A 57156-nucleotide genomic window follows, 5' to 3' on the forward strand; every position below is an offset into this window, starting at 1 on the left:
TCCGCGGTGGGATTCCCCCAGAGGAGAAAGCCCTCACCCGGCGCTTCGCGCCGACCTCTCCCGCACGCGGGAGAGGTTGAGCGCGCGGCCAGAGCGGTTCAAACAACTGCCGTTTGCCTGATTGCGTTCACCAGCCCACGCGCGGGATCGATGATGTCCTCTTCCACTTCCACCGTCCCGCAAGACGAGCCCAAGCGCGTCGTGTTCGATGATCCCCATGGCGCCGCCGGTAACATGCAGGAAGCGGAAGTCACGCGCGTTCGCACGTTGCGCGGCGCGTGGCGCTGGACGCTGATCGTTGCGACCGCCGCGACGATCCTGCTCTGCATCAACCAGCAATTCTCGCTGCGCTTCTTCGTCGGATACACCCAGCTCAACACGGAATATTTCTATCTCCTGATCGCGTTGATGCTGCCGTTCACCTTCCTGATCTTTCCGGGCACCGGACGCGCGCCGCTCGACCGCGTTCCCTGGTATGACCTCGTCCTGTTCGTCGTGACCTTCGCGGCGGCGCTCATGCTGATGGTTAACGTGCGCAAGGCGGCGGAGGCCGGCTGGGAATTCGGCGGCGCGCCCAACACAGTGATCGCCGCAGGCCTCGTGATGTGGGTGATGCTGATGGAAGCGTTGCGCCGAACCGGCGGCTGGAGCCTGCTCCTCAGCGTTCTGCCCTTCACTGTCTATCCCCTGTTCGCCGAAGCCCGCTGGCTCGGGCCGTTTCGTGGCACGCAATCGACGCTCGAACAGGCGACCGCCTATCACGTGCTCTCGGGCGAGAGCCTGCTCGGCATCCCCATCCAGGCCTTCGCCGACACCGTGATCGGCTTTTTGGTGTTCGGCACCGCGCTGATGATGACGGGCGCCGGAAAGTTCTTCATCAACCTGGCCTTCGCGCTGTGTGGCACCTTTCGCGGCGGCGCGGCAAAAGTCTGTATCTTTGCCAGCGGCCTGCTCGGCATGATGTCGGGTTCGATCATCTCCAACGTGCTCACCGCCGGCACCATGACCATCCCGGTGATGAAGAAGAGCGGCTTTCGCGCCTCCTATGCCGCCGCGATCGAGGCCTGCGCCTCGACCGGCGCCGTGCTGGCGCCGCCAGTGATGGGTGCGACCGCTTTCGTGATCGCCCAGTTCCTCAACGTCAGCTACGCCGATGTCGCCCTCGCCGCAATCATTCCGGCCGTGCTCTACTACGTCGGCCTCTTCATGCAGGTCGACGCTTACGCGGCGCGCCACAAGCTGAAAGGTATTCCCCGCGCCGAGCTGCCGCGGATCATGGATACGATCAAGGACGGCTGGTACTACGTCTTCGTCATCGCGCTTCTGATCGTGATGCTGCTCTACTTCAAGCGCGAGAGCCACGCGCCGTTCTACGCCACCGCGCTGCTTCTCGTGCTCAACCAGTTCTTCTCGAAGGACACGCGCTGGACATTTGCGACGATCGGCAAGTTCCTAGAGGTCAACGGCCGCACCTTCGTCGAGCTGGTCGGCATCCTCGCCGGCTGCGGCCTGCTGATCGGCGCGTTCTCGATGACGGGCGTGGTGTCGAGCCTTGCCAACGACCTCCTGCACATCGCCGGCGACAATGCCTTCCTGCTGCTCGGCATGTGCGCCCTCACCAGCCTCATTCTCGGCCTTGGGCTGACGACGACGGCCTGCTACATCTTCCTCGCCATCCTGGTCGCGCCTGCGCTGGAGAAGCTCGGGCTCAACCGCATGGCCGTGCACATGTTCATCTTCTATTGGGGCATGCTGTCGTCGATCACCCCGCCGGTCGCGATCGCTTCCTTCGCAGCTGCCGGCATCGCCGGATCGCCGGCCATGAAGACCGGCTGGGAATCGATGTGGGTCGGCAGCATCATCTATTTCCTGCCGTTCTTCTTCGTGCTCAATCCGGCGCTGGTGCTGCAGGGCTCGAGCCCCTATCTCGCCGGCCTCGGCCTGATGGGCCTCGCTGCCTTCGGCACGCTGTTCATCTGCGGCGGCATCCAGGGCTACCAGCCTTTCGTCGGGGACTTGCGCGGCACAGGCAGCCTGGAATGGCCCATTCGCGTGCTGCTCGTGATCGGCGGCTTCGTGGTGGCGACCCCCGGCGGCGGCATCATGCCGTTGTCGCAGATGCAGGTGACGTTGCTCGGCCTTGGCATCCTGCTGCCGACGATCCTGATCGCGCTTCTCTTGGTCCGGCGCCCGCCTGTGATGCCGGACGGGTTGCGCGTGCTCTGATTGCGTTGCACAAGGGAGGCGATGAAACCGCTCTCGCCTCTCGCCACCGCCTGGACTCGCTCGAAGCCGCCCTTGCTGCGGTTTCTGGACAATTGCCTCAGCGAATTCTCCGCCGAAACGTCGGGCCATGTCGCCGATTACATTCCCGAGCTCGGCAAGGCGGACCCTGCCTATTTCGGCATCAGCCTGGCGACGCTTGACGGCCATGTCTATGAAGTCGGGGACAGCCGGGTGCCCTTCACCATCCAGTCGATGTCGAAACCCTTCGTGTTCGCGCTGGCGCTGGACCTGCTCGGCGCCGGCAAGGTCGAAGGTGCGATCGGCGTCGAGCCCTCCGGCGATCCCTTCAACTCGATCCGGCTCAATTCCGAGAACCATCCGTTCAACCCGATGGTCAATGCCGGCGCGATCGCCTGCACCGGGTTGATCTACGACAGCAAGGGCGCGGAGGCTTTCGAGCAGATCCGCCTTGCGCTCAGCCGTTTTGCAGGCCGCGACCTTTCCGTCGACGACGCCGTCTATTCTTCCGAGAGCCAGACCGGCGACCGCAACCGCGCCATCGGCTATCTGCTCAAGACCAACGCGGTGATCTCGGACAACGTCGCCGGCGTGCTCGACGTCTATTTCCGGCAATGCGCCGTGCTGGTGACCGCGCGCGATATCGCGGTGATGGCGGCAACGCTCGCCAATCGCGGCATCAATCCGGTCACCGGCGAGCAGGTGCTGAGCGCCTACGCGATCTCGCGCACACTTTCGGTGATGACGTCGTCGGGCATGTACGACTATGCCGGCGAGTGGATCTACCGCATCGGCATCCCCGCCAAGAGCGGCGTCGGCGGCGGCATCCTGGCCGCGCTCCCTGCCCGCCTCGGCCTCGGCAGCTATTCGCCAAAGCTCGACAAGCACGGCAACAGCGTGCGCGGCATCAAGGTCTGCGAGGCGCTGTCCTCGCATTACGACCTGCACATGCTCAACCGCAGCGACGACGCACGCAACGCCGTCATCGCCGACTACGACATCGGCAAGAGCCCGTCGCGCCGCGTGCGCCGCCCGCAGGAGCGCGAGATCCTGGCGGCCCACGAGCAGGAGGTGCGCATCATCGAACTGGTCGGCACGCTGTCGCTGTCGGCGGTGGATTACGTCTCGCGCCGGCTCGCGGGACGACCGCGGCCGCAATTCGTGATCTTCGATCTCCACCGCGTGACCTCGACTACGCGGGCCGGCGCACGACTTGTGGCCGAAGCGTTCGAGGAATTGGCCGCGCTGAATGTCACGGTGGTCTTGTCGGGCGTCCGGCGCGCCTCCAAGGAATGGAATACGTTACGCGAATGGACCGCTGAGCTGAAGAACGTGCGCGATTTCTATCTGCTCGACACTGCGATCGAATGGGCCGAAGACCAGATCGTCTATCGCTACGGCGGCTCGATCGATTTTCACGAGACCACCGAGCTAGCCGAACAGCCGCTGCTGACCGGGCTGAGCGAGGAAGAGCTGACGGATCTCGCCTCGCTCTGCACCATCAGGACCTATCAATCCGGCGCCAAAATCCTCACGGCCGGCGACCCCGCCGATGCCCTGTACTTCCTGCGCAGCGGCGCTGTGCACGTCACCTTGCCCGATGGCGTCAGGCTGGCTACGCTCACCGCCGGCATGGCGTTCGGCGAGATGGCGCTGCTGGAACAAACCCGCTCCGCCGACGTGTTCGCCGACATGGCAGCGACGGCATGCGAGGTGCCGCTGAAGGATTTCGAGCGCTTCCGCAAGCAGCACCCCCGCGCCAGCGAATGCATCATGCGTAACCTGGCCCAGCTTCTGGCCGATCGCCTGATCGTCGCCAACGCCAAGGTGGATATTCTGACCTCGACGTGAGCGGTTCATGCGCAACAGATCGTCATGCCCGGGCTTGTCCCGGGCATCAACGTTCTTCGTGCTGCGCGGCAAGTCGTGGATGGCCGGGACAAGCCCGGCCATGACGCCGGAGCTCCCAGCTTTCACTTGCTCTACCGGCTCGCCGCTTCGCTGATGCGTCGCCTGATCTTGGCGGCACTGGCGTTGAGCAGCGCGGACGGCTGCTGGCCGGTGGCGGCGCACAGGCAGGCCCAGTAGTAGACGACATCGCCAAGCTCTTCGACGAGACCGGCCTTGTCGAGCCAGTCGTCGCGCAGGAGCTTCTTGATGTGCTCGGCGACCTCGCCCGCCTCAGCGGCAAGGCCCAGCCCGAGATAAGACAACCGCTCGTTCGACGGATGCTCGTCGACTTTGGCAATGGTTGCGGCCCAGGCCGCATATTCATCGATTGTCATGAGCATCCCTCGCAAGCCGAGCTTTGGATCAGCCCACCACTTCGGTGACGGGCTGGAGGTCGATCTCGAACGTCTCCAGGAATTTTGACGTCATGATGTAGAAGCCGACCGAGAGCTGGAGCTCGACCAGCGCCGCTGGCGTCAGCTTCGATGCGATCGCCTTGAAGGTCGCATCCGTCGGCTTCGTCAGCTTCACGATCTCGTCGGTGAAGGCGAGCGCGGCGCGCTGCACCTCGTTGAAGCAGGATGCGGCCTGCCAGTTCTCGAGCGCCTCGTTCTGCTCGTCGGTGACGCCGACATTCTTGCCGATGCGCTTGTGCGCGACGATCTCATAGGGTGCCTCGCACAGGATGCCGGTACGGGTGATCGCAAGCTCGCGCACGATGGGGTCGAGCTCGCCCTTGTGCCTGATTGCGCCCCCGAGGCGGCAATATTGCTCAAAGTAACTCGGCGAATGCGCCATCATCCGGAAGATGTTGGCATGGCGGTTCTTGTCGAGGATTTCGCGGGTGCGGTCGGATGCCTTGGACGGGTCGCTGTACTGAATGCGGGCCATGATTTTCCTGAAGTTTCCCTGATCTTTTGATGCTTTTTGTCGCCATTGGCGAAGGTTCCCGAAGACTCTATTCGCGTGGGGACGCACGAGCAACATCATCGAGTCAAATTGCCGCCGCATTGCTGATCGACCCTGACACAGTCGATATTCGCCGCGGGGGGACAAATCGCGGCGGATACTCGCAAGGGGTGTTCCGAGTAAAAACAATTGGCCGTCGTAAGCGCTCACCGCGCAACGATGAGTCATGCCCAAGTCTAGGGAGAAAACGGCATGAAGGAAGCCACCAAGGGGGCAGCCTCGGGAGCGCTCGCGCATATGCTGGCGGTGACGGCGATGCTCGTCATCGCCAGCATCTTGTTCTACGGGCGTTGAGTTCGAGTTTAAGCGTTTTCGTCATTCCGGGGTGGCTCTCGCACAAGCCAAGCCCAGAATTCCCGTTCCAGGCTCGGTCGCATGACCGCCCCCGAATGACGGATCCCTCGGTTGGCGTGTAGCCCGGATGAAGCGCCGCGCAATCCGGGAAGTCTGTCCGCGAGGTGCGAATCCCGGATTTCGCTGCGCGCCATCCGGGCTACATTCGCGTTTCCCTATTTGGTTTTGGCAAAGAACGGCACCAGCTTGCCGGCAAAGGGCTTGAAGCTCGCAATGACCGAATCGCCGATGGCGAGGTCATTCTCGCCGTGGGCCATCATGCGAAAACCCTCGGCGCAATCGACCAGCAGGATGTTGTAGGGCACGTGCGCGCGCGTCTCGGGCGTTGCCGCGCGGCAGACCAACGAGGTCGCATACACCCTGCCCTTGCCACTGGCGCGCTGCTCGCGCGTGTCCGATTCGCCACAAGCTGCGCAGAAGGCCCGATGAAAATACTGTACATGCCCGCATGCGGTGCAGGCCTGGTAGGTGATGGCCTCTTCGCCCTTGATCCAGTCCGCTAGACGCTCACTCATCGCACCCGCTCCAGGAACATGCTGACGTGAGACGACAGCACGCCGCCATCGCCGTGCAGCAGTACAATCGAGGCGTCGCGGACCTGGCGGCTAGCTGCCCGCCCCGTCATCTGCAAATGCGCCTCGACGAGATGCGCCATGGCGCCGGCGACGCCGCAATGGCCGTAGCTGAGCAGGCCGCCATGGGTGTTCAGCGGCATCGCGCCGTCACGGCTGAAATGGCCGGCGCGCACGCGCGCGGCCGCCTCGCCGCGGCCGGCGAGACCGAGGTCTTCCAGCAGCATCGCGAGCGTGATCGTAAAGCTGTCGTAGATCGCGGCGTAGCGCACGTCGGAGATCGCGAGACCCGTGGCCGCCTTTGCACGCGCGATGGAGATCTCGGCGCCAAGCTCGCTGAGGGCGGGCGCTGCCGTGACATGCTGATGCGTGTGGGCCTGGGCGCAGCCGCGGATACGCACGCCCGCTTCCCCGGTTCGCTCGCGGCTGACAACGAACGCCGCGCCGCCGTCGGAGACCGGGCAGCAATCGAGCAGCTTGAGCGGCAGCGCCACTGGCTTGGAGGCCATGACGTCGGCGACATTGATGGGATCGTGGAATTGCGCGCCGGGATGGGTGCAGGCGTGGGCACGCATCAGCACCGCGAATTCGGCGAGATCCTCTTCGGTCACGCCGTATTCGTGCATGTATCGGTTGGCAACGAGGCCGTAATAAGCGGGAATGGTCGGTCCTAACGGCACCTCGTAGTCGGGATGGCCGACCTGCGCCAGCGCCTGGATCGAGGCATCGCGGCTCTGCCCGGTGAGCCGGTTCTCGCCAGCGACCACCAGAACGTTCCGGCAGACACCTGACGCGACGAGATGATGTGCAAGCATCGTCATCGCAAGACCCGTGGCGCCGCCGACCTGGACGGCATGGGCGTAAGACGGGCGGATACCAAAATGCTCGGCGAAGACGGTGGCGAGCATGATGTGCGGGGAGACGGTGGAGTAGCCGCAAAGGATGCCGTCGATCTCGGTGCGCTCGAGGCCGGCATCGTCGAGCGCGGCTTGCGCGGCCTCGCTCATCAGGTCGAGCGAGGACGAGCCCTCGTGCTTGCCGAACGACGTGAGGCCGACGCCGGTGATGAAGCTCATGGTGCCATTTCTCCACCGTCATTCCGGGGCGCGACGAAGTCGCGAGCCCGGAATCCATCGAACGGCATGTGCGGAGGATGAATGGATTCCGGGCTCGCGCCCAAGTGGGCGCGCCCCGGAACGACGGATGAGAGAAGCGTGGTCATCTGCACTCCCCCTACTCCGGTGCGTCACGCGTGACGCCGTCGCGCACCATGGCTGCGATCTCGTCAGCGGAATAGCCGATCTCGCGCAAGATCTCGGCGCCGTGCTCGTTGAGCCGCGGCGCCAGGCGTACCGGCTCGGCTTCGGTCTCGGACCAGGTCGCCGTCACTTTCATGCTGCGGATCGGACCTTCGGCCGGATGGGTCACCACCGGGAAAAAGCCGGTCGCCTCCAGATGCTCATCGTGCAGGATCGAGGCGAGATCGTGCATCGGCATGACAGGCACGTCGGCTTTCGTCAGCAGGTCGATCCATTCCGCCGTGGTCCGCGTCTCGAAGATGCGGGCGAGCTCGGCATACACCACATTGATATTGGCGGCCCGGCCGGCGAAGGTTGCAAATTTGGGATCGGCGCGCAGGTCGTCGCGCCCCGTGGCCTTGAAGAAGTTCTCCCACTGCTTGTCGTTGTAGACGATGACGCTGAGATAGCCGTCCGAGGTCTTGTAGGGCCTGCGGTCGCGCGAGAGATGGCGGGCATAGCCGCCCTTGTCGAGCGGCGGCTCGAACGTGAGCCCGCCCATGTGGTCGCCCATGACGAAGCCGGCCATGGTCTCGAACATCGGAATGTCCAGACGCTGGCCGCGGCCGGTGCGGTCGCGGTGCACGAGGCTGGCGCAGATCGCGCCGACCGCGGTGAGGCCGACGATACGGTCGACGAGCGCGTTCGGCACGTAGCGCGGCACGCCGTCGCCGGTCTGCGCCATCAGCGCCGGCAGCGCCGTGGCGCCCTGGATCAGGTCGTCGTAAGCGGGTTTTGCGGCATAGGGCCCGTCCTGGCCGAAGCCGAACACGCCGGCATAGACCAGGCGCGGGTTGATGGCGGAGACGACGTCGTAGCCGAGCTGAAGCCGCGCCATCGCCTGCGGGCGGACGTTGTAGACCAGGACGTCGGCGTCCTTCAAAAGCCGCAGCACGGCTTCGCGCCCCGCAGGCTTCTTCAGGTCGAGGCAGATCGATCGCTTGCTGCGGTTGGTGTTGAGGAAAACCGGACCCATGCCGGCGTGACGCATTGGGCCGATCAGGCGGGTGACGTCGCCGTCCAGCGATTCCACCTTGATGACGTCGGCACCGTAATCGCCGAGCATTTGGGTCGCATAAGGGCCCATCAGCACGGTGGTCATGTCGACGACCTTGATGCCTTTCAGCGGCCCCATCGTTCGCTCCCGATTGCGCCGAGCCCAACTGCCCACGCGATTTCGGTCCAGCTAACGGCAGTGCCGCCGCTCGCGCAAGGGCGGGCGGCGTATGGCGGCATGCGCCGCGGGGCGACGTCGGCCGCTATTTCTTCTGACGGGATTCCCGGATCTTCAGGAGCCGGTCGAGTTCGTCATTCTGCTGGTTGATCCGGTCGGCGATGCGCGACTCGTTCTGCTCGCCGGAGGCGGCAGCGGCCTGCTCGATGAGCTGGCGGATATTGTCTTCGAGGATCGCGATACGATCGTTGAGTGCGTCCATCGACAGTGAATCTTCGTAGTTAGTGCTCATGATGCATTTCCCGCAAAATCAATCAGAGCATTAAGGGGGCCGCGCGAGCCCACCATGATCTAACGCAAAGAAATAAGGCGGGCATGGCGTCTGGCGCCTTTGCCCACCCTACAGGATCAAACTACTTCAGCGGCTCCAGGACGGAGACGTAGTTGGCGACGGCCGCGCCACCCATGTTGAAGATGCCGCCGAGCTTGGCGTTCTTGAGCTGCATGCCCTCGGGCGCCTGGCCCGCGAGCTGCATCGCGGTCATCACATGCATGGAGACGCCGGTGGCGCCGATCGGATGGCCCTTGGCCTTGAGGCCGCCGGACGGATTGACCGGCAGCTTGCCGTCCTTGAGCGTCCAGCCTTCTTTGATGGCGCGGGCGCCCTGCCCCTTCGGCGTCAGACCCATCGCTTCGTACTCGATCAGCTCGGCGACGGTGAAGCAGTCATGGGTCTCGACGAAGGAGAGATCGGACAGCGTGACACCGGCCTTCTCCAGCGCCCGCTGCCAGGCGACCGTGCAGCCCTCGAACTGCAGGATGTCGCGCTTACTCATCGGCAGGAAGTCCTGGGCGTGCGCAGTGGCGCGGAAGCCGATCGACTTGGTCATGCCCTTGGCCGTCTCGGCATCGGCCAGCACCAGCGCAGCGGCGCCGTCGGAGACCAGCGAGCAGTCCGTCCGCTTCAGCGGGCCGGCGACATAGGGGTTCTTCTCGCTCTCGGCGCGGCAGAAGTCGAAGCCGAAGTCCTTGCGCATCTGGGCGAAGGGATTGGCGACGCCGTTCTTGTGGTTCTTGGCCGCGATCAGCGCCAGCGCATCGGACTGGTCGCCGTATTTCTGGAAGTAGGAGCTGGCGATCTTGCCGAACACGCCGGCGAAACCGCCGACCGTGTCGCCGTCCTCAGGGAGGTAGGAAGCCTTGAGCAGGTTCTTGCCGATCTCGGCGCTCGGCGTGCGCGTCATCTGCTCGACGCCGACGACCAGCACAATCTTGGCCGCCCCTGCGGCAATCGCGCGCAGGCCCTGATGCACGGCGGCAGATCCCGTGGCGCAGGCGTTCTCGACACGGGTCGCCGGCTTGAAGCGCAGCTTGGGATCGGCCTGCAGTACCAGCGACGCCGTGAAATCCTGTGGCGAGAAGCCGGCGTTGAAATGGCCGAGCACGACCTCGTCGACATCACCGGCCGAGATGCCGGCATCCGCCAGCGCCTCATTGGCGACGCGGGTGACGAGGCTTTCGACGGTTTCGGTGTCGAACTTGCCGAACGGCGTATGCGCCCATCCGACGATGCTGGCGGTCATGTTCGTCTCTCCCTGAGGTCTTGTCCTGAGCTAAGTCTTAGCCCAGGGATGGCAAGACTTCACGCGGCTTTCAGCGCCTTGAGGGTCCGCTCGCAGATGGCAGTTATGCCGGCCCAGTTCCCGGCCCGGATTTCCGCCGTCGGGCACAGCCAGGACCCGCCGACCGCAACGACATTGGGTTCGGCCAGCCAGGTCGCGGCATTGGCCTCGCCCACCCCGCCGGTCGGGCAGAACCGCACGTTCGGGAACGGCCCGCCGAGGGCGCGCAGGCCCTTGATGCCGCCGGCCTGCTCCGCCGGGAAGAACTTTGCGACGTCGAAACCGTAGGACAGCGCCATCATCAGTTCCGAGGCCGTGGCAATCCCCGGCGCGAACGGCAATGAGCTGTCGGTCGCGGCCTTGAGCAGATCGGGGGTCAGGCCCGGGCTGATGCCGAACGCGACGCCGAGCTTCTCGACCCGGCTGAAGTCGGCCGGATTGAGGATGGTGCCGATGCCGACGACCGCCTCGGGGACCTCGGTCATCACCGCGCGCGCCGCCTCGATCGCAACGGGGGTGCGCAAGGTCACCTCCAGCGTGCGGACACCGCCGGCAACCAGCGCGCGCGCCAGCGGCACCGCATCCTGGATGCGCTCGATGGTGAGGACGGGAATGACGGTCGCAGCCTTGAACAGCGCGACGAGGTGGTTCTGTTGGGCAGCCGTGGTCATGGGTCTCGATTCATTTGGTCGCTGTCTAATTGTTGGCCTGGCGGGACGCCGCCGGCCGGTGCCGCTTCTTCGGCGGCATGGCATAGCCCGGAATGATGGCGCCGGGATAGCAGATCACGAGGCTGGCGAGCCGATGTCCTGATAGGGCCGCCTCCACCGGCTCGGCGCCGGCGAGCCGGGCCGCGATATAGGCCGCGGCGAAGCTGTCGCCGGCGGCGGTGGTATCGACCACGGGCTTGGTCATGGGCTCGGCGCGGACCTCGCTGGCGCCGCCGGGGTAGCGCAACAGGCTCACCGGCTCGGGCAGACGGAACACCAGTTCCGGGGTTGGGATGCGCGCCATCAGCTGGTCGTGACTTTCGCCAGGATGGAGGGCGAGCAGATCCTCGGTCGAGGTCAGCACGATGTCGGCGGCCGCGAAGGCGGTCGCAAACACCTCCCGCGCGATATCGCGGTCCGGCCAGCCGCGCGCGCGGAAATTGGTGTCGAACACGAAGCGAGTGCCGAGCAGGCGCGCGCGCTTGATGGCGCCGAACAGGCGCTCGCGCCCGGCCGCGTCGTAGATCGAGAGCGTGATCGCAGAGAGATAGACGACGTCGTAGCTCATCAGCGAGTTGAGCAGCTCGTCCGTCTCCGGCAGGCTCATCAGCTGGCGCGCGGCCGCACTGTCGCGCCAATGGAAGAACTGGCGCTCGCCCTTCGCATCCGTCTGGATCATGTAGAGGCCGGGCAGCTTGCCCGCGAGCCGCACGACACGCCGCGTGCCGACGCCTTCCGCATTCCAGGCAGCGACCATCTCGTCGCTCAGGGCGTCATCGCCGAGCGCGGTGAGATAATCGACCTTGACGTCCAGGCGCGCCAGATACACCGCCGTGTTGAGGGTGTCGCCGCCGAAGCCGCGTGAGTACAGGCCACCGCCCTGCCCCTGCCCGGCGGACGCGCCGCCCTGGGCCTGCCGCAGCTCGACCATGCATTCGCCGATGCAAGCAACGCTCGCCATCATCAGGGCCCGCTCAGTCCGAGCTCAGGCGACGAAATTGCCGCCGAGCTCGTCTTCGATGTGAATGCGGATGATATCGTCGAACGTCTTCTCGGCGGTGGTGAAGCCGAGTTCGCGCGACCGCCTGGCATCGAAATTGCGCGGCCAGCCGCCGACGATGCCGACGATGAAGGGATCGGGCTCGCGCTTGATGCGCGCGGCGACCTTCTCGCCCGCAACCCGCTTCAAGGCGGCGATCTGCTCGCCGACCGTGGCCGATAGGCCCGGCATGGTCAGGTTGCGGCGCGGGCCGACAGTGGCGAGATCCATGGTGCCGGCGTGAAGCAGGAAGCCGACGGCCGAGCGAGGCGTCGCGTGCCAGTGGCGGACGTCCTCGGAGACCGGGAGGATCGCTTCCTTGCCGGCGAGCGGTTCGCGCAGAATGTTGGAGAAGAAGCCGGATGCCGCCTTGTTGGGCAGGCCCGGCCGGATGCAGATGGTCGGCAGGCGGATGCCGATGCCGTCAAGGAAGCCGCGGCGGGAATAATCGGCGAGCAGAAGTTCGCCGATCGCCTTCTGCGTGCCGTAGCTGAGCAGCGGGGTATGGAAGAACTCGTCGCCGATCGCATCGGGAAACGGCGCGCCGAACACTGCGATCGAGGACGTGAACACCACGCGCGGCTTGTAGCCGCCGCCCGCAAGGCGGATCGCATCGAGCAGCATCCGCGTGCCGTCGAGATTGATGCGATAGCCCTTGTCGAAGTCGAGCTCGGCCTCGCCGGAGACGATCGCGGCGAGATGGAAGATCACGTCGGGGCGACCTGCGATCAGTTTCTCAGCCGCGCCCGGGACGGCGAAATCGCCCGAGACGGTCTCGACGGCAAAACCGGCCTGCTCCGGCTTCTTCGGCTCGACCACGTCATGCATGGTCAGCTTGGTGATATCGCTCTTGCCGAGCCGGCCGTCGCGCAGCAGCCGTTCACAGAGCTTGCGGCCGACCATGCCGGCGGCGCCGAGAACCAGAATGTGCAAGAGCTCAACTCCTTCTTATTGGCCGGACTTATTGGCCGGAGCGCGCCGCTCTTGAAACCATTGGCGCGCCCTCGGCAAGCCCCGCGATCATTCCTTCACGGCGCCGGTCATCGCCGACACATAATGCTCCACGAAGAAGGCGTAAAGGATCACGAGCGGCAGCGAGCCGGCCAGCGCGCCCGCCATCAGCGAGCCCCAGCGGTAGATGTCACCGTCCACGAACTCGTTCACGATCGCGACCGGCACCGTCTTGTTGCTGGTCGATTGCAGGAAGGTCAGGGCGTAGATGAACTCGTTCCAGCACAGCGTGAAGCAGAAGATGAAGGCCGAGATCAGGCCGGGAATGGCCAGCGGCACGACGATCTTGATCAGGATCTGCCAGCGGCTCGCCCCGTCGATCAGCGCGCATTCCTCGAGCTCGAAGGGGATGGTCTTGAAATAGCCCATCAACAGCCAGGTCGAGAACGGGATCAGGATGGTCGGATAGGTCAGGATCAGCGCCAGCGGCGAATCGAACAGGCCGTACTGATACACGACCGTGGCGAGCGGAATGAACAGGATCGACGGCGGCACCAGATAGGCGAGGAAGATCAGCCCGCCGACGAGATTGGCGCCCTTGTAACGCAAGCGCACGATGGCGTAGGCGGCGAACACCGAGGCGATGATCGAGAGCACCGTCGCGCAGATCGCCACATACATCGTGTTCCAGAGCCAGTACGGATAGTAGCTCTCGAACAGCAGCTTGTGGAAGTGCTTGAAGGTCGGATTCCAGGTCCAGAACGGATTGTACTTGTCGAGGTCGAGCAGCTGCTCGTCGGGCTTCACCGAGGTCAGCGCCATCCAGTAGAACGGGAACAGCAGGACGACGACGATGATCGCGAGCGGCAGGTACAGCGTCACCAGCCTGCGCGGCACCGACTGCAGATAGCTCATGCCCTCGCTGTGATCATCCTTCGCGACTGTCGGAGCCGAGCTATGCAGGACGGCCTTGAGATCGATCCGCGAGGTGGGGAGATCAGTCATTGTTTTCTCCCTGCTGCCACTTGCGACGCTGCAGGCCGAACCAGGACACCATGATGGCGGCGAGCAGGAACGGGATCATCGCACTGGAGATCGCGGCGCCCTCGCCGAGCTGCCCGGCGATGATCGCACGCTGATAGGACAGGGTCGCCATCAGATGAGTGGCGTTGACCGGGCCGCCACGCGTCATCGCCCAGATCAGCTGGAAGTCGGTGAAGGTGAACAGCACCGAGAAGGTCATCACGACGGCGATGATCGGCGTCAAGAGCGGATAGGTGATGTAGCGGAAATTCTGCCAGCGCGTGGCGCCGTCGAGCGTCGCGGCTTCATAGAGCGACGGCGAGACGGTCTGGAGGCCTGCGAGCAGCGTGATCGCGACGAACGGCACGCCGCGCCAGATATTGGCGAAGATCACGCAAATGCGTGCCCAGGTCGTGTCGCCGAGGAAGTTGATGTTCTGGTTGATCAGGCCGAGCTGCTTCAGCGACCAGGAGATGATCGAGAATTGCGAGTCGAAGATCCACCAGAAAGCGAGCGCGGAGAGCACCGTCGGAACGATGAAGGGGATGAGCACCATCGCGCGCAGCATCGCCTTGAACGGCATGTGCTCATTGAGCAGCAGCGCAAGGTAGAGGCCGATGCCGAATTTGAAGGCGCTGGCGACGAAGGTGTAGAGCAGCGTATTGAACACCGACAGCCAGAAGATGGAATCGTCCCACAGCCACTCGTAGTTCTCGAAGGCGATGAACTGTCCGACCCTGCCGATGCGCGTGTCCGTGAAGGACAGCCAGATGCCGAGCCCTAGCGGATAGGCCAGGAAGAAGATCAGGAACACCATGGCCGGCACCATGAACCAGAAGCCGAGCCAGTTGCGATTGTATTTGAGCTGGGTCCAGGCGCCAGCCTCGGTCATCTGAGGCTTGGCCCGGGGAATTGCGACATCAGCCATGCCCGATATCCCTGATCGAAATGTTGACGAGCGGGCGACCCAAGAGCCGCCCGCTCCGTGACTGTTCAGCGATAGATGCGCTTCAGCTGGCGCTCGGCTTCCGCCATCGCGCCCTTCACATCCTTGGCGCCGGTGCAGTAATTGGCGAACATGTCGACGACGATGAAGTCGGCGATCGCGGTTGCCGCCTTCTCGCCGACGGTGCCGATGCCGGACGCCGGTAGCGTGCGCTTGGAGGCCTGCGAGAACACGGCGTTCTTGGGATCGGCCGTCCAGATCGGCGCCGATTCATAGGCGTTCAGGGTCTGCGTCAGATAACCTTGCGCGCCGGCCAGCCACTTCTCGTAGTTCTCCTTCTCCAGCATGAAGGCGACGAAGGCCTTTGCCGCATTCGGATATTTGGTGAAGTTGAAGGCGAGGATCGGCAGCGCCAGCTGCAGCTCGGTCGGCTTGCCGACAGGACCGACCGGCCAGAGCGCGTGATAGGTGTCCTCGGTGAGCTCCTTCTTGCTGGCATCGGTCTTTGCCGCGACGTAGATCGAGATGCCGTTCGCCGTGCAATAGAGCTCGCCGGCGAGGTACGCCTTGTTGTTGGAGGAATCGTTCCAGGACGCCGTGCCCGGAATGAAGCTGTCGTACAGCGCCTTGCAATATTCCAGCGCCTTCGCCGTCTCCGGCGAATTGATGACGATCTTGTCGTTCTGATCGACCGTGTAGGCACCGTGGCCCCACAGCACCCAGTGCAGCCAGGAATTGCCGTCGCCCGAGGCGTGACCGAGCGCAAAGCCGGCCGGCGTGTTGTTGGCCTTGAGCGCCTTGCACATCTCGAGGAAGCCGGGAAAGTCCTTCGGGAATTCCTTGAAGCCAGCCTTGTCGAGCGCCGACTTGCGGTAGGTCATGTAACCGCCGTTGGTGGCGACGGGAATGCCGAGCCAGTCGTTGCCGAGCTTGCAGGTCTTGGCAGCCGCATCGGTCCAGCCGCCGTACTTGTTGCCGAGATAATCGGCGACATCGTTCATCTTCAGCACTTTGGTCGGGAACAGCTGCGGCAGGGTGTGCAGACCCCAGGCGAGATCGAGGCCGGAGCCGGTGTTGGCCGCAACCGAGGCCTTCGGCTGCACGTCCTCGAAGGACTCGCTGAAGGTGTTCATCTCGGTGCCGGTCGCGGCCTTGAACGCCGCCACCATCGCGTTGAACGCATCGTCCTCCGCCGGCACGAAGCGCTTCCAGCGCATCACCGTCAGCTTGGCGCCGGGCTCGGCCTTCCAGGGCGCGCTCTGCGCCCAGGCCTTGGCGAAGTCGAACAGTGCCGGCCCCGTCAGCATGCCGGTCGCAGCCAAAGCGGTGCCGCCTTGAAGCAGAGACCGGCGGGTAAAGTCTTGCATGTTGTCCTCCCTGTGATGCTTTTTGTCGTCTTATGCCTTGTCGTCTGATGCGTTAGGCGTTCATGCGTTTGCCCGTCGCATCGTCGAACAGATGGACCAGCGATGGCTCGGGCTTCAGCCGCACCTTGTCGCCCGGATTGAACTGGTGACGCTCGCGGAAGACCGCGACGACCTGCTCGCCGCCGAGCTTGGCAAACACCTGCGTCTCCGAGCCGGTCGGCTCGACGACGATGATCTCGGCCTCGGCGCCGTCATCGGCGATGGTGAAGTGCTCCGGCCGCACGCCATAGACCGCAGGACGGCCGTCGGAATTGGCGGGCGCGGTCTTGAGCGGGAGCTTGACGCCGTTCGGTCCTTCGAAGCTCGCAACGCCGTTGACGCGCACATGGCCTTTGAGGAAGTTCATGGCAGGCGAGCCGATGAAGCCCGCGACGAACTGGTTGTCGGGCTTGTCGTAGAGCTCGAGCGGGGTGCCCATCTGCTCGACGATGCCGTCATGCATGACAACGATCTTGTCGGCCATGGTCATGGCCTCGATCTGGTCGTGGGTGACGTAGACGGTCGTCGTCTTCAGCCGCTGGTGCAGCTCCTTGATCTCGGTGCGCATGGCCACGCGCAGCTTGGCGTCCAGGTTCGACAACGGCTCGTCGAACAGGAACACCTGCGGATCGCGCACGATGGCGCGGCCCATGGCGACGCGCTGGCGCTGACCGCCGGAGAGCTGTCGCGGATAGCGGTCGAGCAGCGGCGACAGCGCGAGGATCTCGGCGGCGCGCTTGACGCGCTTGTTGATCTCGTCCGAGCTGGCATTCCGCAGCTTGAGCGAGAAGCCCATGTTGTCGGCGACCGTCATGTGCGGATAGAGCGCGTAGTTCTGGAAGACCATCGCAATGTCCCGCTCCTTGGGCTGGACATTGTTGACGACGCGGTCGCCGATCGAGATCGTCCCGGAAGTGATGTTCTCGAGGCCGGCGAGCATGCGCAGAAGCGTCGACTTGCCGCAGCCGGAGGGGCCGACCAGGACGACGAACTGGCCGTCCTCGATCGGAATCGTCACGCCGTGCAGGACTTCAAAATTGCCGAACGATTTCCGCACGTCGCGGATTTGCACAGACGACATCTAGCTCCCTCCTCGAAAGTCCACGGCGCCTCTCGCGCCGCGACCGTCTTGTTTTTCGGACTTTACCGAACCAGGCCCGATATTAGCGGGCAACATTGTCGGTAGTTTGTGCGGTTTTGGCAATTTGTCTTTGGTTAGTCGTTGCTGGTAGCGCTGTCAACGTTCCTTTGTTTGCGGGACTGACTGTGTTAAGAGCAGCAGATGGGTCGAAAACGCACCAAGTCAGGCAAAATCCGGCTGGCCGAAGTGGCCGAGCTCGCCGGCGTCAGCCCGATTACCGCGTCGCGCTTTTTCCGCAATCCGGAGGCCCTGTCGGTCGCCAAGCGGACGCGGGTCGAGAGCGCCGCCAAGGAGCTCGGCTATGTGCCCAACCTTGCCGCGCGCGCCCTCGCCTCGCAACGCACCGAGGTCATCGGTGTCCTGATCCCATCGCTCACCAATAACGTGTTCTCGGACGTGCTGCGCGGCATCTATGACGCCTCCGAAGGCAGCCGCTACTCGATCCAGTTGTCAAACACGCGCTACAGCATTCTCCAGGAAGAGAAGTTGCTGCGTCTGTTTCTGGCGCAGAAGCCGGCCGGGCTGATCGTCACCGGGATCGACCAGACCGCGGAGTCGCGCGCGATGCTTCAGGCCGCGGACTGTCCGATCGTGCAGATCATGGAGATCGGCCCGGACCCGGTCGACATGATGATCGGCTTTTCGCACTATGATGCGGCCCGCGGGGCGATCGCGCACTTGTTCGAGCAAGGTCACCGCAAGGTCGGCTTCGTCGGCGCGCGGATGGATCCCAGGGTGCAGCGGCGGCTGGACGGATATGTCTCGGCCATGAGGGACGCCGGATCGTTCGACCAGCGCCTGGTGGTCACGACGGCGACGCCGACCTCGGTGACACTCGGCGGCGCCCTGTTCACCGATCTGCTGGCGCGCGAGCCGGACATCGATGCGGTGTTCTGCGCCAACGACGACCTCGCGCTCGGCGTGCTGTTCGAATGCCGGCGCCGGGAGATCGCAGTCCCCGGGCAGATCGCGATCGTCGGCTTCAACGATCTCGAATTCATGGCCGCCGCCGTCCCCACCCTCACCAGCGTCCGCACCAACCGCTATGAGATGGGCAAGACGGCCGCCACCATGCTGATCGACGCGATCGAGGGCCGCCGCCCGGAGCAGCCGGTGCTCGATCTCGGCTTCAAGGTGATCGAGCGGCAAAGCTCGTCGGCGCGACGTTCGGACAGCAGGCCAGCCGTATCAGCCGCGGGCGCGGCGAACAAAATGATAGCGTTACCAAGCAGCCACGACTAGTATCGGAATCGTGAGGAAACGACCCGCCAGCGGGAAGGCAGATCATCGCGCGCGCCGTTGGGCACCGCACATGCCGACACCATGAGACGGACGGTAGTCGCGTTTGCATTGCAGGAGAAACCAATGACAAAGAAACCAACCAACGGGCATGCCGCCGGCAGCAACGGTACCCGCCGCCATCTTCGCTCGCAGGAATGGTTCAACAACCCGCACAATCCGGGCATGACCGCGCTCTACATGGAGCGTTACCTGAATTACGGCCTCACCCGCGCCGAGCTGCAATCCGGCAAGCCGATCATCGGCATCGCCCAGACCGGCAACGATCTGTCCCCCTGCAACCGCCATCATCTCGAGCTCGCGCACCGCGTCCGCGAAGGCATCCGCGAGGCCGGCGGCATCGCGATGGAATTCCCGACCCATCCCATTCAGGAGACCGGCAAGCGACCGACCGCGGCGCTCGACCGTAACCTCGCTTATCTCGGCCTCGTCGAAATTCTCTACGGCTATCCGCTCGACGGCGTGGTGCTGACCACCGGCTGCGACAAGACCACGCCGGCCTGCATGATGGCGGCCGCGACGGTGAACCTGCCCGCGATCGTGCTGTCGGGCGGCCCGATGCTGAACGGCTGGCACAATGGCGAGCGCACCGGCTCCGGCACCATCGTCTGGAAATCGCGCGAGCGGCTCGCGGCCGGCGAGATCGACTATGAAGAGTTCATGGAGATCGTGGCCTCCTCGGCGCCCTCGGTCGGTCATTGCAACACCATGGGGACGGCCTCGACCATGAACGGGCTTGCCGAAGCGCTCGGCTTCTCGCTACCGGGCTGCGCGGCGATCCCGGCGCCCTATCGCGAGCGCGGCCAGATCGCTTACGAGACCGGAAAACGCATCGTCGAGATGGTCTGGGAGGATTTGAAGCCTTCCGACATCCTGACCCGCAAGGCGTTCGAGAACTGCATCGTGATCAATTCGGCGATCGGCGGCTCGACCAACGCGCCGATCCACATCAACGCCCTCGCCCGCCATATCGGCGTCGAGCTGTCGATCGAGGACTGGCAGAAGTTCGGCCACGACGTGCCGCTCCTGGTCAACATGCAGCCGGCCGGCTTCTATCTCGGCGAGGAATTTCACCGCGCCGGCGGCGTGCCCGCCGTGGTGCGCGAATTGATGAAGCACAAGCGCATCCATGAGGACGCGGTCACGGTCAACGGCCGCGGCATCGGCGAGAACTGCAAGAACGCGCCCGCTCCCGACAACGACGTGATCTGGGCTTACGACAAGCCGCTGGTGAAGGACGCCGGCTTCCTGGTGCTGAAGGGCAATCTGTTCGATTCCGCGATCATGAAGACAAGCGTGATCTCCAAGGAATTCCGCGACCGCTACCTCAGCAACCCGAAGGACCTCAATGCCTTCGAGGGCCGCGCCATCGTGTTCGAGGGGCCGGAGGATTATCACGAGCGGATCGACGATCCCTCGCTCGACATCGACGAGCGCTGCGTGCTGTTCATCCGCGGCACCGGCCCGATCGGCTACCCCGGTGGCGCCGAGGTTGTGAACATGCAGCCGCCGGCGGCGCTGATCAAACGCGGCATCCTGTCCCTGCCCTGCATCGGCGACGGTCGCCAGTCCGGCACTTCTGGCTCGCCCTCGATCCTCAACGCCTCGCCTGAAGCGGCCGCCAATGGCGGGCTTGCCGTCCTCAAGACCGGCGACAAGGTCCGCATCGACCTCAACAAGGGCAGCGCCAACATCCTGATCCCGGACGAGGAGCTGAAGAAGCGCCACGCCGAGCTCAAGGCCAGCGGCGGCTTCAAGCATCCGCCGAACCAGACGCCGTGGCAGGAGATCTACCGCAACACCGTCGGCCAGCAATCGACCGGCGCCTGCATGGAGCTCGCCACAAGGTATCAGAACGTCGCCGGCACGTTCGGTGTGGCGCGGGACAATCACTGACACGGTCATTCCGGGGCGCGACGCAGTCGCGAGCCCGGAATCCATTCATCCACCGGCGCTGTGGCGCGATGGATTCCGGGTTCGCGCCAAGAGGCGCGCCCCGGAATGACGAAGGAAAATTCGCAGGAGAAACAACATGGCAGACCGCCTCAAGGGAAAGCGCGCCGTCGTCACGGCTGCCGCGGCAGGCATCGGGCGCGCTTGCGCCATCGCGTTCGCGCGTGAAGGCGCAACCGTCATCGCCACCGACATCAACGAGGCCGGCATCGCGAGCCTGACGAAGGAAGGCATCGCCGAGGTCGCAAAGCTCGACGTCCGCAACACCGCCGACGTCAACGCCTTCGCCATGCGCGTCGGCAAGATCGACATCCTGCTCAACGCCGCCGGCTTCGTGCACCACGGCACCATCCTGGAATGTTCGGAAGAGGACTTTGACTTCTCATTCGATCTCAACGTCAAGTCGATGCACCGGACCATCAAGGCTTTCCTGCCCGACATGATCGCCGGCGGCGGCGGCAGCATCGTCAACATCTCGTCCTGCGCAGCCTTGCGGCCGCCGGCCAACCGCTACGTCTACAGCTCGTCGAAGGCGGCGGTGTCGCTGCTGTCGCGCGCGGTCGCGCTCGACTTCATCACCAAGGGCATCCGCTGCAACTCGATCTGTCCCGGCACCGTCGAGACGCCTTCGATGCTCGACCGCGCGGCAGCCCAGGGCCCGCAGGGCAAGGAGATGTTCATCTCGCGCCAGAAGATGGGCCGGCTCGGCACCGCCGAGGAGATCGCCGCGATGGCGGTCTATCTCGGCAGCGACGAGAGCGCCTTCACCACCGGCGTCGATCTCGTCGTCGACGGCGGCTACATGCTCTGACGCAGGAAGGCCTCCGGCATGAACAAGATCGATCTCAACGGCCGCATCGCTATCGTCACTGGCGGCGCGCAGGGCTTTGGCCGCGCCATCACCGAGCGCTTCGTCGCCTCCGGCGCCAAGGTCGCGATCTGGGACTTTGACGCCGCGCTGGCCGAGAAGACGGCAAAGGAGATCGGCGGCGAAACGAAAGTCTTCAAGGTCGACGTCACCGACACGGCGGCCGTCGAGCAGGCACGCGATGCGACGCTCAAGGCCTTCGGCAAGATCGACATTCTCGTCAACAACGCCGGCATCGCCGGGGTCAACAAGCCGGTGTGGGAGACGGACCTGGAGGAATGGCGGAAGGTGCTGCGCATCAACCTCGACGGCCCCTTCATCGTCTCCAAGGCGATCGTGCCCGAAATGCTCAAGCAGAAATACGGGCGGATCGTGAACATCGCCTCGATCGCAGGCAAGGAAGGCAACCCGAACGCCGCGCATTATTCGGCGTCCAAGGCCGGCCTGATCGCGCTGACGAAGTCGCTCGGCAAGGAGCTCGCCGGCCACGACATCCTCGTCAACGCGGTGACGCCGGCCGCGGCGAAGACGGCGATCTTCGACCAGATGACGCAGCAGCATATCGACTTCATGCTGTCGAAGATCCCGAAGGGGCGCTTCGTGCTGGTGGAAGAGCTCGCCGCGATGGTGAGCTGGCTTGCGTCGGAGGACTGCGCGTTCTCGACCGGCGCGGTGTTTGATATTTCCGGTGGGCGGGCGACCTATTGAGGACATCATGATCCGGGAAGGTGGTTGCCTGTGCGGCGCGGTGCGTTTCAAGGCGGAGGGCGAGCCGCTCAACGTCCGCATCTGCCATTGCCGCATCTGCCAGAAGGCGATGGGTTCGCCCTATTTCGCCCGCGCGCAGTTCGACCAGCGTGCGCTGAGCGTCGACGGCGAGACTGCACGCTACGCCTCCTCGGACAATATCGATCGCGTGTTCTGCAAGCGCTGCGGCACGCGGCTTTTCGCCTGGCGCCGCAACGGCACGCTGGCGGGCGTTGCGCTCGCCACCTTCGATGATCGTAACGCCTTTGCGCCGACCGAGCACATCTGGGTGTCGGAAAAGCTCGCCTGGGTGAAGCTCGACGACGGCTTGGTGCAATATCCCGGGACGATCCCGGCGTGACTTTGCGCGACTGCACGGCGGCCGGCCGAAGCATCCATCTGCAGCGTGGCAATTCGGAACCGGCCACCCTATGTTGAGCCGAAGCGTTGCTGCGCCGGTTTGGTCAGGACGGTTGCAAGGCCGCTAGCTAACCGAAATGGATGAGCTGTGAACATTTCCTTGTACGACCTGTCGGTGTGGGTGCTTCCCCTCGTGCTCGCCATCACCTTCCATGAGGCCGCGCATGCCTTCGTCGCGGACCGGCTCGGGGACAATACGGCCGCGCAGCTCGGCCGCGTCAGCTTCAATCCTATCAGGCATATCGACCCGTTCGGCACCGTCATCCTGCCGGCGATGCTGCTGTTCGCGCATTCGCCGTTCCTGTTCGGCTACGCCAAGCCGGTGCCGGTAAACTTCCGCAAGCTGAACAATCCCAGGCTCGACATGGTCTGGGTAGCGCTGGCCGGACCCGCCACCAACATCCTGCTGGCGCTCGCCACCGCCCTCGCCTTCCATGCCCTGCCGCTGGTGCCCGCGAGCGCGGCGAAATGGGTTGCCGACAACCTCAAGAATGCCCTCATCATCAACGCCATCCTGGCCGTCTTCAACATGATGCCGATCCCGCCGCTGGACGGCGGCCGCGTCGCGGTCGGGCTGCTGCCGCGCCCCCTCGCCTTGCCGCTCGCCCGGCTCGAGCCGTTCGGTATGTTGATCCTGATCGGGCTCTTGATCCTGCTGCCGCTGGCGGGCTCCCAGTTCGGTCTAAATCTTGATGTTATTTCAGCAATACTGCGGACGTTGACCGGTTATGTGATTCAGGCTGTTCTCTTCCTGACCGGCAATGCGTAGTTGAACCGGAACACCCGAACACGAGCCGAAAGGCCAGAGGCCGACTTGGTCAAAGCTGCCGATATGCTGATCGCGCGACGCGCCGACACCCGCGCCCGCGCTGATTTCGCCACCTGGAAGATGATGGCTAAGCTCAACGGGGCGTCCGCGCTGCCTCCGGAGGCCCAGGAGTTCCTGAGCAGCTACAGGAACCTGCTGGCGCAGATGAGCGAAGGCGAAGCCACCGAGGCCACCATCGGTGCGATCTACAAGGCCTATTACGTCGAGATGGGTGGCGCTGGAAAGCCGCCCGACGTCCGTCCGCGCGAGGCCGAGCCGGCAGCGGATAATGTTACCGCTTTCCGGCGCCCGGCGCCGAAGCCGAAAAGCGCAGGTTTCTTCGGGACAGGCGCGGCCAGCGGAGCCCAGAAACGGCCCCTGCCCGTGGCGCTGATCTTCGCCTGCCTGGTGGTGGTCTATGTCGGGATCCGGCTCTACTGGCGTTGAGCCGACTTCTTGTTGGCGGTCTTCTTCGATTTCTCAGGGGCGAAGCTGATCTCGAGGGTGCGCTCGAAACGCTCCTCGGTCAGTTGAACCGGAGGCGGCTCGAAAGGATCCGCCTTGCGAACCATCGAGATCGCAGCTGCATCGTAGGCGGCGTCGCCGGACGACGCGATCACGTCGACCGAGACCACATTTCCCTTTCGGTTGAGCGCGAAACTCACCGTGACCTTCTGATTGGCGTTCTCTCTGCCTTCCGGATTGATCTGGTGCTGCTTGATACGCGCACTGATTTTCTTGTTCCAGTCCACCGTGATCTTCAGGATGTCCTTGCCGAGCCCAACCACCGGCGCCAGGGCCTTTTCGGCCTCGCGCGTTGCGTCCTCGAACGTTTGCCGGGCCATATCAACCTGCTTTGGGGCAGCCTCCATGGCGGGCGTTTCAACGGCAGCCGCCTTCGGATCGTCGTCCTGCTCCTTCTTCGCAACCTTTTCGCTGACAATGCGATCGGGATCCTCGGCCTCTTGCGGTCGATCTTGAGGAAGTTCCGTCTCCTTCAGTTCGGCCTTCTGCTCTGGAAGCTCCGGGCGCTCCTCTTGTGCCGCGGAGTCGTTTGGTCCGGTCGGCAAATCGGATTCCTGAGCCTCCGGCGAAGCCATCTCGACGGCGAACTCGGCTCCGGCTGCGCCGAGACCATCGCCGTCGTCGTCGCCGTGCAAATGCGCCAGCGCGAGCGCAGCACCGCCGAGATGCAGGGCGAGCGCGGCCGCCGCCGCCAGGATCCAGAGCTTCCGGGATGGTCTCGGTTCGTCCGCCATCGTTCCGTCTTCTTAAGGCTGGGCGGCGCCTGCCACAGGCGCCCCCGGTGCGCCTTCCAGCGCGACCAGCTTCACCCGCGTATAGCCGCCCGAGCGCAAGAGCTCCATCACGCCCATCAACTCGCCATAGGGCACCGAGCGATCAGCGCGCAGGAAAACGTACTTGTCCTTGCTCATCTCGGAAAGGCCGTCGAGGGTTCCGATCAACTCGGCCCGGTGAACGGCGTTCTCCCCGATCGCGAGCGTCAGATCGGGCTTGATGCTGAGATAGGTCGGCTTGTCCGGCTTCTTCTGCGGCGTCGCACTCGACGTCGGCAGATCGATCGGCAGGTCGACCGTGGACAGCGGCGCGGCGACCATGAAGATGATCAGCAGCACCAGGATGACGTCGATGAACGGCGTGACGTTGATGTCATGCGTTTCCGAGAAATCGTCATCGTCATCATTGTCAGCGAGCGAAACGGCCATGGTCTACTCCGCCGCGCGCGAATGCACGCTGCCGTGGCTGCGGTCGAGATCACGCGACAGCAGTCGCCCAGCCGCGCCCGAGGCGCGGCTGACGAGCTCGAGATAGCCTTTCGTCACGCGCGAGAAGTGGTTGTAGATGATGACGGCGGGAATGGCGGCGACGAGGCCGATCGCGGTGGCGAGCAGCGCCTCGGCGATGCCGGGCGCGACCACGGCGAGGTTCGTGGTCTGCGACTTCGAGATGCCGATGAAGCTGTTCATGATGCCCCAGACCGTGCCGAACAGGCCGACGAAGGGCGAGGTCGAGCCGATGGTCGCGAGCACGCCCATGCCGATCCGGATGCGCCGTTGCTCCGCGCGCACGATCTCGGAAAAGCTCGAGGCGGCGCGTTCCTTGATGCCGGCATCGCTGGACAGGCCAGCCGACATCCGCGCTTCGCGCAACGCCGCCGCAAGGAACGACGGCAGGATGCCCTCCTTGGTGCCGAGCGCCATCTGCGCTTCGGCAAGCGAGCGCACCTCCGCAATCTTCTTCAACGCCGAACGCAGCTTGCCGGAGGCGACCGACAGCTCGATCGACTTGGCGATGAAGACGGTCCAGGTCATCAGCGAAGCGAAGGCGAGCCCGATCATCACCGCCTTCACGATGACGTCCGCCGACATGAACATCACCCAGGGCGACAACTCCTTCATGGCCGCCGCCTCGGGCTTCGCACTCGCGGGATTGGCGGCCACCGGGGCGGCGCCCACGACGGCGGGAGCCGTCGAGGCCGCAGGCGCAGCTGCCGGGGGGACGGTCCCGGCAGCGGACGGCTGAGCCGTCGATGGGGCCGGTGCCGGCGGGCTCTGCGTCTGGGCGGAAACGGGGGATGCGAGCCAGGCAGACGCCAGCATCAAGGCTGCGGCAAGGCTTGCTTGAAAGGAGATGGTCTTCATACTTCGGCCCAGTAGCGAATGAGATTGTGATAGATACCCGTCAATTTGACCGTTTCGGGATCGTCACGCCCGAGCCGTTCCACCAGCGCCTGTATCGCGGTGTCGAGGCCATAGATCATGCTCCGGGCTTGATCGTCCCGTATCATGCTCTGAAGCCAGAAGAAAGACGCAACCCGCGTCCCCCTGGTCACGGGGGCGACGAGAGGTGCTGGAGGATAGAGCACAAGGCCCTCCAATTCCTGTCGTTCACACGCGTCGAACGAATGTCGCCTGTTGGTATCGGCCACACAATTGCGGGTCAATGCGTGCCGTTCGCGAGAACCCTTGAATAGATCAAGATCAAAACGATTCTAAACTGCCCCGCTCTCTGAGCGAAGGATGCGTCCTAAACGCAAATCGATTGCTGGCCACTCGATCGCCGCTCTGGGTTTCATCAGCCACAGCAACTCGTCGACGGTCTTCGCAACGGCGCGCACGCGATCGGTGCTGTCCATGCCGGCGATGTTGGCGCCGTTGACAACGGCTTTGATCTCGTCGCGAAAGTCGGTGAGGAAGCACAAGGGATCGCGCTGCTCGTTGGTGACACGCGATCAATCCCTCGATCAGCATCTGGCACGCGATCAGCTTGCCGTTCAGCTCGTCCATGCTTTGCTCCGTCGCTGCGGCGCCGAAATGGACGATGCCGAAATCCATGGTAACCGAAACGGCTACGAGGCGACTTAGAACCGTTCTTGCGGCAGATCCGAAAGGCAGCGCGGCGCGGGGCCGATCGGTCCCGAGCACACTGCTCCGCGTGCTGCGCAAGACTTGCACGCCGGCCGATCGCGGCGGGAAAACGCGGCATTGCACGTCGCCGCGCCAACGAGCTGCCTACACGGTGCAAAGCTTTCCAATTGTTTAGGATTCTCACCCGATAGTGCTGTTTACTCTGGAAGTTGGCGTGTATTATACATCATGCTGGAACCGTACGATTGCCCCGATATTCGCAGCCGAGGGCATACGAGCCGACACGAGACGACATGAACAAGTCCCGGCCGATCCTTTGGCTTCTGATCATCGCGGCCGTGGCTTCTGCGGGCTATTATGGTTGGCAGAAATTCGGCACGTCCGAGGCTGGAAAAACCCAGACCGCACAAAAAGGCCCGCCTCGCCCCTCCGCCGTCCCGGTCAGCGTTGCGCCGGTTCAGAAGACCGACTTTCCGGTCTATCTCACCGGTCTCGGCACGGTTCAGGGCTTTAACACGGTCCAGGTCCGAAGCCGTGTGGATGGCCAGATCGACAAGCTCGAATTCAGGGAAGGCCAGATCGTCAAGCAGGGCGATCTCCTGGTTTCGATCGATCCCCGTCCCTATCAGGCCGCGCTTGACCAGGCCAAGGCCAAGAAGGCGCAGGACGAGGCCAGTCTCGCCAACGCCAATCTCGAGCTCCAGCGCGCCACGAAGCTCGGCGAATTCGCCACCGCCCAGCGCGTCGACACACAGCGCTCCACCGTCGCTCAGCTCACCGCCCAGATCGCCGCCGACGATGCCGCGATCTCCAACGCCCAGACCCAGCTCGATTACACCCAGATCAAGGCGCCGATCACCGGCGTGGCAGGCCTGCGTCAGGTCGACATCGGCAACATCGTCAACGCTTCGTCGCAGACCGCCATCGTCACGATCTCGCAGGTCGAGCCGATCGCCGTGATCTTCACCGCGCCGGAAGACCAGCTCCCCTATATCAGCGAGGGCCAGAAGGCCGGCGCGCTCAAGGTGATCGCCTTCACCACCGACGGCAAGAGAACGCTGGCCGAGGGCAAGCTCGCGGTGATCAACAACCAGGTCGACGCGACCAGCGGCACGATCCGGCTCAAGGCGGTGTTCGACAACAAGGAAAGAACGCTGTGGCCGGGGCAATCGGTCTCGACGCGGCTCCTGGTGCGAACGCTGAAGGATGCGACGGTCGTTCCGGATGACGCGGTCCAGCGCTCCACCAACGGACTCTATGCCTATACGGTCAACCAGGACAACAAGGCCGAACTGCACAAGATCAAGGTCAGCTATGGCATCGACGGTCATTCGGTCATCGAGGAAGGATTGAGCCCCGGTCAGCAGGTGATCGTCGGCGGACAGTTCAAGGTGCAGCCCGGAAGCCTGGTGTCGACGGCGGTAGCAAGCTCCGATCCGACCCAGAACAAGGTTCGACAGCAATGATCGGGGGCGGGATTTCGGCGCCTTTCATCCGATATCCCATCGGCACCTCGCTGCTGATGGCCGGCATTCTCTTCGTCGGCCTGGTCGCCTATCCCCTGCTCCCGGTCGCGCCCCTGCCGCAGGTGGACTTTCCGACCATTCAGGTCACCGCCAATTTGTCCGGCGGCAGCCCCGAGACCATGGCTTCGTCGGTGGCGCAGCCGCTCGAGCGGCAATTCGCCCAGATTCCTGGCATCGCGCAGATGACCTCGACGAGCTATCTGGGCACGGCGTCGATCACCATCCAATTCGACCTCAACCGCAACATCGACGGCGCCGCCAACGACGTACAGGGTGCCATCAACGCGGCTAGCGGCCAGTTGCCGAGGAACCTGCCGTCGCCCCCGACCTACCGCAAGGTCAACCCCGCCGACGCGCCGATCCTGCTACTGTCCGCGACATCGGAGACGCTGCCGCTGACCAGCGTCAGCGATGCCGTCGACACCCAGCTCGCCCAGCAGATCAGCCAGCTCTCGGGCGTCGCCCAGGTCTTCATCGGCGGCCAGCAGAAACCCTCGATCCGCATTCAGGTCGATCCCGCAAAGCTGGTCGCCAAGGGCTTGTCGATGGAGGATATCCGCAGCCAGATCGCGATCACCACGGTCGACAGCCCCAAGGGCAATATCGACGGCGAGAAGCGGGCCTATACGATCTACGCCAACGACCAGCTCACTCACGCGAAGGACTGGAACGACGTCATCATCGCCTATCGCAACGGCGCTCCGTTGCGAATCCGCGATATCGGCCAAGCGGTCACCGCTGCCGAAGACGCCAAGCAGGCGGCGTGGGCCAACGGCAAGCGCGGCGTGTTCCTGGTGATCTTCAAGCAGCCCGGCGCCAACGTCATCGAAACCGTCGACAGGATCAAGGCGACCCTCCCTCGTCTCGTGGCGGCGATCCCGCCCGCGATCAAGATCGAGCTCATCAGCGACCGCACCGCGACCATCCGTGCCGCGGTCGAGGACGTCCAGTTCACGCTGCTCTTGACCATTGTGCTCGTGGTCATGGTCATCTTCATCTTCCTGCGCAGCTTCTGGGCGACGGTCATTCCTACCGTCACGGTTCCGCTGGCGTTGCTGGGCGCGTGCGCCCTGATGTGGCCGGTCGGCTATTCGCTCGACAATCTGTCGCTGATGGCGCTCACCATCGCGGTCGGTTTCGTGGTCGACGACGCCATCGTAATGCTCGAGAACATCACGCGCTACATCGAGGAAGGCGACTCGCCGATGGAGGCCGCCTTCAAGGGCTCCAAGGAAATCGGCTTCACGATCGTCTCCATCAGCATCTCGCTGGTCGCGGTGCTGATCCCGCTGCTCCTGATGGGCGGCATTATCGGGCGCCTGTTCCGCGAATTCGCCGTGGTGCTGGCGATGACGATCTTCGTTTCGATGTTCGTATCGCTGACGCTGACGCCGATGATGGCCTCACGCTTCCTGCGCGCCCATGGTGAGGTGCAGCACGGCCGCTTCTATCAATGGAGCGAGCGCGCCTTCGACGCGATGCTGTGCGGCTACGAATATGTGCTCGATCACGCCCTCGCCTGGCGGCGCACCACGCTCGCGATCTTCTTCGTCACGCTCGGCCTGTCGATCTACCTGTTCGTGCTGATCCCCAAGGGCTTCTTCCCGCAGCAGGACGTCGGCCTGATCACGGCCACGTCCGAAGCCTCGCAGGACATCTCGTTCAAGGAGATGGTGAGACGCCAGGAGCAACTCGGGAAGATCATCCTGGCCGATCCCGACGTTGCCAGCGTTGCCATGTCGATCGGCGGCAGCGGCCGTGCCGGCAACAACGGCAACCTGTTCATCACGCTGAAGCCGCGCAATGAGCGTGACGCTTCGGCCCAGCAGATTATCGCGCGTCTGCGTCCGCAGTTCGACAAGGTCCAGGGCGCCCGCCTCTACATGCAGGCGGCCCAGGACGTGCGGCTCGGCGGTCGACCCACGCGCACTCAGTTCGAATTCACGCTGCAAGACGCCAATCTGGACGAGCTGAACGAATGGGCGCCGAAGATCCTTGGCAAGATGCAGACACTGCCGGAGCTGCGCGACGTCGCGACCGACCAGCAGACGCAGGGCACGACGGTCCAGCTCAAGATCAACCGCGACACCGCCGCCCGCTACGGCATCCAGCCCCAGCTGATCGACGATACGCTGTATGATTCCTTCGGACAGCGGCAGGTCACGCAATATTTCACGCAGCTCAACACCTACAAGGTGATCCTGGAAGTCCTGCCGGAGATGCAGGGCGATCTCGAGACGCTAAACAAGCTCTACGTGAAATCGCCGCTGACCGGCGACCAGGTGCCGCTGTCGACCTTCGCGAGCTGGACCACCGATCCGGTCCGCCCGCTCTCGATCAGCCATCAAGGCCAGTTCCCGTCGATCACGATCAGCTTCAATCTCGCGCAAGGCGTCGCGCTCGGCCAGGCCACCGAGGCCGTGCAGAAGGCGATGGCGGAGCTCGGGACGCCGCCCACGCTGAATTCGAGCTTCCAGGGCACCGCGCAGGCATTCCAGCAATCGCTCGGCACCGTGCCGCTCCTGATCCTCGCCGCGCTGGTCGTGGTCTATCTGATCCTTGGCATTCTCTACGAGAGCTACATCCATCCGATCACGATTTTGTCGACGCTACCCTCGGCCGGCGTCGGCGCGCTCGCGATCCTGATGGCGGCCGGATTCGACTTCAGCCTGATCGCGCTGATCGGCATCATCCTCCTGATCGGCATCGTGAAGAAGAACGGCATCATGATGGTGGACTTCGCGATTGCCGCCGAGCGCGACGAGCACAAGACACCGGAGGAATCGATCCGTCAGGCCGCGCTGCTGCGCTTCCGTCCGATCATGATGACGACGATGGCGGCCCTGCTCGGCGGCGTGCCCCTCATGCTCGGCCACGGCACCGGCGCCGAAATCCGCCAGCCGCTCGGCTACGCCATGGTCGGCGGCCTGATCGTCAGCCAGGCGCTGACGTTGTTCACCACGCCGGTCGTCTATCTCTATCTCGACAAGCTCAACAACTGGTTCTCGACCTGGGGCCGTTCGGACGACGAAGGCGAGGAGACGCCCGAGCAGGGCAGCGTCAAGGAAGCCGCCGAGTAAGGTTGCGCCGCGCCTGCCGCGACGCTACAGCGAGACCCCGGTTCGCAAATGCGGTTTCCCATGCCCATGCAATCCAGACTTGCCGCCCTTGCCGCTGCCGTCCTGTTGTCAGCAGGCGCAGCGCACGCCCAGCAGGGCGCCAAGAAGAACGCCGCGCCCGCGCCGGCCGCGCAGCCCGCGCCCGCCCCGACGCAGGCTGACGGGGCTTCCGGAGAGCCCGGCTGGATCGTCCGCTGCACCAGCGCAAGCCGCGACGCGCCGCTCGAATGCGCGATGGAGCAGAACGCGGTGCTGACCAAGACGGGCCAGACCGTCGTCCTGATCAACATCCGCATCGCGCCCGACACCCGCACGCCGATCGCGCTTCTGCAATTGCCGCTCGGCCTCAACCTTCCCGTCGGGGCCAAGCTCCAGGTCGACGAAGGCAAGACGTTCGATCTCCAGATCCAGACCTGCGAGAATCGCGGCTGCTACGCCTCGACCCCGGTTGCGCCGGACCTGCTCGCCGCCTTGCGGTCGGGCAAGCAGCTGAAGGTCTCTTTTCAGAACATGGCCAAGGAGACCATCGCGATCCCGATGCCGCTCGGCGATTTCGCGGCGGCCTACGACAAGATCAAGTAGCAGGCACGCCTCACGTCACGATGTCACTCGCCCGAAGCAGCGTCGTGAAGCCGCCATAGATCATGCGCTTGCCGTCGAACGGCATGCCCTCGAACTTGATGCGCGGGTCCGCCATCACCTTCTTGTTGATGGCATCGCGGCTCTCGCGGTCCCGATAGACGATCCAGGCGAACACCACGACCTCGTCCTCCTTCGCGATCACAGCGCGCGGAAACGAGGTGAGCTCGCCATAGGGAACGTCGTCGCCGATGCATTCGACGTAGTCGAGCGCGCCGTGCTCCATCCAGATGGCGCAGGCTTGCGTCGCCAGCGCCTCGTAGGCCTCGATATTGTCCTTCGGCACGGCGAGAACGAAACCATCGACATAGGGCATTTGTGGATCTCCTTGGGTTGTCCAGCCCAAGGACGATACAGCGCGCGGCGATCCGACTTGGAAACGCAAATACTAGGTGAGGCAAACCGTCGCGAGCAACGAGGCAGCCCATCAACCTGCCTGCCATCCTGCCCAGGACCGGAACCATACCTTGGGAAAGCGCCCGGAACTGGCTGGGGAACCTGGATTCGAACCAAGACAAACAGAGTCAGAGTCTGTTGTGCTACCGTTACACCATTCCCCAACGGAATAGTCGAACAAATTCAAAGGCCTGCTTGATTTGTTCGACTGTGGCCGGGAAGCGCATCGCGCTAATCGCGGCTCAGGCGTGGCAGCCTTCTACCCGCTCGCATCTGGGCTGGCAAGCGCTGCGGTGGACGGATCGGGTCAGGGCGCGTTTGATCAGACGACGATGTGGTCGAAGTCTGCGGCGATCCGGGTGTTCGGGAAGATTTTTGCCGCCTCGGCGAGAATCTCTGCGTCTTCGTAGCGTCCCGACATATGCGTCAGCACGAGCTGTCCGACCTCGTTCGCGGCGGCAAAGGAGGCCGCTTCTGCCGCGGTGAGATGGCCGTAATTCCGCGCGGTCGGCGCGTCGCGATCGAGGAACGTCGCCTCGATCACCAGCATGTCGGCGCCGGCGACGTATTGCGACAACCCCTCGGTGGTCTCGGTGTCGCCGATCACGACGAGCTTGCTGCCGCCGCTCACAGGACCCAGGACCTCTTCCGGATCGATGGTTCGGTCGGCAACCACGATCGGTCGGCCGGCGGCCAACTCGCCGCGCAACGGACCGTCGGGGACACCGAGCGCGATGAGGCGATCGGGGCGAAGATGACGGCGCGCGGGGCTTTGGAAGATGAAGCCGAAGCTGTCGGTGTCGCGGTGGCGGACCGGAAAACAGTCAACGGCGAATTCACCGGTATCGATAGCTCGTCCCTCGGTCAGCGCTTCGAACTGGACGGCGATCGGCGCCCTGCCCGCGCCCCACAGGCCGGCGAGCATGCGGGTGACGAGGTCGAGCGTGCCCTCGCCGCCGTGAACGGTCATCTTCTCGGACGTCTGCCGCAAGCCGAGCGTCGAGAACAGTCCGGGGATGCCGAGCACGTGGTCGAGATGGGCGTGGGTGAGCAGGATGCGGTCGAGCCGCCGAAAGCCGGCGCCGCTGCGCAGCAGCTGACGCTGCGTGCCCTCGCCGCAATCGACCAGGACGCGCTTGCCTGCGGCTTCCACGAGAAGCGCCGGATGGTTGCGCTCCGCTGAGGGAACGCTCGCCGATGTTCCGAGAAACGTCAGGGCGAACATGGTCGTCGATATCCAGCGACCGCCCTTCTCCGCGTCGATACGGTTGACGGTCTCACCGTCCCCAATGCCACGCGAGCAGCAGCGCGTACAGGCCCATCGAGGCGGCATAGAGCACGGCAAGCAGCACGTAGCCGGCGATCTGGCGACCGAGCGTCGCCTTCGGCGTCACCCACCAGTCGAGCGCCTTGAAGGCGGCGGGCACCAGCCACCAGCCGAGCAGCTGCGTGCTGACGAGATTGCCGATGAACAGCGACAGCCAGACCGGCACGCCGTTTCTGTCGATCAGGGGCGCGCTGATGAAATAGCCCCAGAGGTAGACCACGGGATAAAGCACCAGGAGAACGATCAGGTTGCTCTTCCAGATGAAACCGGACCCTTGCTCGGGCGCCGACGTCTTGCCGGCCGGGAACCAGAAGTTGAAGCCATAGCTCGCCCGTTTCACGTTCATACCGGCGTTGAAGCGCGCGCCCTCCTTCAGCAGCGTCTGCCGCAACGGCGAGTCGAGCCAGGCATTGAGATTGGCATCGCTGTCGAAAGACAGGATGATGATCCATTCGTCGTGCAGGCCCGGAATCGGCCGCTCGATCTTGTGCCGCAGAAATCCCTTGAACTCGGCCTCCGCCGCCTGGATGCGCTGCTGCCATTTCAGGAATGGGTCCTCGAGTCCATCAGGGACTTTGAATGAGATGACGGCCGAGACCGCGCTGTCGCGCGGGACGCCGGTGTCGGGCAGGATATGGACGTCCTCCGAACCGACGAAGAAGCGCTGCACCTCCGCGATCAGCTTCGCCCGCACCTCGCTCTGCAGCCAGGCACGTGCCGCAGCGGGGCTCGCGAAACGCAGGATCGTCACCCAGTCCACATGCGCCGGCGGTTGCGGCGGCACCACCTCAAGGCTGAGGAAGCCTGGCCAGGCCTTGAGCACCTCGCCGACCTCACCGTTCCACCGGGCGAACGCAGCAAAGCCGTCGTCGGCGATGCGGCGCTGAATGACGAGAGCGACCGGCTGGCCGGCTGTTTCAGGAGATGCGCGCATCGGCAGCGGTCCGCCTCAGCCTTTCTTGTAGAGACGCTTGCCCATCACCCAGGTCTCGTCGACGCAGCGATCGTCGCCGACCATCATGACGGCGAACAGCATGCTCGCGGCCTCGTCCATCGTGCGCGGGCCGGCGCCGTCGGCGATCAGCGATTGATGCCACGCTTGCGCGACCTGTCCGCCGTTCGGATCGAGCGCGACGAAATCGGCCTCCTTACCCGGCTCGAAGTTGCCGAGCTTGTCGTCGATGTAGAGGCCTTCGGCGCCGCCGAGCGTGATCGACCAGAAACCGCGATAGGGCGAGAGCTTGTTGCGCTCGGCTTCCGCGAGGTCCTTGCGCGCGGGATCGATGCTGCCGTCGAGCAGCGTGTTGTTGCACATGCCGACCTTGTAGGCGTCGTCGAGCACGGAGATCATCGAGAAGCGGTTGCCGCCGCCGACATCGGTGCCGAACGACATCTTGACGCGATGCTCGGGATCGGTGGCGCGGCCGAGGCGGAACAGGCCACTGCCGAGGAACAAATTCGAGCACGGGCAGAACACCACCGCCGCGCCCTTCTTCGACATGCGGCGGAACTCGTTGTTGGAGAGATAGACGCCGTGGCCGCCGGAGAATTTCGGACCGACCAGGTCGAACTTCTCGTAGACACCGAGATAATCCTGGCAGTCCGGATGCTCGACCAGCACGCCGCTGCATTCGGCCGGATTCTCGGAGATATGGGTGTTGACCCAGCAGTCCGGATGCTCGTGCTTGAGACGCTGACACGCTCTCAGCAATTCCGGCGAGGCACCAAAGGCGAAGCGCGGCGTGATGGCGTAGAGATTGCGGCCCTTGTTGTGGTACTGCGCGATCAGCCGCTTGCTGTCGCGATAGAAATTCTCCGGTGTATCGATGAAATCGGCCGGCGCGTTGCGATCGATTCCGGTGAGGCCCGCGATGACGCGCATGTTGCGCCTGCTCGCTTCCTCGAACAACTCCTCGGTCGAAACAGGCGAGGAGCTCGTGAAGGCCTGGCAGGTGGTGGTGCCTGAGGCGAGCAGCGCATCGAGGAAACGCTTCACGCCCTCGCGCGCGTAATCGCGATCCCGGTATTTGAGCTCTTCCGGGTAGACCCATTTCTGGAGCCACGGCAGGAGCTGCTCGCCATAGGCCCCTAACACGCGCGTCTGCGGCAGATGGATGTGGTCGTCGATGAAGCCGGGAACGATGATGCGGTCCTTGATGTGGGTGACCTCGACGCCCGGATGGGCGGCGGCAATCTTGTCATAAGGACCGAACGCCTTGATCACTCCGTCAGTGACGACCATGAGGCCATCCTGGTGAAAGCGCGCGGCGGCCGGCTCGTTGCCGACGTGCTTCCAGGGATCGTCGACGAAATCGAAGAACGTGCCGCGAATTCCGACCGTGGTCATGATTTGGTTCCTTATCTAACTGTGTGTCGCTTGCCGCGCTGACGGCAGCGAGATCGCGAGCAGCGTCCCCGCAATGGCGCAGAGCCCGAGATAAAGCCATCCGATCGGCGCCTGTGTCGCTTCGGGCAACACCGCCGTGATCGCCATGGCACCGCTCACGGCGAGATAGCAGAGCGCGCTGATGAGGCCGCCAACCAGGCCATGGTCGCGTTCGAACAGGCCAAGCGCCATGCCGTACATCATCGGGCACAGCACGCCGCAGCCGCCGAGCACCAGCGCGCCGCCGATCGTGATCGACGCAACATCGAGGCCGAGGGTCATGCCTGTTACCGTCAGGACCACCGCACCGGCGAGGAACAGCGCGAAGGCGCCGAAGCCCAGCAAGCGCGCCGGCATGACGCGCGCGAAATGCGCGCAGCCGAGCTCGCCGGCGAGATTGACCCCGCCAAGCCCGAGTGCGACGAGGCCGTAGATGGCCGCCGAATAGCCGAGACCGGTCTGGTAGAAGAACGGCGCGACGACGCCGAACGCCAGCTGCGCGCTGGCCGCCGCGGCAAACACCAGCACGAAGGCGAGGAAGCCCGGGCGGACCAGCGCATCGCGCAAAATACCGGCAGTGCGGCGCGGATCGAACGGCGCGCGCCGCTCTGCCGGCAATGTTTCGGGCAGAAGAAATGCGACGATCGCGGCGACGATCGCCGCGGCGACGGCAATGACGACGAAGACGCCGCGCCACGAGGTCAGCTCGACGATGAAGCCACCGGCTGCCGGCGCCAGCACCGGCGCAAGGCCCCAGGCGGCACCCAACAAGCCGGAGATCGCGGTGAGCTCGCGGCCGCGGAAACAATCGGCTGCGACCGCATAGGCGACGACGAGACAAGTGCAGCCGCCGATGCCTTGCAGGAAGCGCAAGCCGAGCAGCAGCGAGGCGCTGGTGGCCATCGCACAGGCGATGCTCATCGCGATCAGGACCGACAGGCCTGCGAGCAGCACGTTGCGGCGGCCGAGAGTGTCCGAGGCGATACCGACCGGCACCAGCGCCAGAGACATGCCGAGCATGTAAGCGGTGACGGTATTCTGCATCGACGCCGCGTCAGCTGCGAGATCCACCACCATCTGCGGCAGGCCCGGCGTATAGGCATCGAGCGGAACCTGGCTGAACGGCACGACGCACAACAGGATCGGCACGATCCCACTCCTGGCGCGACCGGCGTCCGAAGCAAGTGCAGTCATGGCTTACGGCCCCTCGACTCCCGCCGGCTCCGTCTTTTCGTGCGCGCAATGAGACACGATGCAGGCTGCGGATATTGACGCGCGGAACGTGCCAGAACTGTATGTAAAAACTCTTAGGGGTTCCCGTATCGATACGGTTTGCGGCGCTGGATGATCAGGCTCCGGGCACGCTCAAACAAAAATGCGAAAACAACCCCATGCACAGTACGAATCATTGAAGAATTTCGCGCCGCATGGTGCGGGTCCTGCCGGCGAAGGCCGTTTGACACGTCGGGCAGAACAGGCGCAAAGTTGCATGATCGCCGATCGTGAATCCGCAACTCGCGCCGACGCCGTTAACCGGTCGGAAGCCATGGCTGCTATGAAACGTGAGCCGGCCTCGACATCGGCACCACTGTCGATGGCGCGAGGCTGAACTCTATGCACGCGCCCGATCGCAGTTTGCACGAGGCCATGCTTGTCCGGCAGATGGATCGAGCCACGGCAGGCATCGGCAATCGAGGTTGGAAATGACTCTCCTCAGAAGTGACGGCGTGTGGTTGAACGAACCGAAACGATGGACGGCAGCGGACGATCGCCTCCAGGTCGTGACGGAAAATGGCACCGATTTCTGGCGCGAAACCTACTACGGCTTTAATCGTGACAGCGGGCATTTCCTGGGCTTTCCAACCGGCGAGGCATTCACCGCCAGCTTACGTGTACAGGGCGACTTCCAGGCGCTCTACGATCAGGCGGGCATCATGGTGCGCATCGACGCGCGACATTGGGTCAAGGCCGGCATCGAACTGTCGGACGGCCGCGCCATGCTTGCAAGCGTGCTAACCGACGGGCGATCGGACTGGGCAACGGCACCCTATGAGCATGATGCCGGAGACTTCTGGGTCCGCGCAACCGTCGCCGACGGCGTCCTTCGTCTACAAGTCTCGGCCGATGGCAAGACCTGGCCTCTCATGCGGCTAGCGCCGTTTCCGGCAGCAAGCTCCTATCTTGTGGGCCCGATGGCCTGCACGCCCGAGCGGGCGGGACTGGAAGTCGTGTTCTCGAACTTTCGTCTGACACCGCCGCTTGGAAAGGACCTTCACGATCTGAGCTAAGCGGCCTTGCGATCTATCGCGCTCCCGAGCGGGCAGATCGTCGTTCAGCGCAGCGCCCTGCCACTCGTCTCTATCGCCTCCGCCGACTGCGCCTCGACCGCCTGCACGGCGACATCAGCGACCTGCCGCAGCGCTTCACGATCCGCGCCCGAAGATGCCATCACGCCCATGCCGACCGACACCGCCGAGATATAGCGCGCGAGCGCGGCCGGATCGGCGCTCTCCTTGAGATCGCCCTCCGCCTTGGCGCGGATGAAGCGGTCGCGGAGCTGGTCCTCGTTCTGGGCGCGGCGCGCGGCGAGCTCGAACGGGACGTTCTCGGAGCCGGTGCCGCAGGCGATGCCGCCCTGCACGAGCAGGCAGCCGGGCGGATTGGCGGGATCGGTCTGCTTGTCGGCGATGCCCATCAGCATCCGCTCCGCCACCTCGCGAGCGGTGGGCGCTGCGACCACCTCGTCCATCCAGATGTTGCGCAGCGTGGTGTAGCGGTCGAGCGCAGCCTTCAGCAGGCCTTCCTTGTTGCCGAAGCAGGCGTAGAGACTGGGCGGATTGATGCCCATGGCCTCCGTGAGCTGGGCAATGGTCGCGCCCTCATAGCCATGGCGCCAAAACACTTCCATCGCCTGGTCCAACGCCGTTTCGGCGTCGAATTCGCGGGGGCGTCCCATGCCCATGTGCCTGTCTCCTCGGATTCGGCGTGCTGTCTCAGCCTAACGCCGGATCCTATCTATTTGTTCTAGCTTTCTTTCTTGTGTCTTCCAATCGTCGCGGTATCGGCGTACAATTTTCTTAGTGATTGGTACATAAGTATCTTGCACTGCGGTATCCAGCTCCACATCTGTAGTGAACACTACATATCTGGAGCGCGCAAATGCATCCCTCCCAAAATACCTCCCGCACCGGCCATTTCCGCCGCCTTCTGGGCGGCGTCGCCATCGTGGGCGCCCTCGCCGCGGCCGGCTCGATCGTGACCGGCCGCTATTTTCATGCGGCGCAAGCGACCGCACCGGCGGCCGCAGCTGAACAAGCCGTTTCCGTCACCGTCGCGATGATCGAGCCGCGGCAGACCGTGCTGTGGGACGATTTCTCCGGCCGGCTCGAGGCGATCAACCGTGTCGAGCTCCGCCCCCGCGTTGCGGGTGCGATCATGTCGGCGAACTTCACCGAGGGCGCGCTGGTGAAGGCCGGCGACGTGCTGTTCAAGATTGATCCCGCCCCCTATGCGGCCGAGGTCGACAAGGCTGCCGCCCAGCTCGAGGCCGCCAAAGCGCGCGTCGTCTTCACCCAAAGCGAGCTCGAGCGTGGCGCACAGCTCGTCGGCAACGCCGTGGTCACCCGGCGGGACTACGACCAGCGCGACAACGCCAATCGCGAAGCAATCGCCAACGTCAAGGCGGCCGAGGCGACGCTGCAGACCGCAAAGCTCAATCTCGACTACACCGAAGTGCGCGCCCCCGTGGATGGCCGCGTCGGCAAGATCGAGGTCACCGTCGGCAATCTCGTCGCCGCCGGCACCGCCTCGCCGGTGTTGACCTCGCTGGTCTCGGTCAATCCGATCTACGCCTCGTTCGATGCGGACGAAGAGGTGGTGCTGCGCGCGCTGAACTCGATCGCCGATGCTTCCGGCCAACGCGGCAAGCTCGACCAGATCCCGGTCGAGATGACGACCTCGGGCGGCTTGTCCGCGAAGGGCAACATCCAGCTGATCGACAACCAGGTCAACGGCCAGAGCGGCACCATCCGTGTCCGCGCGGTGTTCCGCAACGACGATGGGCGTCTCATCCCCGGCCAGTTCGCGCGCGTGCGCATGGGCCAGCCGAAGCAACAGGCGCTGGTGATGATCGACGAGCGCGCGATCGGCACCGACCAGGACAAGAAGTTCGTGATGGCAGTCGGCGACGACAGCCGCGCCGTCTACCGGCCGGTCACGCTCGGCGGCGCGGTCGATGGGCTTCGCATCGTCACCTCGGGCCTGAAGTCCGGCGACCGCATCGTCGTCAATGGTCTGCAACGCGTGCGTCCGGGAGCCCTCCTCAAGACGGAGGTGGCGGCGATGGGCGCACGGGGGCCGCAGCAGGCGTCGAACCACAGCAACCAGGACGTGGTGCAGCGTTAATGCACCCCGTCATCCCGAGGCGCGCATCGCGCGAACTACGGTGCGCAATTGCGCACCTGAGAATCTCGAGCGTACGAAACTCCGAACACATCACCTCTGGATTCCGGGTTCGCGCTTCGCGCGCCCCGGAATGACGAGTGGAGGTCTCGGAGAACATCAGGATATTGCCCAGGGGCAAGGCCATGAATCTGTCAAAGTTCTTCATCGATCGTCCGATTTTCGCCGGCGTGCTGTCGGTCCTGATCTTCCTTGCCGGCCTGATCTCGCTGTTCGCGATGCCGATCTCGGAATATCCGGACGTCGTGCCGCCCTCCGTCGTGGTGCGCGCGACCTATCCCGGCGCCAACCCCAAGGTTATCGCGGAGACAGTGGCGACCCCGATCGAGGAGCAGATCAACGGCGTCGAGAACATGCTCTACATGTCGAGCCAGGCGACCACCGACGGCGCGATGACGCTGACGGTGACGTTCCGGCTCGGCACCGATCCCGACAAGGCGACGCAGCTGGTGCAGAACCGCGTGCAGCAGGCCGAGCCGCGTCTGCCGGCCGTCGTGCGCCAGCTCGGCATCATCACCAAGAAGTCCTCGCCCGACCTCACCATGGTGGTGCATCTGTTGTCGCCGAACGGCCGCTACGACATGACGTATTTGCGCAACTATGCCGTGCTCAACGTCAAGGACCGGCTGGCGCGGATCGACGGCGTCGGCGACGTCCAGCTCTATGGCGCCGGCGACTATTCGATGCGGGTCTGGGTCGATCCGCAGAAGGCGGCCGAGCACGGCCTGACCGCAAGCGACATCGTGCGCGCCATCCAGGCGCAGAACGTCGAGGCTGCCGCCGGCGTGGTCGGCTCCTCTCCGAACGTCAAAGGCATCGATCTCCAGCTCTCGGTCAATGCCGAAGGCCGCCTCGCCAACGAGGAGCAGTTCGGCGACATCGTGGTCAAGACCGGCACGCGCGGCGAGGTCGTCCGTCTGCGCGATGTCGCGCGCATCGAGCTTGGCGCATCCGAATACGGCCTGCGCTCGCTGCTCGACAACAAGCATGCGGTGGCCATCCCGATTTCGCAGGCGCCGGGCTCCAACGCGCTGCAGATCTCCGACAACGTCCGCGCCACCATGGCCGAGATCAAGAAGAACATGCCGGAGGGCGTGTCCTACCAGATCGTCTACGACCCCACCCAGTTCGTGCGCTCGTCGATCGAGGCCGTGATTCACACGCTCTTGGAGGCGATCGCCCTCGTCGTGCTGGTCGTGATCCTGTTCCTCCAGACCTGGCGGGCCTCGATCATACCCCTGCTGGCCGTGCCGGTGTCGATCGTCGGCACCTTCGCCGTGATGCACGTGTTCGGCTTCTCGATCAACGCGCTCACCCTGTTCGGCCTCGTGCTCGCCATCGGCATCGTCGTCGACGACGCCATCGTCGTGGTCGAGAACGTCGAGCGCAACATCGAGGCCGGGCTGTCGCCGCGCGATGCCACCTATCAGGCCATGCGCGAGGTCTCGGGTCCGATCATCGCGATCGCGCTGGTGCTGATCGCGGTGTTCGTGCCGCTCGCCTTCATCTCCGGCCTCACCGGGCAGTTCTACAAGCAGTTCGCGCTGACGATCGCGATTTCGACGGTGATCTCCGCCATCAATTCGCTGACGCTGTCTCCGGCGTTGTCGGCGCTGCTGCTCAAGGGCCACAACGAGCCGAAGGACCGGCTGACGCTGATCATGGAGAAGAGCCTCGGCTGGTTCTTCCGCGGGTTCAACAAGGCGTTCACGCGGTCCTCGGAGAACTACAGCGGCAGCGTCGGCAAGGTGATCTCGCGTAAGTCCGCGATGATGGGCCTTTATGTGGTCCTCGTCGGACTCACCGCATTTCTGTTCCAGCAGGTGCCGAGCGGCTTCGTGCCGGGCCAGGACAAGCAATATCTGGTCGGCTTCGCTCGCCTGCCCGATGGCGCCACGCTCGACCGCAGCGAAGAGGTGATCCGCAGGATGAGCGACATCGCGCTGACCCAGCCCGGTGTCGAGAGCTCGGTAGCCTTCCCGGGCCTGTCGATCTCCGGCTTCACCAACTCATCCAATGCCGGCATCGTGTTCTCGACGCTGAAGCCGTTCGACGAGCGCAAGGATCCCTCGCTCAGCGGCCCTGCGATCGCGGCCGAGCTGAACAAGAAATATGCCGGCATCCAGGAAGCCTTCATCGCCATGTTCCCGCCGCCGCCGGTCAACGGCCTCGGCACCATCGGCGGCTTCAAGCTGCAGATCGAGGACCGCGCCGGTCTCGGCTATGACGCCCTGAATGAGGCCACCAACGCCTTCATGGCGGCGATGCAGAAGGCGCCGGAGATCGCCGGCGTGTTCTCCAGCTTCCAGGTCAACGTGCCGCAGCTGTTCGCCGACATCGACCGCACCAAGGCGCTGCAGCTGGGCGTGCCCGTGACCGAGGTGTTCAACACGCTGCAAATCTACCTCGGCTCCTACTACGTCAACGACTTCAACAAGTTCGGCCGCACCTATTCCGTCCGAGTCCAGGCCGACGCACCGTTCCGCGCCCGCGCCGACGACATCAGACAGTTGAAGGTGCGCTCGTCGTCCGGCGACATGGTGCCATTGTCGGCGCTGCTCAACATCCGCCAGAGCGCGGGACCGGAGCGCGCGATCCGCTACAATGGTTTCCTCTCGTCCGACATCAACGCGGCGGCCGCGCCGGGCTTTTCATCGGGCCAGGCGCAGGAAGCGGCGACGCGGATCGCGGCGGAGGTGCTGCCGCCGGGCTTTGCCTTCGAATGGACCGACCTGACCTATCAGGAGTTCATCGCCGGCAATTCCGGCATCTGGGTGTTTCCGCTGGCGATCCTGCTGGTGTTCCTGGTGCTGGCCGCGCTCTATGAGAGCCTGACCCTGCCGCTATCGATCATCATGATCGTGCCGATGGGCTTGCTCGCCGCGATGTTCGGCGTCTGGATCTCCAAGGGCGACAACAACGTCTTCACCCAGATCGGCCTCATCGTGCTGGTCGGCCTCTCCGCCAAGAACGCGATCCTGATCGTCGAATTCGCGCGCGAGCTCGAATTCGCCGGGCGCACGCCGATCCGGGCTGCGATCGAAGCCAGCCGCTTGCGGCTACGCCCGATCCTGATGACGTCGATGGCGTTCATCATGGGCGTGCTGCCGCTGGTGCTCTCGACCGGCGCCGGCTCGGAGATGCGGCGCGCCATGGGCGTTGCCGTGTTCTCGGGCATGATCGGCGTCACCGTGTTCGGCCTGTTTCTGACGCCGGTGTTCTATGTGCTGCTCAGAACCGTCACGGGCATGAAGCCGCTGGTCCACCACGGCAGCGACATCAGCGCAGCGCCGGTCCAGGGGCCTGCCGAGTGAACAGCGTCCCGCCGCGGCACGCCCCCGGCGGGGACCATCATTTCCGGTTCTCCTCGCAGAATTTCAGCGCCGCCAGCGCCTCGCCGGCCCGCGGGATCTGCATCTCGATGCTGTCATCGTCGTCGTCCTCGAAGTCCAGCGTGAGGCGCTTGGCCTTCGCGAGGCGGTCCATGATCGACTGGTCGTATGCGAAGATGCCGCGCACCGTGGTCTTGTCCATGACCTCCCACTTGGCCTTCTTCATGATGTCGGCATCGTCGGTGCCGACGTCGGCCCGGAGGATCTCGCCGGCCTTGTCCCATTCCCAACCGTCGTAGATCATCACGATCACGATCGCCTGCTCGGAATAGGTGATCACGATGACGTAGTCGCGGTTCTCGTCATCCTTGTCCTTGTAGCCGCGGCTGGCATTGCAATGGGTGTCCTGCGCCCGCTTCTCGATGGTCCAGTCGCCGACCTTGGATTGTTGCGCAAGCGCGGGCCTCGAGCTCGAGGCGGTTGCGCTCAAGACGCAAGCGAGAATTCCGGCGGCAAGAAGAGATCGTTTCATGTCGGCCTCCAGCGCGTTCCCCGCGCCGAGATGACCACCTCTCCCGGCGGCTCGCAAGAGGGCGAGGCGAACGGCCGGCGGCCGTCCTATCCCCGCCGCGGCACGATCGCGATCGGAGTGAAGGTGTAAACCTCCTCGCCGTTCTGGTTGAACATGGTCCATTTCACCAGCGCGATGCCTTGCGGCTTCGATTTCGACGGCGTCAGGCTCATGACCTCGCCGACCAGATGCAGGCGGTCGTTGGGCCGCACCGGCATGGTCCAGCGCAGGCCGTCCACACCGGCGCCGATCAGCGGATGCGGGCCGAACGGACGGGTCTGGATCGCAAGGTTCATGGCGATCGCGGCGGTGTGCCATCCCGAGGCGGCAAGCCCCTTGAACAGGGTCTGCTTCGCCGCCTCGTGGTCGAGATGCATCGGCTGCGGATCGAACTCGGCGGCAAAGCGCTTGATGTCGGCCTCGATGACCACAACTTCGGGGGATTTGAACTGCATTCCGATGGTGAGATCGTCGAACCACTCGACCTGCGCCATGATTTTGCCTCGCAAAATGACGTGCCGCTCCCGAAGAGACGGCTCAAAATCGACTGAGCCATGAGGGATATAGCGGGCCCGCAGCGCACAAACCAGCGCAAGGTTCCTGACGAAACCCCTTTCCCGATGCGACGAAACACGCCTGAAACAGATGGCCGCTTAAGTAGTTGTCAAAATAAATACAGGGACGGCCACCATGCAGTTCATCCTCGACCTGATCTACGAATATTCGTGCTGCCAGAATCTCGTTGCCCAGCCGCTGCGGGAGGACGAGCTATGATCGAGCTGATCTCAGCCCTGCTCGCGCTGTGCAGCATCGGCGTCTTCGCGGCGCATGCGTTCGACGCTTACCGCACTACGCATTCCTGACCGTTCTGACGCTAAAGCGCGATGCGATTAGGATGAATCGCGCTTTAGTTGTTGTTTGAGCATGATCCTTTTGGAAAACCGCTCCGCACTTTTCCTCCGGATCATGCTCTAGAAAGGTCGCCGGTAGAAGTGCTCGGAATGCGTCGCCGGCGGAAACCGGTTGGCGAGCGCAAGCGCCCCCCTCTCGTCCGTCTCGAGCGCGATCTTCTGCGCCAACATCACATCGCCCGGTACCAGGAAGCCTGACGGGACGAAGCACCACCCCATCGTCGCGCGCCCCTCACTATCGACCTCGTGGACGTTGGCGGCTGTGCCGTAGTGGATGCGATAGGTCCGGCCGGTGTCGCAACCGACGACGTCGAAATACCGAAACTGCTCGAATTGAGCGCGCTGCGCCGGTGACAGCCATTCGGCCAGAAGCCGGCGGCCGCGCGCATCCGGCGTGTTCTCGCCGAAGAAGCGGCGATAGAGTTCACGCAGCGCATGCAGGCGCGCACGCGCCGGCGCGCGGAGCCAAACTGCCGCGATCATGAGCAGCTCAGATCAACCGCCGACCAGGCGGGGATAGAACAGCGTTTCCTGCGCGGTCGGATCGAACGATCGGATCCGGGTCACTTCGCCGGGTCCGGTTCGAAGCGCGGCGGTGAAGCCCGCTCCGGTCAGCTCACGAAAGCGCCGTTCGGCTCGCGCCAGCGCCTCGGCGTTGCCAGGATCAAACTCGTGGCGCGTATCGCCAGTTTGGTCCATCACGATCTGGGTAGCCATGTTGAGTCTCCTCATGCCCAGCCCTGAACTTGATCAAAGCAAACCTCGTGCCGTCGGTTCCAGAAGGCAACAACTTTCTCTCGCCGTCGCATCACACGTCGCTGAGCAAGAGCTCAGCGTGAGGCCGCGGCACTCCCGCCCTCGTCGATCTGCCGGCCCATCAGCGCGATCGCCTTCTGATAGACACCAGCGGCATTCCAAGCCTCGATGGCAGCGAAATTGGGCTCGCCCGGCTGGTATCCGGCTCCCGCACGCCAACCATGGGCTTTGAGGAAATTCGCGGTCGAGTTCAGCGCATTGGCCGCAACTTCGAGATTGCCGGTGCCGTAGGCCAGAATGCTCTTGGGCATGAACTGGGTCTGGCCGACCTCGCCATGCATGGAGCCGCGGGTCGATCCCGACAGCGTACCGCGGTCGATCAGCTTCAGGGCGGCATAGAGCTGGTCGGTGAAGAATTCGGGACGGCGGCAGTCATAGGCGAGGGTCGCAATCGACGACAGCATGTTCTGGTTGCCGCGCTGGCTGCCGAAGCCGGTCTCCATGCCCCAGATCGCGATCAGCGGCCCGGGCGGGACGCCATAGCGCTGCTCGATCGAGGCGAACAAGGCGGCCTGCGACTGCTTGAGCTGCCGGCCCTTGGCGACGATGGTGGTGGCGCCGCGCTTGGCCAGGAACTGGTCCAGCGTCAGCGAGAAGCTGCGCTGGCCGCGGTCGGCCGCGATCGTGGCGCTGGCATAGTTCGTTTGCATCAGCGCCGACAGCGCGGTGGGGCCGATGCCCTTGCCCTGCGCCTCCGCGCTGAACTCGCGCTTCCAGGCCTCGAAGCCGGCCGGCGAGCTGCCGCATTGCGCGGCCTCGGCGGAGGATGCCAGGCAACCGAGCAGCGTCATTGCGCCAAGAACCGCTCCCGCAACAGCCCTGCCCCTGATCATGCCCGACCTCTCCTGTCCTGTACCGCTCGGCGGCGCAATCTTACCCGCTGGAATGCGCCGACTCCATGGCCCGATCATAGGACAATTCGAGGCCTTCCAGGTTGCCCTCTTTGCGCCATTTGTCGAGCAGCCGCAGGAATGCCACCGGCCCGCGCCAATATTGGCTGTTTCTTGCCGCGATCGGATCGAACACGCCTTCGTTATTGTAGTAGCCCGGCGTGCATTCGGCGAGATAGGTCTGCCGACCGAGCGCGGCCTTGACGACCTCCTCGACCCAGGCGTTCTCGGCCGCAAGCGTCGGCTCCAGGGTGCGTGCGTTGCGCTCGCGCGCCTGCTTGATGACATAGGCGATGTGCTGCGACTGCTCGTCGATGATATGCGGAAAATTGGCGCTCTGGCCGGCCTGCACGGTGACGATCAGGAAGCAGTTCGGAAAGCCGCGGCTGTAGAAGCCGTGCAGCGTCTTGACGCCGTCCTGCCAGCGCTCGGACAGGCTCTTGCCGTCGCGGCCATAGACCTCGAAGCCCATTCGGCGCGCGTAATCGGTGCCGACCTCGAAGCCGCTGGCATAGATCAGGCAGTCGAGCTCGTAGGCCTTGCCGCCGGCGACGACGGCATTCTCGGTGATGCGTTCGACGCCCTTCCCCCCGGTATCGACGAGATGCACGTTGGGACGGTTGAAGGTGTCCAGATATTCGTCGTGGAAGCAGGGCCGCTTGCAGAACGCCTTGTACCACGGCTTGAGCGCAGCCGCGGTCGCCTCGTCCTTGACCACGGTGTCGACGCGCGCGCGGATCTCCTCCATCTTGCGGTAGTCGGCCTGCTCGATGACCTTCAGCGCTTCCTCAATCGAGGTCACCGGCTGCTTTTGCCGGCGCGGTGCCAGCAGGATTTCGCCGAGCAGGCCGGTCCAGCCGTCCTGCACCAGGTCCTGCTCGAACGGCTCGCCTGAAATCACTGCCGTAAAATTGTCCATGCGCTCGCGCTGCCAGCCTGGCTTGAGGCTCTGCGCCCAGGCCGGGTCCGTCGGACGATCGTCGCGAACGCCGATTGCGGACGGCGTGCGCTGGAACACATAGAGCTCCTTGGCGGAGCGGCCGAGATGCGGCACGCATTGCACGGCGGTGGCGCCGGTGCCGATGATGCCGACGCGCTTGCCGGCAAGACCGGTCAGGCCACCATCCGCGTTGCCGCCGGTGTAGCCGTAATCCCAGCGGCTGGTATGAAAGCTGTGACCTCTGAACGTCTCGATGCCGGGAATGCCCGGCAGCTTCGGACGGCTGAGCGGTCCGCCGGCGAGGATGACGAAGCGCGCGCGGATCTGGTCGCCCCTGTTGGTCTCGACCAGCCAACGCGCCTCATGCTCCTGCCAGGTCATCCGCGAGATCACGGTCTGGAACAGCGCGCGCTCGTACAGGTCGAAATGGCGGCCGATGCGGCGCGAGTGCTCGTAGATCTCCGGCGCCCGGGCATATTTGCGCACGGGCATGTAACCGGTCTCTTCCAGCAACGGCAGGTAGATATAGCTCTCGGTATCGCAGGCGGCGCCGGGATAACGATTCCAGTACCAGGTGCCGCCGAAGTCGGCGGCCTTTTCCACGATACGAAAATCCGCGATGCCGGCCTCGCGCAATCGCGCGCCACACAGCAGGCCGCCGAAGCCACCGCCGACGATGAGCACTTCGGTCGCTTCGTTGATGGCCGCGCGCGCAAATCCGGGATCGGCCCAGGGGTCGTCGAGATAACGGCCGAACTCGCCCGCAACCTCGACATACTGCGCCTTGCCCTCGGCGCGCAGACGGCGGTCGCGCTCGTCGCGATAACGGGCACGGAGGGCGGAAATATCGACCGTAGAAGCGCCGCTTGCATCGGTCTTGTGTCTTTCCGCTGACATTCGATTCCTCCCGCGCATGCTGCTTCGCCGGCAGCTCACCGCACGTTAGCGCCGAAAAAGCGCGGCATGCAATCACGCTGATTGTTTTTTGCGTGAACGCTGCGTGACCTTCCGCTAACCTCGAGCGCAAATCACGAGCCACGCAACGACGTGACCATCCGGAGGGAGACCATGCAGGGATTGATGATGGACATGCCGCTGATGATCAGCGGCCTGATCCAGTATGCGGCCGATTATCATGGCGAAGCCGAGATCGTCGCACGCGAGATCGAGGGCGACATCCATCGCTACACCTACTCAGACGCGCATCCGCGCATCAAGCGCATGGCGCTGGCGCTGAAGCGGCTCGGCATGAAGCAAGGCGACCGCGTCGGAACGCTGGCCTGGAATACGCACCGGCATTTCGAGATGTTCTACGCCGCGCCGGGCATGGGCTACGTGCTGCACACGGTCAATCCCAGGCTGTTTCCCGAGCAGCTCATCTACATCATCAACCATGCCGGGGACCGCCTGCTCTTCATCGATCGCGCCACGCTGCCGCTCGTGGAGGCGATCGCGCCGCAGCTAACGACGGTCGAAGCCTATGTCGTGATGTCCTCGCGCGAGCGGATGCCGGAGACGAAGCTCGCGAACGTGCATTGTTACGAAGAGCTTCTGGAACGCGAGAACGATGCCGGCTTCGCCTGGCCGGAGTTCGACGAGAAGTCCGCCTCCACGATCTGCTACACCTCAGGCACGACGGGCAATCCAAAGGGCGTGATCTACTCGCACCGCGCCGCGATCCTGCAGACCATGACCTGCTGCAATTTCGACTTCCTGCCAGGACATGTCGAAGGTGTGCGCGAGGTGATGATGCCGATGGCGCCGCTGTTCCACGGCAATGGCTGGAACATGCCGTTCACAGCGCCCTATACGGGATCGAAGCTCGTGCTGCCCGGCCGCAACTACGAGCCGGACAAGCTCTATGAATTGCTGGAAGGCGAGAAGGTGACGCTGTCGGCGGGCGTGCCGAGCTTCTGGCTGATCCTGCTCGATTGGCTCGGGCGGACCGGTAACAAATTCTCGGCCTTGCGCGCGACGTTGTCGTCGGGCTCGGCCCCGCCGCGCGCGATGGTGGAGAAGCTCAAGCGCGAATACAATGTCGACTACATCCAGGCCTGGGGCATGACCGAGGCGCTGGGCTGCTCGATGCCGGGCCTGCGGCCCGGCTCGGAGCACCTCAGCGAGAAGGAGAGATTCGACCGGCGCCAGGTCTCCGGCCGCGCCTGCTTCGGCACCGCCTTGCGCATCGTCGATGATGCCGGCAACGAGCTGCCGCGCGACGGCAAGACCGTCGGCCATCTGCGCGCCCGTGGCCCCTGGGTCGCCTCCGGCTACATGAAGCTGGACGAAGGCCTCGACCGCGACGGCTGGCTGATCACCGGCGACATGGCCGTGATCGACCCACAAGGCCACGTCACGCTGACCGACCGATCCAAGGACGTGATCAAGTCCGGCGGCGAGTGGATCTCCTCGATCCAGCTCGAGGACATCGCCCTCTCCCACCCCGACGTGCTGCAAGCGGCCGTCGTCGCGATCAGCCACGAGAAATGGCAGGAGCGCCCCCTGCTCCTCGTCGTCCGCAAGAAGGGAGCGACCGTCGACGGCAAGACGCTGCTCGAGCACATGCGTCCGAAGATCGCGAGCTGGTGGCTGCCGGACGCCGTCGAATTCCTCGACGAATTCCCGATGACCGGCACCGGCAAGGTGCTGAAATCCGCTCTGCGCGATAGGTTCAAAGAGTACCGGGTCGCGTGACCCGCTCGCCGTCGATCAAGGAGACCAGAAAATGCTCTATCCGATGTCGCCGAAAGTCGTCGAGCTCAAGCGCAGGCTCGAAAGCTTCATGGACCGGCACATCTATCCGAACGAGGAGCGCTTCTACCGCGAGGCTGAAGAGCTCGGGCCGTGGAAGGTCTATCCGGTCGTCGAGGAGCTTAAGCCGCTGGCGCGCGCGGAGGGGCTGTGGAATCTGTTTCTGCCCGAGAGCGATCACGGCGCGGGCCTCTCCAATCTCGAATACGCGCCACTGTGCGAGGTGATGGGCCGTTCGCACCTTGCTCCTGAAGTCTTCAACTGCTCGGCGCCCGACACCGGCAACATGGAGGTGCTGGAGCGTTACGGCAGCGAGCAGGACAAGGAGCGCTGGCTGAAGCCGCTGCTCGCGGGCGAAATCCGCTCCTGCTTCGCCATGACCGAGCCGGCGGTCGCATCATCCGATGCGACCAACATCGAGAGCTCGATCGTACGGGACGGCCACCATTACGTCATCAACGGGCGCAAATGGTACACCACCAACGCGACCGACCCTCGCTGCAAGATCTGCATCTTCATGGGCAAGACCGACCCCGACAATCCCGACCGTCACAAGCAGCAATCCATGATCCTGGTGCCGATGGACACGCCGGGCATCGAGGTCAAGCGTCCCCTGCCCGTGTTCGGCTTCTACGGCGTGCCCGACCGCGCCTCCGAAGTGGTGTTCACCAATGTGCGCGTGCCCAAGGAGAACATGCTGCTCGGCGAGGGCCGCGGCTTCGAGATTGCGCAGGGCCGTCTCGGGCCCGGCCGCATCCATCATTGCATGCGGCTGATCGGCCTTTCCGAACGCACGCTGGAGAAGATGTGCCGCCGCGTGCGGAGCCGGGTCGCCTTCGGCAAGCCGGTCTCGGAGCAGACGGTGACGCAGGAGCGCATTGCGGAGGCGCGCATCATGATCGAGCAGGCGCGGCTACTGACGCTGAACGCGGCCCATGCGATGGACACGGTCGGCAACAAGGTGGCGAAGGCAGAGATCGCAATGATCAAGGTCGCCGTGCCCAACATGGCCTGTCAGATCATCGACTGGGCCATTCAGGCCCATGGCGGCGGCGGCACCTCGAACGATTTCGGCCTGACGCAGGCCTACGCCACCGCGCGCTTGCTGCGACTTGCCGATGGACCCGATGAGGTCCATCGCAACCAGATCGCGCGGCTCGAGCTGAAGAAATACTCGAACGCGTAAGAAAGGCGCTCTTCCTTCGCTTCAGTTCACCACATAGACGTCAGGATCGGCGCTCGAGCTCGGTTTCTTGAAGGCGTTGCGCAAGGCTGATGACATCGGGACGTTGTAGTTGAGGCCGTTCGGCGGCGTCGGCGATTGCAGCCACTTCCTGTAGAGCACCTCGATCTCGGGGCTGGCATAAAGCTCCGCGGTGGCGCGATCGGCGAGCGCCTTGAACGGCGCATCCTCCCGCCGCAGCATGATGCCGTAGGGCTCAGGCTTGGAGAACGCTTCTTCGCTGATCATGTAAGCTTGCGGCTCCTTCGACCGCGCGATCGCGACCGCGAGCTGGACGTCGTCGAGCGCATAGGCCTGGGCGCGGTCGGTCTCCAGCAGCAGGAACGCCTCGGCCTGGTCCTTGGCCGGCATGATGTTGATGCCGAGATTGCGCTCGGTGTTGACCTTGGCGAGCTGCGTCAGGTTCACAGATCCCGCGACCGCCGTGACCGCCTTGCCCTTGAGATCGTCGATGGTCTTGATGCTCGCCGCCTTCCTGGCCGCGAACCGCGTCGCGCTGAGGAAGTGCGTGTTGGTGAAGGCGACCTGCTTCTGGCGGTCGGCATTGTTGGTGGTCGCCGAGCAATGCAGGTCGAGCGTGCCGTTGACCATCAAAGGAATCCGGTTCGAGGACGTCACCGCGACAGTCTCGACCGAAATGTCTGATATGCCGAGCTGCTTCTTCACGGCTTCGACGATACGGAGGCAGATGTCCATGGCAAAGCCGACCGGCTTCTGGTTGCCGTCGAGATAGCTGAATGGGACGGAGGCCTCCTGATAGCCCAGCGTGATCTTCTTGGTCTCCTTGACCTTCTGAAGCGTGCCCGTGAGCTCTTCGGCCGAAGCTGCGCCGGCAAGACATGTCAGGGCCAGGAAAATGGTCGGTAGGCGCATCAGGGGCTCCTCGAAGGGGATTGGTGTCGAGCTGTCGAGGAGCTGATAGCGTAGAGGTCGGTCATGCGCCAGACCAGGCTGCGTCTACCAGCTATCGCTGTTTGATATGCATTCCGTCGCGGCGCCCCCATCGGCGCGTCATTCGCAGGTCAGCTGCTGCTCGAACCAGCCGCTCAACCGATCCGACAGGGACGGCCACATCCGCCGGAAGCTGTCGAGCTTGCCGACATTGGCGCGGTACATCGCCCGCGATTCGCGCTCGATGGCCGGAAGGTCGACGCCCGTGCAGACCCCGTCCCGCGCGATCGTCCTGCCGGCGACGACCACCTCCTTCACCAGCGACGCATTGCCGCGCGCGAACAGCAGCGCCATGGGATCGACCGGCATGATCTGGTCTCGATCGAGCCGGTCAAGATCGATCACGACGTAGTCGGCGGGATTGCCCGCCGCGAGCTCACCATTCCCGGGCGCCCCGGTCGCATGGCGTCCGTTGCGGATGGCGAGCGCAAACATCTCGGCGGGCGTCCATGTCGCCTTGAAGCCGAGCCCGCCGTGAACCATCTGCACCAGCCGCATCTCGCGCAGGATGTCGTCATCCTCGTCCAGCGCCAGACCGTCGACGCCCACAGTGATGGCGCAGCCGCATCTGTGCGCAGCGGCGATCGGGGCGAGGCCCGAGCGCAAATGCATGTTCGAGCTGAAATTGGTGACGATGCGCGCGCCGGAGGCGGCGATCATCTCCAGCTCATCCGGACGGGCGTGAATGCAATGCGCCAGCGTCAGCCGCCCGGAGAGAAAGCCGACATCGCGAAGCCAGCGCACCATTTCCGGAAAGTGCTGGTCGGCCCAGGCACGCTGGTACACAGTTTCCAGCAGATGCATGTGAATGCGGCGACCGGACCGCGCGGAGTTCTCCGCGACGGCCTCCAGCAGCGGCTTCGAGCACCATTGCACACCGGCCGGCCCGAGCTGCACGTCGACCATCGGTCCGGCGATGGCTGCGGCAATTGCGTCGGTCAGCTCGATATAGGCCTTCGGCGACATCGGCGCGCGAACGAAGAGATCCTCGATGGTCTTGCGATCGTCCCCGGCAAGCCCCGACAGCAACGGCTCGGCATCACCGTAGACGATGGGATTCTGGTCGCGCACCGCCATTGCAAACGCCATGCGAATCCCGACGTCGGATGCGGCTTTCGCGATGGCCTTGGCCTCGTCCAGCAGCGGCATCGTCCCGCTCGGACGCGTGTAATGGACCATCATCGCCGCGCAGCCTGCCTTGGCGGAACGGGCCAATGCCGAGACGGCCGTCAGATAGGGATCGATCGGCGAGCCCAGCGCGGTTCGCAAAATCCAGCTTTCCAGGGGCATGCCGACCGCACCGAAGGACGACGCCGTGGCACGGGCATGATCATGGGCGTTGACGAAGGCAGGGATGACGAAGGAGCGAGGCGCCGGCCCCGCTCCTCCCGAGATTTCGGTGATGACGCCCTCGTCGTGCCGCAGCACGACGTTCTCGCTGACGCCACGGTCAGGGCCACGGAACAGGCTGGTTGCCGAGACCTCCGCGGCCATGGCTGACCTCCAAGTTCAGTTGGCAGTGTACACGAGCTCCCGCTCCGCGCGCGGCGGCAGGAATTCGCGCGAGAACACCTCCGCCGGCGTCGGCGCACGGGCGAGCTGATAGCCCTCGACCACGATGCCGATCGCGCGCGTCATCCGGTCGTCCTTGATGTCGCCGATGCCGATCTCCTTCATCTCCGGCGAGACGATCAGCTTCTCGAAGGAATATTGCAGCCGGCGCTTCTCCACCTCGGCGTTGATGAGATTGTCGTAGTTCAGCGCCGCCTTCATGCCGGCATTCTGGTCCTTGGCGATCGCGATCGCACCCTTGTTGATGGCGCGCACCAGGCCCGCGACGGCCTTCGGATTCGAGGCGATCAGCTTGCGGGAGACCATCACGCCGTTGGAATAGAGATCGAGGCCATATTCACCGAAGGAGAACCATTTGAAGTCCTTGTCCGGATCCTGGCGGTTGAGCACCAGATTGAAATAGCTGGTGATGTTGAAGACGAGGGCCGCATCGATGTCGCCCTTGATCAGCATCGGCTCCTGCAGGTTCGGCGCCATGTTGGAGATCTTGATCTTCTCGCCGTCGAGCCCGTTCTTGCGGGTGAACACCGGCAACAAGCGCGTGGTCGGCGTGCCCTGCGCACCGCCGAGCGTGCGGCCTTCGAAATCCTTGATGGTGTTGATGCCGCTGCTCTTCTTGGCGACGATGGCAAACGGCGGCTGATTCCACATCATGTAGACCATGACGGGCGCCTCCTGCGGCTTGGTCGAGGCGTTCTGGATGATGGCGTTGACGTCGCCGAAGCCGGCGTCATAGGCGCCCGACATCACGCGCGTGACGGTGGCGCCGGAGCCCTCGCCCTGATCGATGACGACGTTGAGGCCTTCCTCTTTGAAGAATCCGTTGTCCTTGGCATAGAAGAAGGCAGCGTCGCTGCCCTGGGTTTTCCAGCCTAGCGTGAACTTGATCGTGGTCTCCTGCGCGGTGGCGGCGCCTGCAGACAGCGCCAATCCCAGCAGCGCGGCGGTTAACTTCCTCAACATCGAGACCTCCTCAGCTTCGTTGCGTGACGGTTCAAGAAATCAGGTGGCGATCACGTCGTTCTTGCGCGTGGCCCAGCCGGTGACCTGCCCTTCGATCAGCGAGAACACGACGTAGAGCGCGACACCGAGCCCGGCGAGCACGAACAGGCCGGCGAACACCAGCGGCACGTTGAAATTGGAGGACGCGGTCATCATGACGTTGCCGATACCGCGGTTGGAGGCGACCGTCTCCGACAGCACCGCGCCGACGAAGGCGTAGGAGACCGCAACCTTGAGCGAAGCAAAGAAGAACGGCATGGTGCGCGGCAGACCGACGTTCCAGAGGATGTCGAGCTTGCTGGCGCCGAGCGCCTTCAAGACGTCCTCGAGCTCGGGCTCGGTGGTGGCAAGGCCCGTCGCGATGTTGACGACGATCGGGAAGAAGCAGATCGACAGCGCGGTCAGCACCGCCGGCACGGTGCCGGAGCCGAACCACAGCACGAAGATCGGCACCACCGCGACCTTGGGAATCGAGGAGAAGCCGATCAAGAGCGGATAGCAGGTGTCGTAGGCCGTCTTCGACACGCCGATGATCGCGCCGAGGGCGACGCCGAGCGCGACTCCAAGCACGAAGCCGAGCATGGTGGTGGCGAGCGTCTGCACGATATGCGGCCACAGCACCGGGAACCGCTGGACCAGCGTCACGAAGACCTGCGAGGGGCGCGGCAGCACCAGGTCGGACATGCCGGTCATCAGGCAGAACAGCTCCCAGCCGACGAAGAACAGCACGATCAGTCCCACCGACCACGCTTTCTGCCTGACATCGATCCCGAACATCAGCCTGCTCCCTGCTGGGCCGCGCTGCGCGCATCCTCGATGAAGGCGCGCAGCTTCTGGTTCAGCGCGACGAAATCCGGCTCGAATGTCATTGCCACGGTGCGCGGCCGCGCGAAGTCGACGCGGCTGTCGTCGAGGATGCGGCCGGGACGCGCGCTCATCACGCAGATGCGGCTGGCAAGGAAGCCGGCCTCGCGCAGATCGTGCGTGACCAGCAGCACCGTCGGCTTGTGCGTCATCCAGAGATTCTGGAGGATCGCCCAAAGCTCCTCGCGCGTGAACTGGTCGAGCGCACCGAAGGGCTCATCCAGCAGCAGCATGCGCGGCTCGTGGATCAGCGCACGGCAGAGATTGGCGCGCTGGAGCATGCCGCCGGAGAGCTGCCAGGGATAGCGGTTGCCGAACCCTTTGAGGCCGACCTGCTCCAGCAGCGCATTGGCCTTGTCGCGGAATTCGGTCTTGCGCAGCTTGCGGAACTTCGAGCGGAACGGCTCGACGATCTTCAGCGGCAGCATGATGTTCCGCTCGATCGTCATCCACGGCAGCATGGTCGGGTTCTGAAAGGCCATGCCGACCCGCATCGCCCGTGCCGCCACCTCGCGGCCGCCGACGATGACGACGCCGCTGGTCGGCTGCACCAGGCCGCTGACCAGCCGCAAAATG

51 protein-coding genes, 1 tRNA gene and 2 pseudogenes (1 of these 54 cut by a window edge) are annotated in these 57156 nt (G+C 64.3%); 17 read left to right on the forward strand and 37 right to left on the reverse strand.

All coding sequences use genetic code 11. The annotated features are described in order from the left end of the window. Positions 1-150: 150 nt before the first annotated feature. Both XF30_RS24435 and glsA read left to right on the forward strand, forming a co-directional pair. Positions 151-2226 (forward strand): TRAP transporter permease, encoded by a 2076-nt coding sequence (locus XF30_RS24435; RefSeq protein ID WP_109144076.1) that lies wholly within the window; start codon positions 151-153, stop codon positions 2224-2226. Between the two features lie 21 nt (positions 2227-2247). Continuing rightward, positions 2248-4095: a glutaminase A gene (gene glsA, locus XF30_RS24440; RefSeq protein ID WP_036001126.1), complete on the forward strand. Its 1848-nt coding sequence runs from the start codon at positions 2248-2250 to the stop codon at positions 4093-4095. A gap of 131 nt (positions 4096-4226) precedes the next feature. On the opposite strand, the gene XF30_RS24445 is transcribed toward glsA, so the two are convergent. From XF30_RS24445 to XF30_RS24510, 14 genes are all read right to left on the reverse strand, one after another. Then, complete coding sequence (locus XF30_RS24445) at positions 4227-4529, reverse strand: nucleoside triphosphate pyrophosphohydrolase family protein (RefSeq protein ID WP_036022497.1); 303 nt, start codon at positions 4527-4529, stop codon at positions 4227-4229. 28 nt (positions 4530-4557) lie between these two features. Beyond that, complete coding sequence (locus XF30_RS24450; protein ID WP_036001128.1) at positions 4558-5085, reverse strand: carboxymuconolactone decarboxylase family protein; 528 nt, start codon at positions 5083-5085, stop codon at positions 4558-4560. Positions 5086-5672: 587 nt separating this feature from the next. Beyond that, on the reverse strand, positions 5673-6032 hold the full coding sequence (locus XF30_RS24455) for a Zn-ribbon domain-containing OB-fold protein (protein WP_109144077.1): 360 nt from the start codon (positions 6030-6032) through the stop codon (positions 5673-5675). Next, complete coding sequence (locus XF30_RS24460) at positions 6029-7165, reverse strand: thiolase family protein (protein ID WP_109144078.1); 1137 nt, start codon at positions 7163-7165, stop codon at positions 6029-6031. Before XF30_RS24460 ends, XF30_RS24455 begins: the two co-directional genes overlap by 4 nt. Positions 7166-7322: 157 nt before the next feature. Continuing rightward, the gene (locus XF30_RS24465) at positions 7323-8522 is read right to left on the reverse strand and encodes a CaiB/BaiF CoA transferase family protein (protein ID WP_109144079.1); all 1200 of its coding nucleotides are present in this window, start codon (positions 8520-8522) and stop codon (positions 7323-7325) included. Positions 8523-8646: 124 nt separating this feature from the next. Next, positions 8647-8853, reverse strand: coding sequence for a hypothetical protein (locus XF30_RS24470; RefSeq protein ID WP_036001140.1), 207 nt, complete (start codon positions 8851-8853; stop codon positions 8647-8649). A 121-nt stretch (positions 8854-8974) separates the two neighbouring features. Next, the gene (locus tag XF30_RS24475) at positions 8975-10144 is read right to left on the reverse strand and encodes an acetyl-CoA acetyltransferase (RefSeq protein ID WP_109144080.1); all 1170 of its coding nucleotides are present in this window, start codon (positions 10142-10144) and stop codon (positions 8975-8977) included. A 59-nt stretch (positions 10145-10203) separates the two neighbouring features. After that, positions 10204-10854: a bifunctional 4-hydroxy-2-oxoglutarate aldolase/2-dehydro-3-deoxy-phosphogluconate aldolase gene (gene eda, locus XF30_RS24480; RefSeq protein ID WP_192893238.1), complete on the reverse strand. Its 651-nt coding sequence runs from the start codon at positions 10852-10854 to the stop codon at positions 10204-10206. Between the two features lie 25 nt (positions 10855-10879). Further along, a complete protein-coding gene (locus tag XF30_RS24485; protein WP_036022494.1) occupies positions 10880-11854 on the reverse strand; it encodes a sugar kinase in 975 nt (324 codons plus the stop codon). Between the two features lie 24 nt (positions 11855-11878). After that, positions 11879-12865, reverse strand: coding sequence for a D-erythronate dehydrogenase (denD, locus tag XF30_RS24490; protein ID WP_036022474.1), 987 nt, complete (start codon positions 12863-12865; stop codon positions 11879-11881). 87 nt (positions 12866-12952) lie between these two features. Then, a complete protein-coding gene (locus tag XF30_RS24495; protein ID WP_036022472.1) occupies positions 12953-13888 on the reverse strand; it encodes a carbohydrate ABC transporter permease in 936 nt (311 codons plus the stop codon). Further along, complete coding sequence (locus XF30_RS24500) at positions 13881-14798, reverse strand: carbohydrate ABC transporter permease (RefSeq protein WP_192893440.1); 918 nt, start codon at positions 14796-14798, stop codon at positions 13881-13883. Before XF30_RS24500 ends, XF30_RS24495 begins: the two co-directional genes overlap by 8 nt. Positions 14799-14899: 101 nt before the next feature. Beyond that, the gene (locus XF30_RS24505) at positions 14900-16219 is read right to left on the reverse strand and encodes an ABC transporter substrate-binding protein (protein ID WP_036001174.1); all 1320 of its coding nucleotides are present in this window, start codon (positions 16217-16219) and stop codon (positions 14900-14902) included. A gap of 52 nt (positions 16220-16271) precedes the next feature. Next, a complete protein-coding gene (locus tag XF30_RS24510; RefSeq protein WP_036001178.1) occupies positions 16272-17339 on the reverse strand; it encodes an ABC transporter ATP-binding protein in 1068 nt (355 codons plus the stop codon). A gap of 201 nt (positions 17340-17540) precedes the next feature. Between XF30_RS24510 and gntR the strand changes: the two genes are divergently transcribed. From gntR to XF30_RS24545, 7 genes are all read left to right on the forward strand, one after another. After that, entirely contained in the window at positions 17541-18641 is a 1101-nt protein-coding gene (gntR, locus tag XF30_RS24515) for an HTH-type transcriptional regulator GntR (protein WP_109144083.1), read from the forward strand. Between the two features lie 123 nt (positions 18642-18764). Continuing rightward, positions 18765-20594: an IlvD/Edd family dehydratase gene (locus tag XF30_RS24520; RefSeq protein ID WP_109144084.1), complete on the forward strand. Its 1830-nt coding sequence runs from the start codon at positions 18765-18767 to the stop codon at positions 20592-20594. A gap of 136 nt (positions 20595-20730) precedes the next feature. After that, complete coding sequence (locus XF30_RS24525; protein ID WP_109144085.1) at positions 20731-21462, forward strand: SDR family oxidoreductase; 732 nt, start codon at positions 20731-20733, stop codon at positions 21460-21462. A gap of 18 nt (positions 21463-21480) precedes the next feature. Continuing rightward, positions 21481-22227, forward strand: a complete 747-nt coding sequence (locus XF30_RS24530; protein ID WP_036001187.1) for an SDR family NAD(P)-dependent oxidoreductase — start codon at positions 21481-21483, stop codon at positions 22225-22227. A gap of 7 nt (positions 22228-22234) precedes the next feature. Next, positions 22235-22627 (forward strand): GFA family protein, encoded by a 393-nt coding sequence (locus tag XF30_RS24535; RefSeq protein WP_109144086.1) that lies wholly within the window; start codon positions 22235-22237, stop codon positions 22625-22627. Positions 22628-22774: 147 nt separating this feature from the next. Continuing rightward, positions 22775-23455: a site-2 protease family protein gene (locus tag XF30_RS24540; protein ID WP_109144087.1), complete on the forward strand. Its 681-nt coding sequence runs from the start codon at positions 22775-22777 to the stop codon at positions 23453-23455. A gap of 63 nt (positions 23456-23518) precedes the next feature. After that, positions 23519-23941, forward strand: a complete 423-nt coding sequence (locus XF30_RS24545; protein WP_036001196.1) for a hypothetical protein — start codon at positions 23519-23521, stop codon at positions 23939-23941. Here the strand turns inward: XF30_RS24545 and XF30_RS24550 are convergent. The 5 genes and pseudogenes from XF30_RS24550 to XF30_RS38915 all read right to left on the reverse strand — a co-directional run bounded on the left by XF30_RS24550 (position 23929) and on the right by XF30_RS38915 (position 26802). Continuing rightward, a complete protein-coding gene (locus tag XF30_RS24550; protein ID WP_036001198.1) occupies positions 23929-24753 on the reverse strand; it encodes a TonB family protein in 825 nt (274 codons plus the stop codon). The two genes, XF30_RS24545 and XF30_RS24550, sit on opposite strands and share 13 nt — an antisense overlap. A gap of 12 nt (positions 24754-24765) precedes the next feature. Then, the gene (gene exbD, locus XF30_RS24555; RefSeq protein ID WP_036001202.1) at positions 24766-25221 is read right to left on the reverse strand and encodes a TonB system transport protein ExbD; all 456 of its coding nucleotides are present in this window, start codon (positions 25219-25221) and stop codon (positions 24766-24768) included. Positions 25222-25224: 3 nt separating this feature from the next. Continuing rightward, a complete protein-coding gene (gene exbB / locus XF30_RS24560; protein ID WP_109144088.1) occupies positions 25225-26157 on the reverse strand; it encodes a tonB-system energizer ExbB in 933 nt (310 codons plus the stop codon). Further along, a pseudogene (locus XF30_RS24565) lies at positions 26154-26360 on the reverse strand (PKHD-type hydroxylase); the annotation flags it as partial. The pseudogene XF30_RS24565 and the gene exbB, both read right to left, overlap by 4 nt. 147 nt (positions 26361-26507) lie before the next feature. Beyond that, positions 26508-26802, reverse strand: a pseudogene (locus XF30_RS38915) (hypothetical protein). 374 nt (positions 26803-27176) lie between these two features. Here XF30_RS38915 and XF30_RS24575 point away from each other — a divergent pair. The 3 genes from XF30_RS24575 to XF30_RS24585 are packed head-to-tail and all read left to right on the forward strand — an operon-like array spanning position 27177 to position 32110. After that, entirely contained in the window at positions 27177-28349 is a 1173-nt protein-coding gene (locus XF30_RS24575) for an efflux RND transporter periplasmic adaptor subunit (RefSeq protein WP_036034315.1), read from the forward strand. Beyond that, complete coding sequence (locus XF30_RS24580) at positions 28346-31489, forward strand: multidrug efflux RND transporter permease subunit (protein ID WP_109144089.1); 3144 nt, start codon at positions 28346-28348, stop codon at positions 31487-31489. The genes XF30_RS24575 and XF30_RS24580 overlap by 4 nt, the downstream gene beginning before the upstream one ends. 60 nt (positions 31490-31549) lie before the next feature. After that, entirely contained in the window at positions 31550-32110 is a 561-nt protein-coding gene (locus XF30_RS24585; RefSeq protein ID WP_192893240.1) for an invasion associated locus B family protein, read from the forward strand. 10 nt (positions 32111-32120) lie between these two features. Here XF30_RS24585 and XF30_RS24590 read toward each other — a convergent pair whose 3' ends face one another. The 6 genes from XF30_RS24590 to XF30_RS24615 form a co-directional block, all read right to left on the reverse strand. Next, a complete protein-coding gene (locus tag XF30_RS24590; RefSeq protein WP_109144090.1) occupies positions 32121-32483 on the reverse strand; it encodes a DUF1428 domain-containing protein in 363 nt (120 codons plus the stop codon). A 170-nt stretch (positions 32484-32653) separates the two neighbouring features. Further along, positions 32654-32727, reverse strand: a tRNA-Gln gene (locus tag XF30_RS24595). A gap of 158 nt (positions 32728-32885) precedes the next feature. Then, positions 32886-33788, reverse strand: a complete 903-nt coding sequence (gene rnz / locus XF30_RS24600) for a ribonuclease Z (RefSeq protein WP_109144091.1) — start codon at positions 33786-33788, stop codon at positions 32886-32888. A gap of 52 nt (positions 33789-33840) precedes the next feature. Further along, positions 33841-34824 (reverse strand): antibiotic biosynthesis monooxygenase, encoded by a 984-nt coding sequence (locus tag XF30_RS24605; RefSeq protein ID WP_109144092.1) that lies wholly within the window; start codon positions 34822-34824, stop codon positions 33841-33843. A 15-nt stretch (positions 34825-34839) separates the two neighbouring features. Further along, positions 34840-36237, reverse strand: coding sequence for a guanine deaminase (gene guaD, locus XF30_RS24610; RefSeq protein WP_109144093.1), 1398 nt, complete (start codon positions 36235-36237; stop codon positions 34840-34842). A 15-nt stretch (positions 36238-36252) separates the two neighbouring features. After that, positions 36253-37470: a multidrug effflux MFS transporter gene (locus XF30_RS24615; protein ID WP_109144094.1), complete on the reverse strand. Its 1218-nt coding sequence runs from the start codon at positions 37468-37470 to the stop codon at positions 36253-36255. A gap of 509 nt (positions 37471-37979) precedes the next feature. Between XF30_RS24615 and XF30_RS24620 the strand changes: the two genes are divergently transcribed. Then, a complete protein-coding gene (locus XF30_RS24620) occupies positions 37980-38564 on the forward strand; it encodes a DUF1349 domain-containing protein (protein WP_109144095.1) in 585 nt (194 codons plus the stop codon). Between the two features lie 44 nt (positions 38565-38608). Here XF30_RS24620 and XF30_RS24625 read toward each other — a convergent pair whose 3' ends face one another. Continuing rightward, positions 38609-39238, reverse strand: a complete 630-nt coding sequence (locus XF30_RS24625) for a TetR/AcrR family transcriptional regulator (RefSeq protein WP_109144096.1) — start codon at positions 39236-39238, stop codon at positions 38609-38611. Positions 39239-39435: 197 nt separating this feature from the next. Between XF30_RS24625 and XF30_RS24630 the strand changes: the two genes are divergently transcribed. After that, positions 39436-40680 (forward strand): efflux RND transporter periplasmic adaptor subunit, encoded by a 1245-nt coding sequence (locus tag XF30_RS24630; protein ID WP_036001246.1) that lies wholly within the window; start codon positions 39436-39438, stop codon positions 40678-40680. 182 nt (positions 40681-40862) lie between these two features. Then, positions 40863-44051: an efflux RND transporter permease subunit gene (locus tag XF30_RS24635; protein WP_109145837.1), complete on the forward strand. Its 3189-nt coding sequence runs from the start codon at positions 40863-40865 to the stop codon at positions 44049-44051. Positions 44052-44088: 37 nt separating this feature from the next. Here the strand turns inward: XF30_RS24635 and XF30_RS24640 are convergent, their stop codons facing one another. The 6 genes from XF30_RS24640 to XF30_RS24665 all read right to left on the reverse strand — a co-directional run bounded on the left by XF30_RS24640 (position 44089) and on the right by XF30_RS24665 (position 49094). Continuing rightward, a complete protein-coding gene (locus XF30_RS24640; RefSeq protein ID WP_036001249.1) occupies positions 44089-44601 on the reverse strand; it encodes a hypothetical protein in 513 nt (170 codons plus the stop codon). A gap of 86 nt (positions 44602-44687) precedes the next feature. Then, a complete protein-coding gene (locus XF30_RS24645; protein ID WP_109144097.1) occupies positions 44688-45134 on the reverse strand; it encodes a MaoC family dehydratase in 447 nt (148 codons plus the stop codon). Positions 45135-45611: 477 nt separating this feature from the next. Further along, on the reverse strand, positions 45612-46034 hold the full coding sequence (locus XF30_RS24650) for a hypothetical protein (RefSeq protein ID WP_036001255.1): 423 nt from the start codon (positions 46032-46034) through the stop codon (positions 45612-45614). Positions 46035-46046: 12 nt separating this feature from the next. Beyond that, positions 46047-46268 carry a hypothetical protein gene (locus XF30_RS24655; protein WP_007592399.1) on the reverse strand — a complete coding sequence of 74 codons (222 nt, stop codon included), beginning with the start codon at positions 46266-46268 and terminating at the stop codon, positions 46047-46049. Positions 46269-46381: 113 nt separating this feature from the next. Beyond that, entirely contained in the window at positions 46382-47200 is an 819-nt protein-coding gene (locus XF30_RS24660) for a lytic murein transglycosylase (protein WP_036001257.1), read from the reverse strand. A 40-nt stretch (positions 47201-47240) separates the two neighbouring features. Further along, a complete protein-coding gene (locus XF30_RS24665) occupies positions 47241-49094 on the reverse strand; it encodes a flavin-containing monooxygenase (protein WP_109144098.1) in 1854 nt (617 codons plus the stop codon). A 171-nt stretch (positions 49095-49265) separates the two neighbouring features. Here XF30_RS24665 and XF30_RS24670 point away from each other — a divergent pair, with 171 nt between their 5' ends. Both XF30_RS24670 and XF30_RS24675 read left to right on the forward strand, forming a co-directional pair. Further along, positions 49266-50891 carry a long-chain fatty acid--CoA ligase gene (locus XF30_RS24670; protein ID WP_109144099.1) on the forward strand — a complete coding sequence of 542 codons (1626 nt, stop codon included), beginning with the start codon at positions 49266-49268 and terminating at the stop codon, positions 50889-50891. 31 nt (positions 50892-50922) lie between these two features. Then, positions 50923-52134 carry an acyl-CoA dehydrogenase family protein gene (locus tag XF30_RS24675; protein ID WP_057028872.1) on the forward strand — a complete coding sequence of 404 codons (1212 nt, stop codon included), beginning with the start codon at positions 50923-50925 and terminating at the stop codon, positions 52132-52134. A 21-nt stretch (positions 52135-52155) separates the two neighbouring features. Here XF30_RS24675 and XF30_RS24680 read toward each other — a convergent pair whose 3' ends face one another. From XF30_RS24680 to XF30_RS24700, 5 genes are all read right to left on the reverse strand, one after another. Further along, positions 52156-53064 (reverse strand): amino acid ABC transporter substrate-binding protein, encoded by a 909-nt coding sequence (locus XF30_RS24680; RefSeq protein ID WP_109144100.1) that lies wholly within the window; start codon positions 53062-53064, stop codon positions 52156-52158. Between the two features lie 138 nt (positions 53065-53202). After that, positions 53203-54636, reverse strand: a complete 1434-nt coding sequence (locus tag XF30_RS24685; protein WP_109144101.1) for an amidohydrolase family protein — start codon at positions 54634-54636, stop codon at positions 53203-53205. Positions 54637-54651: 15 nt separating this feature from the next. Further along, on the reverse strand, positions 54652-55677 hold the full coding sequence (locus XF30_RS24690) for an ABC transporter substrate-binding protein (protein WP_109144102.1): 1026 nt from the start codon (positions 55675-55677) through the stop codon (positions 54652-54654). A gap of 39 nt (positions 55678-55716) precedes the next feature. Next, on the reverse strand, positions 55717-56493 hold the full coding sequence (locus XF30_RS24695) for an ABC transporter permease (protein ID WP_109144103.1): 777 nt from the start codon (positions 56491-56493) through the stop codon (positions 55717-55719). Beyond that, positions 56493-57156 carry the 3' portion of an ABC transporter ATP-binding protein gene (locus XF30_RS24700; protein WP_244609012.1) on the reverse strand. Its footprint extends 194 nt past the window's final position, so the window shows 664 of its 858 coding nt (coding positions 195-858); its start codon lies off the right edge, out of view; the stop codon is at positions 56493-56495. The genes XF30_RS24695 and XF30_RS24700 overlap by 1 nt, the downstream gene beginning before the upstream one ends.

This window comes from Bradyrhizobium sp. SUTN9-2 (assembly GCF_003122645.1).
Taxonomy (GTDB): Bacteria; Pseudomonadota; Alphaproteobacteria; order Rhizobiales; family Xanthobacteraceae; genus Bradyrhizobium; species Bradyrhizobium yuanmingense.

Coding starts and splice junctions, on each gene's coding strand:
- XF30_RS24435 (WP_109144076.1), top strand. CDS start 151: ATGATGTCCTCTTCCACTTCCACCGTCCCGCAAGACGAGCCCAAGCGC.
- glsA (WP_036001126.1), top strand. CDS start 2,248: ATGAAACCGCTCTCGCCTCTCGCCACCGCCTGGACTCGCTCGAAGCCG.
- XF30_RS24445 (WP_036022497.1), bottom strand. CDS start 4,529: ATGACAATCGATGAATATGCGGCCTGGGCCGCAACCATTGCCAAAGTC.
- XF30_RS24450 (WP_036001128.1), bottom strand. CDS start 5,085: ATGGCCCGCATTCAGTACAGCGACCCGTCCAAGGCATCCGACCGCACC.
- XF30_RS24455 (WP_109144077.1), bottom strand. CDS start 6,032: ATGAGTGAGCGTCTAGCGGACTGGATCAAGGGCGAAGAGGCCATCACC.
- XF30_RS24460 (WP_109144078.1), bottom strand. CDS start 7,165: ATGAGCTTCATCACCGGCGTCGGCCTCACGTCGTTCGGCAAGCACGAG.
- XF30_RS24465 (WP_109144079.1), bottom strand. CDS start 8,522: ATGGGGCCGCTGAAAGGCATCAAGGTCGTCGACATGACCACCGTGCTG.
- XF30_RS24470 (WP_036001140.1), bottom strand. CDS start 8,853: ATGAGCACTAACTACGAAGATTCACTGTCGATGGACGCACTCAACGAT.
- XF30_RS24475 (WP_109144080.1), bottom strand. CDS start 10,144: ATGACCGCCAGCATCGTCGGATGGGCGCATACGCCGTTCGGCAAGTTC.
- eda (WP_192893238.1), bottom strand. CDS start 10,854: ATGACCACGGCTGCCCAACAGAACCACCTCGTCGCGCTGTTCAAGGCT.
- XF30_RS24485 (WP_036022494.1), bottom strand. CDS start 11,854: ATGGCGAGCGTTGCTTGCATCGGCGAATGCATGGTCGAGCTGCGGCAG.
- XF30_RS24495 (WP_036022472.1), bottom strand. CDS start 13,888: ATGACTGATCTCCCCACCTCGCGGATCGATCTCAAGGCCGTCCTGCAT.
- XF30_RS24500 (WP_192893440.1), bottom strand. CDS start 14,798: ATGACCGAGGCTGGCGCCTGGACCCAGCTCAAATACAATCGCAACTGG.
- XF30_RS24505 (WP_036001174.1), bottom strand. CDS start 16,219: ATGCAAGACTTTACCCGCCGGTCTCTGCTTCAAGGCGGCACCGCTTTG.
- XF30_RS24510 (WP_036001178.1), bottom strand. CDS start 17,339: ATGTCGTCTGTGCAAATCCGCGACGTGCGGAAATCGTTCGGCAATTTT.
- gntR (WP_109144083.1), top strand. CDS start 17,541: ATGGGTCGAAAACGCACCAAGTCAGGCAAAATCCGGCTGGCCGAAGTG.
- XF30_RS24520 (WP_109144084.1), top strand. CDS start 18,765: ATGACAAAGAAACCAACCAACGGGCATGCCGCCGGCAGCAACGGTACC.
- XF30_RS24525 (WP_109144085.1), top strand. CDS start 20,731: ATGGCAGACCGCCTCAAGGGAAAGCGCGCCGTCGTCACGGCTGCCGCG.
- XF30_RS24530 (WP_036001187.1), top strand. CDS start 21,481: ATGAACAAGATCGATCTCAACGGCCGCATCGCTATCGTCACTGGCGGC.
- XF30_RS24535 (WP_109144086.1), top strand. CDS start 22,235: ATGATCCGGGAAGGTGGTTGCCTGTGCGGCGCGGTGCGTTTCAAGGCG.
- XF30_RS24545 (WP_036001196.1), top strand. CDS start 23,519: ATGCTGATCGCGCGACGCGCCGACACCCGCGCCCGCGCTGATTTCGCC.
- XF30_RS24550 (WP_036001198.1), bottom strand. CDS start 24,753: ATGGCGGACGAACCGAGACCATCCCGGAAGCTCTGGATCCTGGCGGCG.
- exbD (WP_036001202.1), bottom strand. CDS start 25,221: ATGGCCGTTTCGCTCGCTGACAATGATGACGATGACGATTTCTCGGAA.
- exbB (WP_109144088.1), bottom strand. CDS start 26,157: ATGAAGACCATCTCCTTTCAAGCAAGCCTTGCCGCAGCCTTGATGCTG.
- XF30_RS24575 (WP_036034315.1), top strand. CDS start 27,177: ATGAACAAGTCCCGGCCGATCCTTTGGCTTCTGATCATCGCGGCCGTG.
- XF30_RS24580 (WP_109144089.1), top strand. CDS start 28,346: ATGATCGGGGGCGGGATTTCGGCGCCTTTCATCCGATATCCCATCGGC.
- XF30_RS24585 (WP_192893240.1), top strand. CDS start 31,550: ATGCCCATGCAATCCAGACTTGCCGCCCTTGCCGCTGCCGTCCTGTTG.
- XF30_RS24590 (WP_109144090.1), bottom strand. CDS start 32,483: ATGCCCTATGTCGATGGTTTCGTTCTCGCCGTGCCGAAGGACAATATC.
- rnz (WP_109144091.1), bottom strand. CDS start 33,788: ATGTTCGCCCTGACGTTTCTCGGAACATCGGCGAGCGTTCCCTCAGCG.
- XF30_RS24605 (WP_109144092.1), bottom strand. CDS start 34,824: ATGCGCGCATCTCCTGAAACAGCCGGCCAGCCGGTCGCTCTCGTCATT.
- guaD (WP_109144093.1), bottom strand. CDS start 36,237: ATGACCACGGTCGGAATTCGCGGCACGTTCTTCGATTTCGTCGACGAT.
- XF30_RS24615 (WP_109144094.1), bottom strand. CDS start 37,470: ATGACTGCACTTGCTTCGGACGCCGGTCGCGCCAGGAGTGGGATCGTG.
- XF30_RS24620 (WP_109144095.1), top strand. CDS start 37,980: ATGACTCTCCTCAGAAGTGACGGCGTGTGGTTGAACGAACCGAAACGA.
- XF30_RS24625 (WP_109144096.1), bottom strand. CDS start 39,238: ATGGGCATGGGACGCCCCCGCGAATTCGACGCCGAAACGGCGTTGGAC.
- XF30_RS24630 (WP_036001246.1), top strand. CDS start 39,436: ATGCATCCCTCCCAAAATACCTCCCGCACCGGCCATTTCCGCCGCCTT.
- XF30_RS24635 (WP_109145837.1), top strand. CDS start 40,863: ATGAATCTGTCAAAGTTCTTCATCGATCGTCCGATTTTCGCCGGCGTG.
- XF30_RS24640 (WP_036001249.1), bottom strand. CDS start 44,601: ATGAAACGATCTCTTCTTGCCGCCGGAATTCTCGCTTGCGTCTTGAGC.
- XF30_RS24645 (WP_109144097.1), bottom strand. CDS start 45,134: ATGGCGCAGGTCGAGTGGTTCGACGATCTCACCATCGGAATGCAGTTC.
- XF30_RS24650 (WP_036001255.1), bottom strand. CDS start 46,034: ATGATCGCGGCAGTTTGGCTCCGCGCGCCGGCGCGTGCGCGCCTGCAT.
- XF30_RS24655 (WP_007592399.1), bottom strand. CDS start 46,268: ATGGCTACCCAGATCGTGATGGACCAAACTGGCGATACGCGCCACGAG.
- XF30_RS24660 (WP_036001257.1), bottom strand. CDS start 47,200: ATGATCAGGGGCAGGGCTGTTGCGGGAGCGGTTCTTGGCGCAATGACG.
- XF30_RS24665 (WP_109144098.1), bottom strand. CDS start 49,094: ATGTCAGCGGAAAGACACAAGACCGATGCAAGCGGCGCTTCTACGGTC.
- XF30_RS24670 (WP_109144099.1), top strand. CDS start 49,266: ATGCAGGGATTGATGATGGACATGCCGCTGATGATCAGCGGCCTGATC.
- XF30_RS24675 (WP_057028872.1), top strand. CDS start 50,923: ATGCTCTATCCGATGTCGCCGAAAGTCGTCGAGCTCAAGCGCAGGCTC.
- XF30_RS24680 (WP_109144100.1), bottom strand. CDS start 53,064: ATGCGCCTACCGACCATTTTCCTGGCCCTGACATGTCTTGCCGGCGCA.
- XF30_RS24685 (WP_109144101.1), bottom strand. CDS start 54,636: ATGGCCGCGGAGGTCTCGGCAACCAGCCTGTTCCGTGGCCCTGACCGT.
- XF30_RS24690 (WP_109144102.1), bottom strand. CDS start 55,677: ATGTTGAGGAAGTTAACCGCCGCGCTGCTGGGATTGGCGCTGTCTGCA.
- XF30_RS24695 (WP_109144103.1), bottom strand. CDS start 56,493: ATGTTCGGGATCGATGTCAGGCAGAAAGCGTGGTCGGTGGGACTGATC.